General features: G+C 32.9%; 54 protein-coding genes, 1 riboswitch and 2 other annotated features (1 of these 57 running past the window's edge). Of the genes, 48 read left to right on the top strand and 6 right to left on the bottom strand.

Translation table 11 applies throughout. The annotated features are described in order from the left end of the window. On the bottom strand, positions 1 to 437 hold the beginning of the coding sequence (locus QWC74_RS13890; protein WP_006784811.1) for an MATE family efflux transporter. Its footprint begins 904 nt before the window's first position; 437 of the gene's 1,341 nt are visible here — the first part of the coding sequence; it begins with the start codon at positions 435 to 437; the stop codon falls past the left edge of the window. A 92-nt stretch (positions 438 to 529) separates the two neighbouring features. Here QWC74_RS13890 and QWC74_RS13885 point away from each other — a divergent pair, with 92 nt between their 5' ends. From QWC74_RS13885 to QWC74_RS13855, 7 genes are all read left to right on the top strand, one after another. Further along, positions 530 to 1,168 (top strand): Crp/Fnr family transcriptional regulator, encoded by a 639-nt coding sequence (locus QWC74_RS13885; protein WP_006784812.1) that lies wholly within the window; start codon positions 530 to 532, stop codon positions 1,166 to 1,168. Positions 1,169 to 1,279: 111 nt separating this feature from the next. Then, entirely contained in the window at positions 1,280 to 3,715 is a 2,436-nt protein-coding gene (locus QWC74_RS13880; protein ID WP_006784813.1) for a heavy metal translocating P-type ATPase, read from the top strand. 577 nt (positions 3,716 to 4,292) lie between these two features. Further along, a complete protein-coding gene (locus QWC74_RS13875; RefSeq protein WP_006784814.1) occupies positions 4,293 to 4,991 on the top strand; it encodes a response regulator transcription factor in 699 nt (232 codons plus the stop codon). Continuing rightward, positions 4,966 to 7,185 carry a sensor histidine kinase KdpD gene (locus QWC74_RS13870; RefSeq protein WP_006784815.1) on the top strand — a complete coding sequence of 740 codons (2,220 nt, stop codon included), beginning with the start codon at positions 4,966 to 4,968 and terminating at the stop codon, positions 7,183 to 7,185. Before QWC74_RS13875 ends, QWC74_RS13870 begins: the two co-directional genes overlap by 26 nt. An 83-nt stretch (positions 7,186 to 7,268) precedes the next feature. Further along, positions 7,269 to 8,393 (top strand): VanZ family protein, encoded by a 1,125-nt coding sequence (locus QWC74_RS13865; RefSeq protein ID WP_006784816.1) that lies wholly within the window; start codon positions 7,269 to 7,271, stop codon positions 8,391 to 8,393. Beyond that, positions 8,390 to 9,268: a ribokinase gene (locus QWC74_RS13860; RefSeq protein ID WP_006784817.1), complete on the top strand. Its 879-nt coding sequence runs from the start codon at positions 8,390 to 8,392 to the stop codon at positions 9,266 to 9,268. The genes QWC74_RS13865 and QWC74_RS13860 overlap by 4 nt, the downstream gene beginning before the upstream one ends. Positions 9,269 to 9,280: 12 nt before the next feature. After that, positions 9,281 to 9,763 carry a VanZ family protein gene (locus QWC74_RS13855; RefSeq protein ID WP_006784818.1) on the top strand — a complete coding sequence of 161 codons (483 nt, stop codon included), beginning with the start codon at positions 9,281 to 9,283 and terminating at the stop codon, positions 9,761 to 9,763. Positions 9,764 to 9,772: 9 nt separating this feature from the next. Here the strand turns inward: QWC74_RS13855 and QWC74_RS13850 are convergent, their stop codons facing one another. Beyond that, complete coding sequence (locus tag QWC74_RS13850) at positions 9,773 to 10,648, bottom strand: LysR family transcriptional regulator (RefSeq protein ID WP_006784819.1); 876 nt, start codon at positions 10,646 to 10,648, stop codon at positions 9,773 to 9,775. Between the two features lie 122 nt (positions 10,649 to 10,770). Between QWC74_RS13850 and QWC74_RS13845 the strand changes: the two genes are divergently transcribed. From QWC74_RS13845 to QWC74_RS13790, 12 genes are all read left to right on the top strand, one after another. Next, positions 10,771 to 12,249, top strand: coding sequence for a UbiD family decarboxylase (locus tag QWC74_RS13845; RefSeq protein ID WP_006784820.1), 1,479 nt, complete (start codon positions 10,771 to 10,773; stop codon positions 12,247 to 12,249). Between the two features lie 15 nt (positions 12,250 to 12,264). Next, positions 12,265 to 13,170, top strand: a complete 906-nt coding sequence (locus QWC74_RS13840; protein ID WP_006784821.1) for an alpha/beta hydrolase — start codon at positions 12,265 to 12,267, stop codon at positions 13,168 to 13,170. Between the two features lie 146 nt (positions 13,171 to 13,316). Continuing rightward, a complete protein-coding gene (locus QWC74_RS13835) occupies positions 13,317 to 13,805 on the top strand; it encodes a DUF2726 domain-containing protein (protein ID WP_006784822.1) in 489 nt (162 codons plus the stop codon). 11 nt (positions 13,806 to 13,816) lie between these two features. Continuing rightward, positions 13,817 to 15,274 (top strand): NAD(P)/FAD-dependent oxidoreductase, encoded by a 1,458-nt coding sequence (locus tag QWC74_RS13830; RefSeq protein WP_006784823.1) that lies wholly within the window; start codon positions 13,817 to 13,819, stop codon positions 15,272 to 15,274. Positions 15,275 to 15,339: 65 nt separating this feature from the next. After that, positions 15,340 to 16,128 (top strand): hypothetical protein, encoded by a 789-nt coding sequence (locus QWC74_RS13825; RefSeq protein WP_006784824.1) that lies wholly within the window; start codon positions 15,340 to 15,342, stop codon positions 16,126 to 16,128. 71 nt (positions 16,129 to 16,199) lie between these two features. Then, positions 16,200 to 17,465 (top strand): MATE family efflux transporter, encoded by a 1,266-nt coding sequence (locus tag QWC74_RS13820; protein WP_006784825.1) that lies wholly within the window; start codon positions 16,200 to 16,202, stop codon positions 17,463 to 17,465. A gap of 311 nt (positions 17,466 to 17,776) precedes the next feature. Continuing rightward, the gene (locus QWC74_RS13815; RefSeq protein WP_006784826.1) at positions 17,777 to 18,463 is read left to right on the top strand and encodes a response regulator transcription factor; all 687 of its coding nucleotides are present in this window, start codon (positions 17,777 to 17,779) and stop codon (positions 18,461 to 18,463) included. Then, positions 18,456 to 19,811, top strand: coding sequence for a cell wall metabolism sensor histidine kinase WalK (locus QWC74_RS13810; protein WP_006784827.1), 1,356 nt, complete (start codon positions 18,456 to 18,458; stop codon positions 19,809 to 19,811). The genes QWC74_RS13815 and QWC74_RS13810 overlap by 8 nt, the downstream gene beginning before the upstream one ends. Before the next feature lie 57 nt (positions 19,812 to 19,868). Continuing rightward, positions 19,869 to 21,131, top strand: coding sequence for a sulfite exporter TauE/SafE family protein (locus tag QWC74_RS13805; protein ID WP_006784828.1), 1,263 nt, complete (start codon positions 19,869 to 19,871; stop codon positions 21,129 to 21,131). Positions 21,132 to 21,250: 119 nt separating this feature from the next. Further along, positions 21,251 to 21,517: a metal-sensing transcriptional repressor gene (locus QWC74_RS13800; protein ID WP_006784829.1), complete on the top strand. Its 267-nt coding sequence runs from the start codon at positions 21,251 to 21,253 to the stop codon at positions 21,515 to 21,517. 14 nt (positions 21,518 to 21,531) lie between these two features. Further along, positions 21,532 to 23,961, top strand: coding sequence for a heavy metal translocating P-type ATPase (locus QWC74_RS13795; protein WP_006784830.1), 2,430 nt, complete (start codon positions 21,532 to 21,534; stop codon positions 23,959 to 23,961). A 20-nt stretch (positions 23,962 to 23,981) separates the two neighbouring features. After that, positions 23,982 to 24,185 carry a heavy-metal-associated domain-containing protein gene (locus tag QWC74_RS13790; RefSeq protein WP_006784831.1) on the top strand — a complete coding sequence of 68 codons (204 nt, stop codon included), beginning with the start codon at positions 23,982 to 23,984 and terminating at the stop codon, positions 24,183 to 24,185. A gap of 69 nt (positions 24,186 to 24,254) precedes the next feature. Here the strand turns inward: QWC74_RS13790 and QWC74_RS13785 are convergent, their stop codons facing one another. Then, positions 24,255 to 24,602 carry a DUF5658 family protein gene (locus tag QWC74_RS13785; RefSeq protein ID WP_006784832.1) on the bottom strand — a complete coding sequence of 116 codons (348 nt, stop codon included), beginning with the start codon at positions 24,600 to 24,602 and terminating at the stop codon, positions 24,255 to 24,257. Positions 24,603 to 24,765: 163 nt separating this feature from the next. Here QWC74_RS13785 and QWC74_RS13780 point away from each other — a divergent pair, with 163 nt between their 5' ends. From QWC74_RS13780 to QWC74_RS13705, 16 genes are all read left to right on the top strand, one after another. Then, entirely contained in the window at positions 24,766 to 25,467 is a 702-nt protein-coding gene (locus QWC74_RS13780) for a TraX family protein (protein WP_006784833.1), read from the top strand. A 15-nt stretch (positions 25,468 to 25,482) separates the two neighbouring features. Continuing rightward, positions 25,483 to 26,250: an ABC transporter ATP-binding protein gene (locus QWC74_RS13775; RefSeq protein ID WP_006784834.1), complete on the top strand. Its 768-nt coding sequence runs from the start codon at positions 25,483 to 25,485 to the stop codon at positions 26,248 to 26,250. Then, positions 26,240 to 28,249 (top strand): ABC transporter permease, encoded by a 2,010-nt coding sequence (locus QWC74_RS13770; RefSeq protein ID WP_006784835.1) that lies wholly within the window; start codon positions 26,240 to 26,242, stop codon positions 28,247 to 28,249. The genes QWC74_RS13775 and QWC74_RS13770 overlap by 11 nt, the downstream gene beginning before the upstream one ends. 128 nt (positions 28,250 to 28,377) lie before the next feature. Beyond that, on the top strand, positions 28,378 to 28,680 hold the full coding sequence (locus QWC74_RS13765) for a hypothetical protein (RefSeq protein WP_229059741.1): 303 nt from the start codon (positions 28,378 to 28,380) through the stop codon (positions 28,678 to 28,680). Between the two features lie 139 nt (positions 28,681 to 28,819). Next, the gene (locus QWC74_RS13760; RefSeq protein ID WP_230321561.1) at positions 28,820 to 29,554 is read left to right on the top strand and encodes an ABC transporter ATP-binding protein; all 735 of its coding nucleotides are present in this window, start codon (positions 28,820 to 28,822) and stop codon (positions 29,552 to 29,554) included. 9 nt (positions 29,555 to 29,563) lie between these two features. Then, positions 29,564 to 30,388: an ABC transporter permease gene (locus QWC74_RS13755; RefSeq protein WP_006784838.1), complete on the top strand. Its 825-nt coding sequence runs from the start codon at positions 29,564 to 29,566 to the stop codon at positions 30,386 to 30,388. Positions 30,389 to 30,401: 13 nt separating this feature from the next. Further along, positions 30,402 to 31,175 carry an ABC transporter permease gene (locus tag QWC74_RS13750; protein ID WP_006784839.1) on the top strand — a complete coding sequence of 258 codons (774 nt, stop codon included), beginning with the start codon at positions 30,402 to 30,404 and terminating at the stop codon, positions 31,173 to 31,175. A gap of 9 nt (positions 31,176 to 31,184) precedes the next feature. After that, positions 31,185 to 31,865: a response regulator transcription factor gene (locus tag QWC74_RS13745; protein ID WP_006784840.1), complete on the top strand. Its 681-nt coding sequence runs from the start codon at positions 31,185 to 31,187 to the stop codon at positions 31,863 to 31,865. A gap of 19 nt (positions 31,866 to 31,884) precedes the next feature. After that, on the top strand, positions 31,885 to 33,273 hold the full coding sequence (locus QWC74_RS13740) for a cell wall metabolism sensor histidine kinase WalK (protein ID WP_006784841.1): 1,389 nt from the start codon (positions 31,885 to 31,887) through the stop codon (positions 33,271 to 33,273). 83 nt (positions 33,274 to 33,356) lie between these two features. Next, complete coding sequence (locus QWC74_RS13735) at positions 33,357 to 33,545, top strand: CAT RNA binding domain-containing protein (protein WP_006784842.1); 189 nt, start codon at positions 33,357 to 33,359, stop codon at positions 33,543 to 33,545. A gap of 11 nt (positions 33,546 to 33,556) precedes the next feature. Beyond that, complete coding sequence (locus QWC74_RS13730; protein WP_006784843.1) at positions 33,557 to 34,195, top strand: PRD domain-containing protein; 639 nt, start codon at positions 33,557 to 33,559, stop codon at positions 34,193 to 34,195. Between the two features lie 233 nt (positions 34,196 to 34,428). Further along, on the top strand, positions 34,429 to 35,325 hold the full coding sequence (locus QWC74_RS13725; RefSeq protein WP_006784844.1) for an ROK family protein: 897 nt from the start codon (positions 34,429 to 34,431) through the stop codon (positions 35,323 to 35,325). A gap of 102 nt (positions 35,326 to 35,427) precedes the next feature. Then, positions 35,428 to 35,655: a PTS transporter subunit EIIB gene (locus QWC74_RS13720; protein ID WP_006784845.1), complete on the top strand. Its 228-nt coding sequence runs from the start codon at positions 35,428 to 35,430 to the stop codon at positions 35,653 to 35,655. Next, positions 35,656 to 37,275, top strand: a complete 1,620-nt coding sequence (locus tag QWC74_RS13715) for a beta-glucoside-specific PTS transporter subunit IIABC (RefSeq protein WP_006784846.1) — start codon at positions 35,656 to 35,658, stop codon at positions 37,273 to 37,275. A 19-nt stretch (positions 37,276 to 37,294) separates the two neighbouring features. After that, positions 37,295 to 38,710 (top strand): 6-phospho-beta-glucosidase, encoded by a 1,416-nt coding sequence (locus QWC74_RS13710; protein ID WP_006784847.1) that lies wholly within the window; start codon positions 37,295 to 37,297, stop codon positions 38,708 to 38,710. A 462-nt stretch (positions 38,711 to 39,172) separates the two neighbouring features. Beyond that, complete coding sequence (locus QWC74_RS13705) at positions 39,173 to 39,769, top strand: HD domain-containing protein (protein ID WP_006784848.1); 597 nt, start codon at positions 39,173 to 39,175, stop codon at positions 39,767 to 39,769. A 19-nt stretch (positions 39,770 to 39,788) separates the two neighbouring features. Here the strand turns inward: QWC74_RS13705 and QWC74_RS13700 are convergent, their stop codons facing one another. Both QWC74_RS13700 and QWC74_RS13695 read right to left on the bottom strand, forming a co-directional pair. After that, the gene (locus QWC74_RS13700) at positions 39,789 to 40,244 is read right to left on the bottom strand and encodes a threonine/serine exporter family protein (protein ID WP_006784849.1); all 456 of its coding nucleotides are present in this window, start codon (positions 40,242 to 40,244) and stop codon (positions 39,789 to 39,791) included. A gap of 10 nt (positions 40,245 to 40,254) precedes the next feature. Then, entirely contained in the window at positions 40,255 to 41,010 is a 756-nt protein-coding gene (locus QWC74_RS13695) for a threonine/serine exporter ThrE family protein (RefSeq protein ID WP_006784850.1), read from the bottom strand. A 161-nt stretch (positions 41,011 to 41,171) separates the two neighbouring features. Here QWC74_RS13695 and QWC74_RS13690 point away from each other — a divergent pair, with 161 nt between their 5' ends. The 5 genes from QWC74_RS13690 to QWC74_RS13670 all read left to right on the top strand — a co-directional run bounded on the left by QWC74_RS13690 (position 41,172) and on the right by QWC74_RS13670 (position 44,966). Continuing rightward, positions 41,172 to 41,639 (top strand): MarR family winged helix-turn-helix transcriptional regulator, encoded by a 468-nt coding sequence (locus QWC74_RS13690; RefSeq protein ID WP_006784851.1) that lies wholly within the window; start codon positions 41,172 to 41,174, stop codon positions 41,637 to 41,639. Positions 41,640 to 41,641: 2 nt separating this feature from the next. Next, positions 41,642 to 43,018 carry an MATE family efflux transporter gene (locus QWC74_RS13685; RefSeq protein ID WP_006784852.1) on the top strand — a complete coding sequence of 459 codons (1,377 nt, stop codon included), beginning with the start codon at positions 41,642 to 41,644 and terminating at the stop codon, positions 43,016 to 43,018. 308 nt (positions 43,019 to 43,326) lie between these two features. After that, the gene (locus QWC74_RS13680; RefSeq protein ID WP_006784853.1) at positions 43,327 to 43,527 is read left to right on the top strand and encodes a cold-shock protein; all 201 of its coding nucleotides are present in this window, start codon (positions 43,327 to 43,329) and stop codon (positions 43,525 to 43,527) included. A 144-nt stretch (positions 43,528 to 43,671) separates the two neighbouring features. Next, entirely contained in the window at positions 43,672 to 44,136 is a 465-nt protein-coding gene (locus QWC74_RS13675; protein ID WP_006784854.1) for a nucleoside deaminase, read from the top strand. Between the two features lie 23 nt (positions 44,137 to 44,159). Next, entirely contained in the window at positions 44,160 to 44,966 is an 807-nt protein-coding gene (locus tag QWC74_RS13670; protein ID WP_006784855.1) for a sugar phosphate isomerase/epimerase, read from the top strand. A gap of 35 nt (positions 44,967 to 45,001) precedes the next feature. Here QWC74_RS13670 and QWC74_RS13665 read toward each other — a convergent pair whose 3' ends face one another. After that, positions 45,002 to 45,253: a hypothetical protein gene (locus QWC74_RS13665; protein ID WP_009607157.1), complete on the bottom strand. Its 252-nt coding sequence runs from the start codon at positions 45,251 to 45,253 to the stop codon at positions 45,002 to 45,004. Positions 45,254 to 45,502: 249 nt separating this feature from the next. Here QWC74_RS13665 and QWC74_RS13660 point away from each other — a divergent pair, with 249 nt between their 5' ends. From QWC74_RS13660 to QWC74_RS13625, 8 genes are all read left to right on the top strand, one after another. Next, complete coding sequence (locus QWC74_RS13660) at positions 45,503 to 46,744, top strand: helix-turn-helix domain-containing protein (RefSeq protein ID WP_006783640.1); 1,242 nt, start codon at positions 45,503 to 45,505, stop codon at positions 46,742 to 46,744. 402 nt (positions 46,745 to 47,146) lie between these two features. Beyond that, on the top strand, positions 47,147 to 48,058 hold the full coding sequence (locus QWC74_RS13655) for a ribonuclease Z (RefSeq protein ID WP_006783639.1): 912 nt from the start codon (positions 47,147 to 47,149) through the stop codon (positions 48,056 to 48,058). Positions 48,059 to 48,144: 86 nt separating this feature from the next. Then, entirely contained in the window at positions 48,145 to 48,522 is a 378-nt protein-coding gene (locus QWC74_RS13650; RefSeq protein ID WP_006783638.1) for a VOC family protein, read from the top strand. A gap of 73 nt (positions 48,523 to 48,595) precedes the next feature. Beyond that, positions 48,596 to 48,677: riboswitch (cyclic di-GMP riboswitch) on the bottom strand. A gap of 352 nt (positions 48,678 to 49,029) precedes the next feature. Then, positions 49,030 to 50,274 (top strand): Gfo/Idh/MocA family protein, encoded by a 1,245-nt coding sequence (locus QWC74_RS13645; protein ID WP_006783637.1) that lies wholly within the window; start codon positions 49,030 to 49,032, stop codon positions 50,272 to 50,274. A gap of 65 nt (positions 50,275 to 50,339) precedes the next feature. Next, positions 50,340 to 50,942 carry a hypothetical protein gene (locus tag QWC74_RS13640; RefSeq protein WP_006783636.1) on the top strand — a complete coding sequence of 201 codons (603 nt, stop codon included), beginning with the start codon at positions 50,340 to 50,342 and terminating at the stop codon, positions 50,940 to 50,942. Positions 50,943 to 51,391: 449 nt separating this feature from the next. After that, positions 51,392 to 53,623: an alpha-galactosidase gene (locus QWC74_RS13635; RefSeq protein WP_006783635.1), complete on the top strand. Its 2,232-nt coding sequence runs from the start codon at positions 51,392 to 51,394 to the stop codon at positions 53,621 to 53,623. 124 nt (positions 53,624 to 53,747) lie between these two features. Next, positions 53,748 to 55,079 (top strand): FAD-binding oxidoreductase, encoded by a 1,332-nt coding sequence (locus tag QWC74_RS13630; protein ID WP_006783634.1) that lies wholly within the window; start codon positions 53,748 to 53,750, stop codon positions 55,077 to 55,079. 527 nt (positions 55,080 to 55,606) lie between these two features. Further along, positions 55,607 to 56,965 carry an MATE family efflux transporter gene (locus tag QWC74_RS13625; protein WP_006783633.1) on the top strand — a complete coding sequence of 453 codons (1,359 nt, stop codon included), beginning with the start codon at positions 55,607 to 55,609 and terminating at the stop codon, positions 56,963 to 56,965. A gap of 120 nt (positions 56,966 to 57,085) precedes the next feature. After that, positions 57,086 to 57,208: a sequence feature (23S ribosomal RNA rRNA prediction is too short), on the bottom strand. Between the two features lie 174 nt (positions 57,209 to 57,382). Next, positions 57,383 to 57,580, bottom strand: a sequence feature (23S ribosomal RNA rRNA prediction is too short). Between the last annotated feature and the right edge of the window lie 91 nt (positions 57,581 to 57,671).

The raw sequence follows: 57,671 nt of genomic DNA, 5'->3' as shown, positions 1-57,671 counted from the left end.
AATGGAATACCGATTGTTAAAATATTGAGATAATCTTTGGCATAGCCAATCGTATCTGATGTAGCTCCGAATAGGTAAAGAAGGGGTTCATTAAATAGATAGAAGACAATCATTAAGAAAATGCTAATTATGAGTCCAAGAAGCGGAACTTGATTCAAAAAATCCTCTGCTTCTTCCTTCTTTTGTTCGCCAAGTCTTAGTGAGAGGTTAGCGATAGCTCCGTACGTAATTAAAAGTTCACAGGCTAATATAATCGTTGTAAAAGGAATTAAGGTTCCAAGTCCAGTTAAAGCTAAGGAACCGGCACCTTGAATATGACCAATAAAGATACGATCAACGGCATTGTATAAGGAAACGGTCATCATACTAATGATAGCTGGGATACAATATTTGAGTAGTAATTTAGAAATGTTTGTGGTTTGTAGTGAGTGATGCAATAGATACTCCTCCTTGTTCAAGTTGAAATTGTAGCTTATAATATCAAAAGATTTTTAGAAATTCGAGGACATTTGTCCATAGGGAGAAAGATATGAATTGGTTAACATCACGAATTGAGAATGGAAGTCAAAGTTTAAAAGATGGCATAGTTATGAAAAGATACGAAAAAGGGATGACAATTTTATCTGCAGAAGATGAAATTAAGGGTGTTTTAATTGTCAAAAAGGGAAAAGCTAAAGTATATTCTCTTGCTGAAAATGGATCGACTCATATGATTAAAATTTATGAAGCGGGAGAATTGCTAGGTGAGATGGAAATTCTCACTGGAAGAACTGTCTTTCATTATGTGGAGGCATTAGAAACGTGTGAGATGATGTGGATTTCACAGTCTTTATTTTTTGATTGGATAAAAGAGGATTCGGATGTTTCACTTTATATCATGAAGCAATTAGCAGAAAAATTATATCGTAGTGCAACCGTGATGAAGTCAGTTGTTTTATATCCACTTAAATATCAAGTGTTGTTTTTTATCTGGCGGCATATTTGTGAAACCAAGGAAATGGTCATAAAGAAAGAACTTGTTGTTGAGGCTTTAGGTTCTAACACAAGAAGCATCAATCGTATTATTAAAGAATTAGATGAGGATGGTATTTTAGATAATTTAAGTGGCGAAATTATCGTTCATGAATTTTCAAAAGTGGTTCAATTAGTTAGTCAATATGAATCATAAAATTTTAGAAAGCTAAGTTCATTTGGTTGACTTTTACGGAGGTTGTGCATATACTAATTACATGAACATATGAATAATTATTCATATGACAAAGTTTAGGAGGTCATTCCTATGGGGAAATCAAATCCATTTAAATTAATGTTAGAAGGATTAAATTGTGCGAATTGTGCTAATAAAATTGAAGAGCGTGTGAATCGATTAGAATTGGTAGAGGAGGCTAATTTAAACTTTTCCACAAGTCAATTAATTGTGAAATTATATGATGAGTCAATGAAATCACAAGCTATTGAAGAGATTAAAAGTATTGTGAAACAATTAGAGCCTGATGTAGTAGTATCAGAAAAAACTCAATTAGTTACACAAGTGAAACAGTCACAAAATAAAGAGATTAAACTTTTATTAGAAGGGTTGAACTGTGCAAACTGTGCAAATAAAATTGAAGACCGTGTTAATCAATTAGCGTCAGTTGAAAGTGCTAATTTGAATTTTTCCACAAGCCAATTAAGTGTTACACTCGAGGATGGAGCAATCAAACAAGAAACACTCGTTGAGATAAAAAGTATTATTAATAAATTAGAGCCTGATGTAGTGGTATCAGAAAAAGTATCAACTGTTACTGGTAAAATCAGTTCATGCCAAGATAGTTCTTGTTCAACACACGATCATGATACACATGAGCATAGTCACGAACATTTTGATGCCGAGTCAGGGTTTAAAGGCTTTATTAAGGAAAATATCGCCTTGCTACTTGGAGTTATTGTGTTCATTATCACGAGTGTTGGTAATTGGCCAGCTGAAGTGCTGTTATATGCGATTAGTTATTTATTAATCGGAGGAAATGTGTTGACGACAGCATTTAAAAATATAATGCGTGGTGAATTTTTTGATGAAAACTTCTTGATGATGGTTGCCACTGTTGGAGCTTTTGCCATTGGAGAATACCCTGAGGCCATCGCCGTTATGTTATTTTATGAAATTGGTGAATTGTTCCAAGGTTATGCGGTTAATCGTTCACGTAAATCAATTAGTTCTTTACTTGATATTCGTGCAGATCATGCTAATTTAGTGACAACTGAGGGGGTAAAGGAAGTTTCGCCGGAAGAGGTATCGATTGATGACGTGATTATCGTAAAACCTGGTGAACGTGTACCACTAGATGGAATCGTGGTTGAGGGTGAAAGTTACTTAGATACATCGGCTTTAACAGGCGAGTCAGTGCCACGTCTTGTGCATGTGGGGGAGGAGATTTTAGCTGGATGTATTAATACGAATGCTTTAGTACGTGTTCGCGTCAGCGCAACTTATGGTGACTCAACGGTTGCTCGTATTTTGGAGCTAGTTGAAAATGCGTCATCTAAAAAAGCTCAAACTGAAAAATTTATTACGAAATTTGCTCGTGTTTATACACCAATAGTTGTGTTATTGGCAGTGGCGATTGCGATTATTCCAAGTTTAATTTTTGGGGCAGATTTTTCAACATGGCTATATCGTGCGTTAGTGTTCTTAGTTGTTTCATGTCCTTGTGCTTTAGTTGTTTCGATTCCGTTAGGATTCTTTGCAGGACTTGGTGGTGCTTCAAGTCTTGGTGTTCTTATTAAAGGAGGAAACTATTTAGAAGCATTAAATCATGTGGAGACAGTCGTTTTTGATAAAACAGGAACGTTAACAAAAGGTGTTTTTAAAGTAACACAGATTCACTCAGTCAACATGACTGAAGAAGATTTTATTCAAGTTGCTGCTCATGCTGAAAGTCATTCAACTCATCCGATTGCAAAATCGATTGTAGTTGCATATGGGAAAGAGTTAAGCACAGATCGTTTAACCAATTATGAAGATATCGCAGGTCAGGGGATTAAAGTTAAAGTTGATGATCAACAAGTTTTAATTGGAAATGCGACTTTAATGCAAAGTGCTAATTTAGAAGTTTCAGAAGTCGATGCAATTGGAACCATTATTCACATGGCGATTAATGGTGAGTACAAAGGATACATGGTTATTGCAGATGAGATTAAGGAAAGTTCTAAAGCGGCTATTGCAGAACTAAAAAAACGTGGTGTTTCTAAAGTTGTGATGTTAACAGGTGATCACAAATCAGTGGCTGATAAAGTAGCTAAAGAATTAGGGATTGATGAAGTTTATTCACAATTATTACCTCATCAAAAAGTAGAACATGTTGAAGCATTGCTCGCTAAAAAATCATCAGATCAAAATTTAGTCTTTGTTGGAGATGGAATGAATGACGCACCTGTTCTTGCTCGTGCTGATATCGGAGTTGCAATGGGGGGAATTGGATCTGATGCAGCCATTGAAGCAGCAGATGTGGTCCTAATGAAAGATGATCCAATGGCATTGGTTGATGCGATTGTTAAAGCAAAACAAACAAGCCGTATTTTATATCAAAATATTATCTTTGCTTTAGGTGTTAAAATTCTAGTTATGATACTTGGAGCTTTGGGATTTGCAACGATGTGGGCAGCTGTGTTTGCAGATGTTGGGGTTACTATTCTCGCTGTTATGAATAGTACACGCGCTTTAAAAAGAAAATAATAATTAAAAGGTATCTCATCATTTGGAGATACCTTTTAATTTATTTATAGTAATGGTTGATTGTTTGATAACGCTCACTTCTTACGTTTTAAATTTTCAATGTTGGTTTCTAATGTTAACAACGAAATAGTAAAAAGAAAATTAGGTTTCTAAAATTGCAATAATATGCCTATATAAAAAGATACATTATTGGATATATTTTTGTATCTAATTTTATATTTATAGAGTTTTAATTGTGAGTTGTTTGAATATCTTTAGAATTTCTTAAGTTTTATATAAGGTATTTCTTTATTTATTATTGTTAAGATATAAGTGTCTTAAAGATGTAGGAATAGTCAATCTTTAATTAGGTATTATCCTAGCAATTGAGGATGGTATAACTTACTGGCGGAAGAAAGCTACGATCTCACTTTTTAAGTGAGCCACATAGCGTAGGGAACCTACATAGCTCACAGCCGGGGTCCCCATTCTTAAGTTATTGTTGATAGGATAAGTTTTTAAATTAATAAAGTGAGGTGAGAAGTTTTCTAAGTTTGTTATATAATAATGGAAACACATGCTTAGAAAGAGGGTTTTTATGAGTCAGTCACATATTTTAATTGTTGAGGATGAAAAAGATATTGCATTAGCAATTGAAGCTTATTTAACAAATCAAGGATATAAGGTTAGTATTGCAGGTAATGGAATTGAAGCATTAGAAATTGTGGAAGCAACGCCAATTGATTTAGCCATTGTTGATGTCATGATGCCTAAAATGGATGGTATTACGTTTACGATGAAATTACGTGAACATCATCATTTTCCAGTGATTATGCTCTCAGCAAAATCGGAAGAGGTCGATCAAATTATGGGATTAAATATGGGGGCTGATGATTATGTGACGAAGCCATTTCGTCCATTAGAATTACTGGCTCGTGTCAACTCTCAACTTCGTCGTTATAAAAGGTTTTCAAATCTTTTAAATGAAGAAAGTTCAAATGTTATTACGATTGGTGGACTTGAATTAAATACTGAAACAAAGGAATTTACTGTAGACGGAAATGCAGTTAAATTAACGCCTATTGAGTACAAAATTTTGAACTTGTTAATGAAACATCCAGGTCGTGTTTTTCCTACGGAAGAAATTTATGAGCGTATTTGGAATGAAACTGCCATAAATACCGATACGATTATGGTTCATATTCGAAACATTCGAGAAAAAATAGAAATAAATCCGAAAAATCCAAAATATTTAAAGGTGGTGTGGGGAGTTGGATACAAACTCGAAAAGCAGTAATAAAATAAGTAAATGGATTGTTGGCATCATCTCCGTTTTAATAATAGGAATGATTTCAGGTTGGCTTTATTCACAGTATGAGAACATGGGGAAAATCGCTAAACAACAATCTGGAACTATATACACTGATCATGAGTTTTATACATATTTATCTGAATTAAGTTATACCTTATACTTTGATACCTTAAAACAGGAAAATAAAGAAATTAGTAATGAGGAATTAATTCAGATAACGACAAATGATTTAGAGTATTTATATGATAGGTACTATCATGAAACATCGATAGAAAATGTAGATTTTTATTATTTATCAACAGATGAGCAATATAAAGTTCTGATGAAATCTATCGGCTCATACGTTAAAAATAACTTAATTGATTCTAACTGGATTTTTGATCAGCTACAAAATATGGAGTACTTAGTCATTGATCAAACAGAGGGTTCGAACTATAAATATGGGAATCTTAATCTTGAAACATTGAACAATGCAAATTTAACTGCTTCACAATTAGAAAATTTAAAGAATCAATATCAGTCATTTGTTGTTTTAAATTATGATGCAAATGGAAATTTAACCGTGATAAATAACTATGAATTCGATTCTTCGACTAACGTGTATAATCACTTTGAGTATCAAGATGGCTATAAATTAGCTCCCATTAAAAACATGACGATTGTTTATGGGGTCCCTAAAATCTTAACCTATACAGATTATATCTGGCAGATGAATTATAGATATGATTGGTGGAGTATACAATCTGTTGTAGGCTATTTTAGTTGGATTGCGATTGCCTTAACAGCGATAACAGCTATTATTTTACCCATTAACGCTTTTAAACAAAGTAAGTTATTTACATGGATATTAAAAATTCCGTTTGAAATCATGCTCTTTTTATCCATCTTTTTGTTTCCGATTTTTATTGAGGCAATGCCAAGTCTAGTTCAATCTACACTTGAAGAGATGGAGTTTATGAATACTAGTTATTTAATCTTCCCTGAGAGTGTCCATCATTTAATTGCTCCAACATTTAATATCGTGATGTGGACTATCGTTTTATACTGGTTTTTCCTAGATTGTGTCTATCTTAAAAATCTATTTAAAATAGGATGGAAAGCAACAATAAAAACAAAATTTATCAGTATTAATCTCATGAGAGGGTTTGTAAGAAAAGGACGATTAATTTATCAAAATTTAGCTAATATTGATTTGAAAAATGCTAATACCAAAAAGTTAGCACTATTTTTAGGAATTCAATTTGTTATGATTAGTATCATGTGTTTAACTTGGTTTTTTGGTTTATTTATTGCTATCATTTACACAGGTTTCCTATTTGTTTACTTAAATAAAAAGATTAAAAAAATAGAATCAGATTATTCAAGGTTATTTGAAGTCACAAATGAAGTTGCAGAAGGAAACCTAGATGTGGTCATTGATGAAGACTTAGGAATTTTTAATTCATTTAAAGATGAAGTTGTTAATATTCAAAGTGGATTAAAAAAGGCAGTTCAAAATGAAGTGAAGAGTCAGCGCATGAAAACAGATTTAATAGCGAATGTTTCACATGATTTAAAAACACCTCTGACGTCAATTATTACATATGTTGATTTACTTAAAGATGAAAATTTAACTCATGAAAAACGAACACAGTACCTTGAAACATTAGACCAAAAATCGCAGCGACTAAAAATTTTAATTGAAGATTTATTTGAGATGAGTAAGGCAAGTAGTGGTAATATCACAATGAATTTACAGATGGTGGACGTGGTTTCTTTAATGAAACAAACGTTGCTTGAAACAGAGGATAAAATTGAAGAAGCGGGACTTATGATTCGCCGTCAATTTCCAGAACATAAAGTAATGATATCACTTGATAGTGAGCGTACATTCCGTGTGTTTGAAAACTTAATTTCAAATATGACAAAGTATGCAATGGCTAGAACACGTGCTTATATTGATATTGTGGATGATGAAGAAATAGTTCAAATTATTTTTAAAAATATGTCGGCTGAGGAAATCAATGTTAATGTCGATGAACTAGTGGAACGATTTGTAAGAGGAGATCAATCTCGTCATACAGAGGGATCAGGTCTTGGACTTGCGATTGCAAAAAGTTTTGTGGAATTACAAGGTGGACAATTTGTGGTTCAGGTCGATGGAGACTTGTTTAAAGTCATCATCACGTTTAGTAAATAACTAAAGGCATCGAGATTCTTCTCGGTGCTTTTTAATGTGAATTATGATAGAATTTGTTTTGTTAACGGAAGTGGGGAATTAGGGTGATTTTAGGAATATTATTTATCTTTGGATTTTTAGTTTATCGAATTAGTTGTAGTTTGAAATTTAAGACATTTAATGTATGGCGTGAAGTAGCGATCTGGATATTTTTTATTTACTTGGTTGTTGTAGCGAATTTAACTTTGTTTAAGCACGGCGTTTTTGAGTATCCAATTTCTATACAGCAGTTGATAGATAGGGTGAATTTGGTTCCACTTGTAGAAACTTATAAAATGTTAACTGATGGTTGGATTGTGGCGTATTCTTGGTACCAAGTGATTGCGAATATTTTAGTATTAATACCGCTGGGCTTTTTAACGCCAATCTTATTTAAATCGTTAACTAAGTGGTGGCATATTTTAATTGTTGGATGTAGTACCTCATTATTAATCGAAGTATTCCAAATCTTAACGCCTCAAAATGTTGTAGATGTGGATGATTTAATTTTTAATACATTGGGAGCTATGATTGGATACGGTGTGTATCTACTATTTATAAAGCTAGTTAAGTATTTCAAGTTGATGAATGTTGTGGAAAAGTTTGAGGTTCCGTTGAAAAAGCCTATTATTAGAGTCGCGAGTGTTCCAATTAGTATTATGGTTTTGATCTCCTGTTTGGCATCGATATTGGCTTATTATGAATCTACACTGTGTGCTAGTTTAAGTGATGAAGAACTAGTAACAGCCCATTTATCTTATGAGGGTGAAATTATTTCAACATCTTTGGAGGATTATCGTCTAATTTTAAAGGATGATGGTGAGTATTTAGACTTAGATATTTATCAAGAGCTACCGCTTAATCGTGTCCGCATGATTGGTGGGAGTCAGTGGCATCCTGAATATAATGAAATGAATTATGAATTTATGTTTTTGACTGATGATTTTAGAGTCGATGATGAAGCAATCTTTGTGATATTTGGAAAAAATGAAGCAGCAACTCAGATTAAAATCACGTATTTAGAAGAAGAATATATAGAAGAACTTTCGCCTGGAAATTTCTTAGTTGTTTATCCAAAAATTATTTTAATGGATGACGATAGCTTGTATCAGTTGTATGACAGTAAAGAGTCGAAAAATTTTGAAGTTGAATTTTTAAGTGAAAATGGAGAAGTGGTGAATAGTTTATGAAAGTATTAAATATGGGTTCATGTAACATTGATTATATTTATGAAGTTGACCATATGGTTAAACCCGGTGAAACGCAGTCTGTAAGTTCACTGCAAGTTGTTAGTGGTGGTAAAGGATTAAATCAATCGATTGCTCTTGCTAAGGCAGGCGTTAATGTTTATCATGCCGGATTAATTGGAGCAGACGGTGGAATTTTAAAAGAAGCATTAACATCTCACGGAGCCAATTGTGAGTATTTAAAAGAAGTGGATGAGAAGTCGGGACATGCGATTATTCAAATTGATCGTCGTGGAGAAAACTGTATCTTAGTTTATCCGGGAGCTAATCATTGTTTTACAGAAGCAAAAGTTGATGAGATTTTATCAGATTTTAATGAAGGTGATTTATTACTGTTACAAAATGAGATTAATTTAATGGATTATATCGTCAAATCAGCTCATGAACGTGGTTTGAAAATCGCACTTAATCCCGCTCCATTTAACGATAAAGTGAAAGCAATTGATTTATCTTTGATTGATTATCTTGTCGTTAATGAAATAGAGGGATGTGATTTGGCAAATGAGGAAGATGAGTCAAAGGTAATAGATACTTTAAAATCCATGTATCCACAGACACATATTTTATTAACACTTGGAAGTAAGGGGTGCCTTTATACACAGGGAGAAATGGTTATTAAACAAGAAGCATACAAAGTAGAAGCTGTGGATACAACAGCAGCGGGAGATACGTTCATTGGATATTTTATTGCTGGATTAGTTGAAGGATATGAGATTAAAGAGTGTTTAGAATTAGCAGCTCGTGCTTCTTCAATAACGGTGACGAGAAAAGGATCATCCTCTTCTATTCCAACAATAGAGGAAGTGAGACAGTTATAAAGGGGAGTATGGATGAGAAGAAAGTTAGCAGTGATTGTTTGTTTGCTTTGGATGGCATTTATTTTTTATCAATCTTCACAAACTTCACAACAATCAAATGAACTGAGTCATGAAATTGTCAATTATATTGGTAGCCAACAAAAAGAAGAAACGAAAGTTGAAACACCTGAATCAATGGTGATACAGGAAAGTAAATGGAGCTTCGAACAAGTTAACGTGTTTATTCGCAAAAGTGCCCACGCGTTTGAGTTTTTTATTTTAGCTATTTTATTAGCTTGGGTTTTGATAGAATATCATATTTCAGGATGGAAAGTTACTGTTATGACACTACTAGCTGTGTTGCTTTATGCAATAAGTGATGAATTTCATCAGTTATTTGTTGAAGGAAGAAGTGCTAGGATTTTTGATGTCACGGTAGATTTTGTTGGTGGGGTTATTGGAATTTCATTCGTTCAACTTATATTAAAAATAAGGCAAATAAAAAGCAGGAGATAATCCTGCTTTTTATTTGGAGTTTGATAAGAAGTGTATTAGTTCTTTTTGATTTCTGCGTAGAGGAGATTTTTTATATCGAATGATTCCAAGTTCACTTTTAATTGTTGGTTTAATCGGGATAACAACAATTCCATGTTGATTAAAACTATTTAACTGTTGGCTCATTAGTAAACTAATCATGTCCCCATTGATGACGGAACTTAAAATGGTTTCAATTCGTGCTGTTTGAAGTATTTTAGGATAAAATCCTGCATCTTGGCAAGATTTTAAACAGAGTGTATAAATTCCCGTATGTTTATTCATAAAAATAAATGATTCATCTTTTAAATCCGTTAAAGAAATTTCTGTGGTATTAGAAAATGGATGATGGATAGGTAATAGAGCGACCAGTTCATCTTCTGCAATTTTATAAAAGTCAAATTCCTTCTCATCTATATATTCTTTTCTAATAATTCCAAGATCATAGACTCGATGTTTTAGGCCTGTAATAATTGCTTCTTCTTCAAGTTCTTGAATAGAGAGATTCAGATTTGGATACTGATTTTTAAACTTTTGTAGAGGTGCCAATAGATGATAGGGTGCTAAAACGGGTAAAGTGGCTAATTTAATGCTTCCACGTCCATTCATTGTAAATGGTTGAATAGTGTGTAACATCTCCTCATAACAGAGTATCATTTTTTGGGATTCTTCATAAAAAACTTTCCCGGCTTCGGTTAATACAATAGAGCGTTTACTACGGTCGAATAAAATAATATCTAATTCATTCTCTAGAGCAATAATTTTTTTTGAAAGCGAGGATTGAGAAATATTTAACACTTCAGCTGCTTGTAAATACGTTTGATGTTCAATGATTGAGATAAAATATTTTAATTGTTCAATTTGCATAAGAGTACCTGACCTATTCCAATTTGGAATAGATTATAGCAAATATGAAATTGATTGTCTATCTGATTAGAAGATAAAATTGAATTAAAGCTTTTATGAAAATAAAGGAGCGAGTTAATAAAATGGCTAACCAAATTCATGATTTAAGGAGTGCTATTGAATTTTTAAAACAACATGAAAATCAAATCGTTTATACAAATTCAGAAGTTGATTGCGAAGCTGAAATTTCGGGGATTTACCGTTATGTTGGAGCGGGAGGAACAGTTATGCGTCCAACTAAAATCGGTCCAGCTATGTTATTTAATCATGTAAAAGATTATGAACATTCAAAAGTGTTAATCGGTTTATTCGCATCTCGCGAACGCGTCGGATTAATGCTCGGTTGTGAGCCTGATCGTCTTGGATTTTTATTAAATGATGCTTTAAATCATCCAGTTGATCCTATTGAAATTCCACAAGCAAAGGCAAAGTGTCAGGAAGTCGTTCATTTATCAACAGATGAAGGATTTGATATCCGAAAAATCTTACCGGCACCCAAAAATACACTAGAAGATGCAGGCCCTTATATTACGATGGGACTCTGTTATGCAAGTGATCCAGATACGAAAGCTGGAGATATTACGATTCATCGCTTGTGCTTACAATCTAAGGATGAATTAACAATGTTTTTTACGCCTGGTGTTCGTCATATTGACGCGTTTAGAAAGAAAGCTGAGGGAAATCAAAATAATTTACCTATTTCAATTAGTATTGGAGTCGATCCAGCAATTTATGTAACTTCTTGTTTTGAACCGCCTGCTACTCCTCTTGGATTCAATGAATTAAGTATTGCAGGTGGCCTTCGAGGGAAACCAGTTGAATTGACAAAGTGTTTAACAATCGATGAAATGGCAATTGCAAATGCTGAGTATGTGATTGAAGGTGAACTTGTTTTCGGTCAACGTATGCGTGAAGATATTAATACGAATACTGGAAAAGCAATGCCTGAGTTCCCTGGCTATACGGGCGTTGCGGATCAAGCTTTACCTGTGATTAAAGTGAAGGCCATTACTCATCGAAAAAATCCAATCATGCAAACATGTATTGGCCCAAGTGAGGAACATGTAAATTTAGCAGGGATTCCTACTGAAGCTAGCATCTTAAATATGGTAGAACGTGCTATGCCAGGGCGTGTTTTAAATGTATACGCACATTCATCAGGTGGAGGAAAATATTTAGCAATCTTACAATTCAAAAAATCAATTCCAAGTGATGAGGGAAGACAACGTCAGGCTGCCTTAGTAGCATTCTCTGCCTTTCCAGAGTTAAAACATGTTATCTTAGTCGATGAAGATGTGGATATCTTTGATTCAAATGATGTTTTATGGGCATTAACAACTAGATATCAAGGTGATTTAGATACTGTTTTTATTCCAGGTGTTCGTTGTCATCCACTCGATCCATCTTCATCTAATTTATATCATCCAAGCATTTTGAGTACAGGGATTGCTTGCAAAACCATTTATGATTGTACCGTACCATTTATACAAAAAGAGCGATTTAAACGTTCAAGTTTTAAAGAAGTTAACTTATCAGATTATGATATTAAGCCGTTAAAATAAGAGGGGGAATTTATAATGACTAAACAAAAGCGTCCATTCAAAGAAAATTTATTAGACGTAACAAACATTGAGCCTAAATATTTGGATATTTCATATGCGACATTAAGTGAAAGACAAAAGCTAGATATCTATTTACCAAGTGTTGATGAGGGGCCGTTCCCCGTTATTGTTCATATTCATGGTGGAGCATTCAAAATGGGAAATAAGCGTGATGAACAATTAACGAGTATTTTATTAGGGCTTAAACGAGGATATGCCATTGTATCAGTTAATTACCGATTAAGCCAAGAAGCAAAGTTTCCAGCAGCGGTCGAGGATGTAAAAGCAGCTATTCGTTTTATTAAAGCAAATGCCAAAAAGTATCAGTTGAATCCGAATAAAATTGCAGTATGGGGTGGTTCTGCAGGTGGACATTTATCAGCAATGGTTGGAGTAACTTCACATCTAAGTCTATTTGAACATCCACAATTAGGGAATATAGAGCAATCATCGGCTGTTCAAGCAGTTGTAGATTGGTTTGGACCGATTAACTTTTTAACGATGGATGAGCAGTTTAAAGAACTTGAGGTTAATCCTAAATTAGGTATCACTTGTTCTATTAATTCACCAGAATCTGAGTATATTGGAACGTTAATTACAGAAGTACCTGACTTAGTTCAAAAAAGTAATCCTGAAACTTACATTGATGCTTCTAATCCACCATTCTTTATTCAACACGGAACAGCAGATGGGAATATTCCATATCTTCAATCGGTGTATTTCTCAAATAAATTAAAAGAAGTGATAGGCGAAAATAAGGTCTACTTTGAATTACTTGAGGGAGCAGGACATGGAGATGGGGTCTTCTCAGACAAACTGTATTTTACAGCTTCAGAAAATTTAGAAAAAGTATTTGTATTTTTAGATTCAGTTTTAAAATAAAGTAACAGATATCCTTAGGAAAAAGTCCTTGGGAAACTAAATAAAAATTATGAAAGCAGAATGTGTGAATTTACATTCTGCTTTTTGTTGTAAAACGCTATCATAAAATGTAAAATATAGGAAGGAAATGAAAGGAGAGAGAAGTTATGAGTAAAATTTTTGACGGTAAATTAAAAAGAGTAGGGGGCGTTCGACATTCTGAATACAGTGAGTATTTAGAAAGAAAAAAGCATGGTGATTTTGTCGTAAAAGGTGGTGTCTTCACAGATAGTGAGCGTGCCTTTTATTCAAAGCTAGAATTAGTAACAGAAAGATTTCCACTTCGACCATTAGTGAAAGTAGCATTAAAAGATATATTTGATATTAAAGACAGCTTTCTGAATCATAATCAAATTCATTTAGAAAGATTAAAAAATTATTACATTGATTTCTTAGTTTGTGATGAAGAAACAATGATCCCATTATTAGCAATCTTTTTAGGCAAACATAATTTAGATGAAATGAAATTTATCGAGGGATTATTCGAAGAATTCGAGATTAATATCGCTCATGTCGAAGAAAAAGAAGAATACAATGTAATTGAATTAATTCAAATAATGGAGTTAAATATTGATATGAAAAGTTTAATCAAGTAGGTGAGATAAAGATGAAGTATGATGTTATTGTAATTGGATCAGGACTTGGCGGATTAACATGTGCTTCTCATCTATCAGTACTTGGGTACAAAGTCGCAGTGTTTGAACAACATTTTTTAGCAGGAGGATATGCGACAAATTTTAAGCGACATGGATATGAATTTGATGTTTCACTACATGGAATTGGTGGTTTACAACCAGGAGGAAATGTTTATAGTATTTTACAAGCATGTCACGTACTAGATAAAATAAAACCGATAAAAAATAAATTAGCTTATCAGGTTGAATGGAAAGGAAAGCTCATTGAAATTCCGAATGATTTAAATAAATATCAAGAACTCTTGATTGAATTGTTTAAAGAATATGAAAAAGAAATTATGAACTTATTTAAGGGGATTACACGGTTTGAAAATGGATTTAATCGATTCATTTTACAAAGTCATAAAGGAGTATTGAATAAAGTTCATCCTGATGTAGCGCTATTTATGAGTTGGTCGATGAAAACAACAGATGAAGTCATCAGAAAATACGTTAACGATGATGAATTTATACGCTTCTTCACGACTCTATGGTCGTACTATGGGTTGCCCCCTAAGCAACTTAGTGCCATTTATTTTTTTATTCCATGGGTTAGCTATCACCATCATGGAAAGTTTTATATTCAGGGTGGCGGTGGAAAACTATCAAATGCTTTTGTAGACGTTATTCATGAGCATGGAGGAAAAGTCTTCTTAAAATCAGAGGTAGTCGAAATTACTTTAAAGCATCAACAAGCAAGTGGCATCAAGTTGAAAGATGGAACACAGTATGAAGCTGATATCATTGTTTCAAATGTTAATCCGATCACGTTAAGTACTTTATTACCGACTAATGATTTGAAAATAAAACCTCAAGAAATCGGATGCAGTTTAAGTCAACTTTACTTAGCCTTAGACTGCCATTCATCTAAGTTGAAAATTCCAGAAGAGGAAGTTTTCTTCTTAGGAGGAGACACACCTGAACAAGATTATGAAATGACCTTAAATCAACAATTTGATACATGTGGATTTTTATTAACGAATTATGGTTCAATTGATTCAAATTTCGAAGGAATCTTGACTATGACGTATTTAGATAATTATGAGAGGTGGCCAAGCGAAAAAACACAATATAAGTTGAAAAAAGAAGAAGTTACTCAAATGATGTTAGCAAGGTTAGAAAAAATGTATCCTGGCATCACATCTCATATCGTGGTTAAGGAATTAGGAACGCCTAAAACGATGGAGCGATACACTAAAAATCCTAAAGGTGCTGTTTATGGATATGCCCAAACAGTGAAACAATCAGGAAGATATAGATTGAAAAATCAAACAAATATTTCAAATTTATTTATGAGTAGTGCTTGGAATAATCCAGGTGGTGGTTATGAAGGTGTTATTTCCTCGGGAATAATGACGGCTAGACGAATTCATTTAATGAATTATAAATAATTTTGACGAAATGATTTTATAAGCTTAAAGGGATGCTATAATACCCCTGTATAGGAGGGGATTTTATGAGGCATTTTTTGGGGGATTATACGTATCGATTTTACCTTGTGGTTTTAAAGTTAGTTTTAACAATTGTCCCAACAATTTCGATTGTTTTAGTCGTTCTAAATCTATTTTTCTATCAAAATGATTATCAGGTTAATTCGATTCAATTTTTTTCAATGATTTTACTTGCTATTCTTAGAAATTGGATTAGTGTTGTTATTTCATGTATTTTTTGGGTTAGTGCAGTCTTTGTTTTATTGAAGATATGTCATGTTGAAATAGGTGAAGAGAAAATTGAATCACTAGAACATCTTTTTAAACGTTCGAAAACGTCAAGTTCAATTTCAATGATTGAAACGATTTTAGAAATGTTAGGGATTATCTTTTTAGTTTGGCTTCTTTATTTTAACCCTGAGTATATTTCAAGCTATAGTATAAAGGACAATCGCTTGATTCCATTAACTCCCTTATTTAATAGTAGTGTATTAATTTTTTATCATCCCATGATCATAGCTGTTTATAGCGTTGGTTTTATTTTATCAATTGGAAAATTATTGATAAGAAGATGGTCGCTTGGTTTAGCTATTTTACATTTTGTTTATAAAGCAGGAGTTTGTCTGCTGCTTTGCTTCATTATAATGAATCAATCAGTTTTTAATCCCGAATTTTTTGAGGAAATCTTTATTTATCCTCCTCAAAAAATCATGCTTCACTTTGACATATTCAGCAATGTTATTATAGCAATCATTATCGGGATTACTTTTTTTGATGTGATAAGACCATTCTCAAAAGTTATTAAAGAAATCTAGGAGGCGGATTTATGTTGCTGGATGGATTATCCCTTCTTTTCTAAAATTTTAAAGAAAAGAAGGGGACTTATTTGAAAGATAAATTGAATCAATTAGCAATTCCATTAATGTTAAATAATGTGTTAGGCCTATTAATTGGACTTTGTGATCAGGCAATGATTGGACATGTTTCAATAACAGGGTTTGCAGCTGTTGGAATTGTAGCAGGAATTATTAATAGTTTATCTGGTGTGTTAGGGAGCATATCTATCACTTTTAATATTTTAGGGGCTCGTGCGAAAGGTGTTGAGGATGATGAATTATTGGAATCATATTACCAAATTCATCTGATACAAAGTTTAATGATTGGCCTCATCTTTACTAGTTTTGTTTTTCTTTTTGGAAGACCTATTCTTCAAATTGTTTATCAAATAGAAGGAAAAGTATTAGATGAAGCCATGAGTTATGCCTTTATTTTTAGCATGACACTTGGATTAAACTTACTTCTATTTACGGGTTCAGCCTATTTTAAAATAATGAATCAAACAAAGTATATTTTAATTAGTAACTTAACAGCGGCTATTTTAAATGTTATCTTTGATTATATTTTAATTTTTGGTTTGTTTGGATTGAAGCCACTTGGGATTATTGGAAATGCGATGGGTTCTGTATTAGCACTTCTTGTTAATCTATGTATCTATTTCTTTGTTTTAAAAATGAGAATACGTAAGAAACCTAAGGCGCTAAATTTAGAACATCTTAAGTGTTCATTAAAATTATCCATGCCATTAATGATTCAAGAATTCCTTGAAAGTACGGTTATTGTGCTAATTATAGGGGCATTAGTTGCCAGAATTGGATTACTTGAAGTGGCGGTTTATCAGCTATTGACGATGATTATTGAGATTACATTGATGCCTACGTATGCGTATGGGCAAGGAGTATTGACCCTCATTGGAGAAGGGATAGAAAATTCGTCTAAAATTTTGTATCAGGGAATTATAAGGGCGCTTCTTTTTTACTTTATTTTCGCTACTTGTTTTATGATAAATCGTGAATCATTATTAGGGTTTATCACAAATCAGTCTGTGATGATTGAGACAGCAAGTAGCTACTTACCGTTTGTATACCTCATCTCAGTTTTATTCATTCCAATGACGTTGTATAAATTTAAATTACAAGCCATTGGTTCCACGAAAAGAGTCATTGCTGATACTTTAATTAGTTATAGTATAGGTCTTTTAGTTACATTTTTATTGGGTTTAATTACTCAACGATTACTTAGTATTTATATTGGACTAGGGAGTGCCTATTGTATTTGTCTATTTCTATTTAGAAGCCATTCGTTTAAAGTTTAATAAATTTAAAAATCACTCTTCTTATTTGATGAGTGATTTTTTTAGTGGGTTACTATCAAATTTTTAAATATATTTGATGAAAAATGATATTAGAGTAAGGATTATATATAAAGTAGGCAAATGCTTAAATTACAGTTTATGAAATCTTTTAAATCAAGAATAAAGCACGATGAAATAGAGATTATGCTCATCTCATTTTTAGAGGGATTAAAATAATTTCTAAATTCAGAAACTATAAAGGATTTATTCTTCATATCTTCTTTATATTTATTTGATAAAATGATGAAGTGACTAAAAAAGGAGTTGTTTGGGTGAATATTTTATTAATTGAAGATGAAGTGCTGGTTTTAGATGCATTAAAAGCTTACCTTGAACGTGAGCAATATCGAGTATTTGTAGCAACAACAGGAAATGAAGGATTGACTATTTTTGAAAAAGAAAAAATAGATTTCGTTATTTTAGACCTCATGCTACCCGATATGAAAGGGGAAGAGATTTGCCAACAAATTCGTGCTATTTCGGATGTTTACTTGTTCATGTTAACAGCTAAAGGGAGTCTTGAACATCGAATTTTAGGATTAAATTTAGGAGCTGATGATTATCTAGTTAAACCATTTAGTCCTCGTGAACTAGTCGCGCGGATTAAAACAGTGGTTAGAAGAATGAATGGACCTTTACAAAATATAAACCTATATGATGATGGTTATTTACTGATTGATCAATCCAAAAGAATCGTTAAAGTTCAAGAAGAAATCGTTCCCTTTACAACAACCGAATTTAATTTGCTCGTTTTGTTAATGGATAATAAAGGTAAAGTTTTGACGCGAGAACAATTGATTAATCAGATACTCGGTTTTGATTTTAATGGCTATGATCGCACAATTGATGTGCATATCAAAAATATTCGTAAAAAAATTGAACAAGATACAAAACAGCCCCGCTATATAGTGACTGTTATGAAAGTGGGATATAAATTTGGGGGCACTTTTAATGGTTAGTATTAGAAGACAATTAACTGTCATGTTTTTTGGATGTGCTAATTTAACCGCTATTTTGATTTATTATTTTGTCAATGTAACCATTTGTTCTCAAATAGATGAGTATATGATGGAAAATCAGGAAAAACGTAATGAACGCTTGGTCACCTATTTTGAAGATTATTATCAGAAAAATAAGCAGTTCTCATCTGATGCAGGTTCCGAACTAATGCACGAAGCTTATATGAATCAATTTTGTTTGATTTTAATGGATTCAAATCAAAATGTCATTTGGGGGATGAGTCCCGATTCAATAAAAGGAGATAGTATGGCTCCAATATCTGGGGACTATCAGGCAAAGATATACGAACTAAAAGTAGATGATGAGCTAATTGGATATTTAGAAATTGGTCAGCATACCCCATTATTATTATCTCAACAAGATCTTGATTTTAAAGAATCGATTAATCGAAGTATGATATTAAGTACGCTAGTCGCAATTGTGATTATTTTAGGATTGAGTATTCTATTCTCTAAACCTTTATCAAAGGCAATTCATGACGTTTCAAATATGGCATTTAAAATCTCAAAGGGAGTATTTGATTTACGGATTCAACGTAAAAGTAAAATTCGAGAAATACAAATTTTAAATAATAGTATTAATGAATTAGCAGATAAGTTACAACAACAGGATACATTAAGAAAACAATTAATCTCTGATGTATCACATGAGTTAAGAACGCCATTAAATATTCTACAAACTAATTTTGAGGCGATGATTGATGGAGTATTGCCATTAAATCAAGAACGATTACAATCGCTTAATAGTGAGGTCATTCGCTTTGGAGAATTATTAAAAAATCTAGAAGTGTTGAAGAGATTCGATTCGGGAGATGAAAAATCGATGTATGCCCCATTATCTTTATTTGAGCTGATTAACGGGATGGAATCAGAAATAAAAGCTCTATTATCCCAAAAATATATTCAGTATGAATTTAATTCAAGTCTTCTAGAAACAGATCTTATCATTGGAAATTCAAATCAAATTAAACAGGTTATCTTAAATTTAGTTTCAAATAGTTTTAAATTTACCAAAGAATATGGGGTTGTTTTAATTAAGTTATCCAAAACATCAGATGAAATTATTTTACATGTTGAAGATAATGGAATAGGGATTAAAGAAGATGAAATACCCTATCTATTTGAACGATTTTATCGCTCAGATCAGATTCGTCATCAAACAGAGGGTAGCGGCATCGGCTTAAGTATTGTAAAAAAAATTATTGATTTACATGATGCAAAGGTTGAAATTAAAAGTGAAGTGGGGGCAGGAACAATTGTTGAAATTCATTTTTTAAAAGTTATTTAATTTCTTCATATTATCTTTATATCTTTTTGTTATTGTGTTAGGGAAGAGGTGTTGAAGATGAAAAAAATGACCTTTGTAATTGAAGGTATGAGTTGTATGAGCTGCAAGCAAACGATTGAAAAACGATTAAAAAAGCAAAATGGAATCAAAAAAGTGGGAATTAACTATGAAGCAAAACGGTTGAGTATTACATTTGACGAATCTTTAATTTCTATAGAACACTTAAAATTAGAGTTAGAGTTATTAGGGTATCAATTAAAAACTGAAAAAGAGGCAAGAGAAGATAAAAAATTAATCCTATTAGCCATTATTTTAATAGCAATTATCTATTTTTTATTTGAACGAGTTACTCCAGATTTTAGTGGATTATTAACCTCAAATCAAAACCTAAGTTATATTATTTTATTTATTATTGGGATTACGACTTCTTTTCACTGTGTCTCTATGTGTGGAAGTCTTGCTCTTTCACAAGTGATTCATCATGAAAATCAAGTTAAACGAAACATTCTTTATAATTTAGGACGTATTATTTCGTATACCCTACTAGGGGGTATCATTGGATTGCTTGGATGGTTTGTCACAACGGATATTCCATTCTTTAATTTGATGCCAATTATTTTAGGGATTATTATGATTGTCATGGGATTAAGTAAATTCGGATTAATTAGAGAATTAAAAATACCAATGTTTAAATTAGGACGATATAAATCAAAGTTCCAATGTCAAGGACCTTTTATTTTAGGTCTTGCTAATGGACTAATGCCATGTGGGCCATTACAACTCATGCAGTTGTATGCATTAGGAACTGGTACTTTTATACAAGGGGCATTAGCGATGTTTTTCTTTAGTCTTGGAACAGTTCCGTTAATGCTAGGGCTTGGTTTGTTTTTAAATAAACTATCTGCTTTTTCGCGGACATTTGTCTTTAAACTAGGAGCTATCCTAATTATCTTTTTAGGAATCAATATGACATTAAATGGATTAACAACGATTGGCTTCGGTTCAACTTTAAGTTTGCAAACTGAATCTCGAATTGAAGCAGAAATGATGGAGGGGAAGCAGGTCGTCGAATTTGATCTAGGTCGTCGTAATTACGAAGAGATTGTTGTTCAAAAAGGAGTGCCTGTTGAGCTAATAATCAACGCCAGTCAAGGAACGCTCAATGGTTGTAATCGTACACTTATTTTAAAAGATTTTAATTTGAAATCAGATTTAAAAGTTGGAGAGAATGTAATTAAATTTATGCCAACTAAAACAGGGACCTTTACCTATTCATGTTGGATGGGAATGATTCGAAATACAATTAAAGTAATTGATTAAAAAATTGGGATTTTTTTTAAAATCCCAATTTTTTTATAATAAGTTTTTGGTTGACAATAATAAGAATGGCATTATAATATAACCATAGACCCCCACCCCGGGGGAGGGAGGTATAGTTAATGAACGAAGAACGAAAAAAAGCACTACAATCATTAAAAACAGCTAAAGGTCAAATAGATGGAATTATTAAAATGATTGAAGAAGAACGTTACTGCATGGATATTTCAAATCAAATTGTAGCAGCGCAAGCGTTACTAAAACGTTCGAATCTTTTAATTTTAAAACAACATTTAAATCATTGTGTGAAACAGGCTGTTATAAACGGTGAAAGCGACGAGAAAATAGATGAAATTATGACCATACTCGAAAAAGCAATGTCTAAATAAAGTGAGGTGATATTATGGAAAGTAAGTCAATGAAAATTGAAGGAATGACCTGTTCTGCTTGCGCAAATCGGGTTGAAAAAGTTGTTTCTAAATTAGATGGCGTAAATAAAGCCTCTGTAAACTTCGCAACTGAAACTTTGAGTGTTGAATACGAGACTAGAAAAGTAACGGAGCAAAACATTCAAGAAGCAGTAGAAAAAGCAGGGTATAAAATTCATAAGAATATGAAGACCTATACAATAGATGTTAAGGGAATGACCTGTTCTGCTTGCGCAAATCGCATTGAAAAAGTAACCGGAAAAATTTTAGGTGTTGAAAATTCAACCGTCAACTTTGCAACCGAAAAATTAACAGTTACGCTTGATGAAAATCAAGTGACATACGGTCAAATTAAAGCAGCCGTAGAAAAAGCAGGGTACGAGATAATTAAAGAAGAACAAAAAGAAACAGAAGTGAAAACAAAAGATGAATCATCAAAATTATTAACTCGTTTCATTGTTTCTTTAATTTTTGCAGTCCCATTATTAATTATTTCAATGGGACACATGGTAGGAATGCCTCTTCCAAAAATGATTGATCCGATGATGAATCCTTTAAACTTTGCACTCATCCAACTTGTTTTAACGTTACCTGTTGTGATTGCAGGGTATAAGTTCTATAAAATTGGATTAAAAAATTTAATTAAACTAAGCCCTAACATGGATTCTTTAATTGCTATAGGAACATTAACAGCATTTTTCTACAGTGTATTCGGAATTTATATGATTACAAAAGGTGATACATCGTACGCTATGCACTTATATTTTGAGTCAGCAGCCGTTATCTTAACGTTAATTACGCTAGGTAAATATTTAGAAGCTGTTTCGAAAGGAAAAACATCTCAAGCTATTCAAGCTTTAATGGGATTGGCTCCAAAGACTGCAACCATTGAACGTCGTGGCCAAGAGTTAGTGTTACCGATTGAAGAAGTATTAGTTGGAGATATCGTAATTGTAAAACCAGGTGAAAAATTACCGGTAGATGGCGTGGTAATAGAAGGAAGCAGTGCCGTGGATGAATCGATGTTAACAGGTGAAAGTATTCCGGTCGAGAAGTCTGAAGGTAGCTTAGTCATTGGTGCTAGTCTCAACAAGACAGGATACATCAAATATCAAGCGACAAAGGTTGGGAAAGATACAGCTCTCTCTCAAATCGTAAAACTTGTGGAAGATGCTCAGGGACAAAAAGCACCAATTGCTAAAATGGCAGATATTATTTCGTCATACTTCGTGCCGATTGTTATTGGACTTGCCATTATCTCCTCGTTAGCTTGGTTATTTGCCGGAGAAACAGGAGTCTTTGCATTATCAATCTTCATTGCTGTTTTAGTTATTGCCTGTCCTTGTGCTTTAGGACTGGCAACCCCAACTGCCATTATGGTTGGAACCGGAAAAGGTGCTGAATATGGGGTCTTAATCAAAGGTGGAGAAGCATTAGAGACAACGTATAAATTAAATACCGTTGTCTTTGATAAAACAGGAACAATTACAGAAGGTAAACCAAAAGTAACAGATATTATTACTATTGATACATTAGAAGATGAGATTTTAGCGTTAGCAGCAAGCGCGGAAAAAGGATCAGAACATCCACTTGGAGAAGCTATTGTACGCGCAGCAGAAGAACGTAACTTATCATTTAGAAGTATTAGTCAATTTAATGCGATTCCAGGACACGGGATTGAAGTTTTAATTGATAAAAGAGATATTTTATTAGGTAATAAAAAATTAATGAATGAGAAAAATATTGATATTAGTTCTGTTAATCTCCAAGCAGATCAATTAGCAACAGATGGAAAAACACCCATGTATATTGCAGTTGATAATAAGTTAGCCGGAATTATTGCTGTAGCTGATACGGTGAAACCAAGTAGCCAAAAGGCAATTGAAACGCTACATGCGATGGGAATCAAAGTAGCGATGATTACAGGTGATAATAAAAAAACGGCAGAAGCTATTGCCAAGCAAGTGAAAATAGACATTGTTTTAGCAGATGTTTTACCTGCTGATAAAGCAAATGAAGTAAAAAAACTTCAAGCTAATGGTGATTTAGTTGCCATGGTTGGTGATGGAATTAATGATGCACCGGCTTTAGCACAAGCTAATGTTGGAATTGCGATTGGAAGTGGAACTGACGTTGCAATTGAATCAGCAGATATCGTCTTAATGAGAAGCGACTTAATGGACGTTTCGACAGCGATTAAATTAAGTAAAGCAACGATTCGTAATATTAAACAGAACTTATTCTGGGCATTTGGATATAATATTTTAGGAATTCCAGTTGCGATGGGAATATTACATATCTTTGGAGGGCCGTTATTAAATCCAATGATTGCAGCGGCTGCCATGAGTTTAAGTTCTGTTTCAGTTTTATTAAATGCATTAAGATTACGTAATTTTAATGCTTAAAAGTTAAGGAGGAATTAAAGATGAAAAAGAAAATTCAATTAGATGGTATGAGCTGTGGACACTGTGTGGCACATGTTAAAGAAGCATTAGAAACATTAGAAAATACAACAGATATCCAAGTTGAATTAGGAACACAGTCAGTACTTGTTGAAACAGGAGCAACTGATGAATTAATCCGTCAAGCAATTGATGAGGCAGGATATACAGTCGTATCGATTGACTAATAAAGTTTTGAATTAATCTAGCTCATAACAAAAAGCTGTTCACAATACTGTGGACAGCTTTTTGTTGTGTTAAAAATAAGGTAATAAAATAAACCATAATAGATGAAGGCAGTTAATAAAGAAATAAAATCCAAGTAAGATGAAGATACAAAAGTTTGTTAACTTAATCATCTTTGGAGTTGCAGATTGTAATCGATAATAAAGATAAATGAATAGCAGAGCCGGGATTATTCCCTTAACAAAAAAGGTTGCAAAACTATTTTCTATGATTGAAGCCATTACAGGATTAGCCTCGATAATAAGCCCAGTACGAACTAAGATGAGCGTTAATAAAATATCACTAATATTTAAAATATATAGGATAATGAGCTTGATTTTTATCGTACTTAAACTGGATTGTTTGATAAACTGAAACATTTGTAACCCCTCCACCTTCACAAAGATCTTCTTATATTTAATATAGGGTGGTCGAGTTATTTATATTCACTTATCTTACAAATTTGTAAGAGAGTTCAATAGGTAATGTAAGACGTACTTTGTATAATGAAGACTATAACATGAACAATAAGGAGGTAGGGTTTTGCTTAAATTAAGTTCATTTCAATTAAAACTTTTTGCTATGATCTTCATGGTAATGGATCATTTGTATACGTATTTGAATATGAGAGGTGGCTTAGAAATTCCAATCTGGTTTGGTTATATCGGAAAAATTTCAGCGCCTATATTCTTTTACTTAATTGTTGAAGGATTTTTCCACACTCGAAATCGAAATAAATATATGTTAAGGTTATTTAGTTTCGGTGCTATCATGATTGGAGTTGACCTATTGCTAGGCATCCATAATAATATTTTCTTATCGCTTGGATTATCGGTTGCATTAATGAATATGATTGAATTTGGAAAAAAATCAGAGCGATATAGGCTAAGTATTATATTTTCTATCTTGATAGGTCTATTGGCAGTGGTGACAGAAGCTTCAATCTATGGTGTGATCGTGACACTCATCTTTTATTTCCTGCGTAATAAAAAGGGATGGATGGCCTTTGTTTATACTGTGTTCAGTATCTTACCGCTATTGAGCGCAATAAGCATGGGACCTGATTTTTTAGAAGCTATTTTTCTTTGGGATTATCAATGGATGATGTTCTTAGCTATTCCATTTATCTTGTTATATAATGGAGAACTTGGCTTTAATAATAAATTTACAAAATGGATGTTTTACTTATTCTATCCACTTCATTTAATCATCATTGTATTATTAGCGAAATATATCACAGCATAAAGGAGAATTTTATAGATGAATACTATTTTAAGTGTTGAAAAAGTAGAGAAGTATTATGGAAATAAAGACAATGTCACAAAAGCTATTGATCAAATTAGCTTTAAAGTTGATAAAGGTGAATTTGTTGGTATTATGGGACCATCAGGAAGTGGAAAAACAACTTTATTAAATTGTATTTCTACGATTGATAAAGTAACAACAGGTCATATTTTAATTAATAATCAAGATATCACGACGATGAAATCTAAAGTATTAGAAAATTTTCGTCGTGATGAACTAGGATTCATTTTCCAAGATTTCAATCTTCTTGATACGCTAACAGCTTATGAAAATATTGCACTCGCATTAACAATCCAAGGACGTAAAGTAAAAGAAATTGATCCGCTTATTCAAGCAGTTGCTAGCAAGCTTGAAATTACCCAAGTCCTATCAAAATATACATATCAAATGTCAGGGGGACAAAAGCAACGTGTAGCTTCAGCAAGGGCAATTGTCACAGACCCATCGATTATTTTAGCGGATGAACCGACAGGTGCACTTGATTCAAAATCTTCTCGTCTATTGCTTGAATCATTTGAAAAATTAAATCAAGAATTAGAAGCAACCATTTTAATGGTGACGCATGATGCGTTTACAGCAAGTTATGCACATCGTATTTTATTTATTAAAGATGGTAAAATCTTTAATGAGTTAATTCGAGGCAATGATTCACGTAAAGAATTCTTTAATCGAATTATTGAAGTCATGACCATTCTCGGAGGTGACATCAATAATGTATTCTAAAATTGCGCTTGGAAATGTCCGTAAAAGTTTTAAAGATTACGCTATTTATTTCCTAACCTTAACTTTTGCAGTCTGTATTTTTTATTGTTTTAATTCGATTGAGTCACAAAAAGCAGTTCTTGATATGAGTGCCTCACAAGCCGGTTATATGGAAAGTATTAATCAACTTCTATCAATGGTCTCTGTTTTCGTTGTGTTTATATTAGGTGGACTCATTCTATATGCGAATAACTTCCTCATCAAAAAGCGTAAAAAAGAACTAGGTGTTTACATGACGCTGGGAATGGGGAAAAGTAAAATTTCGAAAATATTAGTCTTAGAAACTTTTATTGTTGGAATTTTATCATTAGTCGTTGGACTAGGAGTAGGAATTCTTTTATCACAAGGACTTTCTGTGTTTACTGCAAAATTATTCGAAGTAGGTATGACACAATTTCGATTTGTTATTTCATTTAGTGCGATTATAAAAACAATCATTTATTTTGGGTTGATTTTCTTATTTGTGATGTTTTTTAATACAATCATTATTTCAAAATATAAATTGATTGACTTATTAAATGCTTCTAAAAAATCAGAAACAATTAAAGTTAAAAATCCAATCCTTTCACTTCTCATCTTTTTAGTAGCAGTTATTATGCTAATAACTGCGTATGGCATTGTGCTAAAAGTCGGACTAAATGAGATGAGCAGTCTCTTTAATCTTTCAATTGTACTTGGAATTATTGGGACCTTAGGATTTTTCTATGGTGGAGCAGGATTTTTATTAGCGATGATCCAACGTAATCAAAATATCTACTTAAAGAAATTAAATATCTTTGTAGTTCGTCAAATCCATAGTAATATCAATACAAATTTCCTATCTGTTTCGCTCATCTGTTTAATATTATTTATTACAATCGGTGGGTTATCAACAGGTTTAAGTATGAAGACATCTATTGAAAATGGAATTGTGGCTCCTTTTGATGCTTCGGCCTATATGTATGTGGATGATGAAGATGAAATCAAAACCATGCAACAAGTTGTTGAAAAACTAAATTTTGATTTTAAGGGAAATGAGCATATGTTTTTTGAAGCATATAGATTAGAGGGGATATCTACAGGAGACCTTATTTTACCTTACGTAACGGGAACATTAAAAGATCAATTAGAGAATGGTTATTGGAATTCTATTAATGCTATTAAAATTTCAGACTATAATAAAATTCAACAGTTATTAGGAAAAGATTCAATTACCTTAAATGATCATCAAATTTTAGTGACTTCAAATTTCTCAAAATTCCTAGAACCGCTAAAGGTGTATTTGAAAAATAATTCAGAGATTAAAATAAATGGTGAAACATTCGAAATCAAAAATAAAGACGTAATGACTGACGCAACTTATAATTCTGCTTTAGCTGATAATATATTAACTTTGATTGTTCCAGATAAGGTAGTTTCTAGCCTAGAACCAACTATGACTTATATGAACATTCAGTATACAGCACAAGATAAAGTAGAAGCTGAGTCTTATTTTGGTGATTACTTAAATAGTTTTTTTGAAGAAGGTAGTAAAGATGGGATTTTTCTCATCGGTTATACAAAACAACAAATCTATGAAAATAGTCGTGCAACGTCGACAGTAGTTTTATATGTAGGACTTTATTTAGGAATTGTCTTTTTATTATCTAGTGCAGCAGTCTTAGCACTGCAACAATTATCGGAAGCTAGTGATAGTATCGAACGTTACAAATCATTACGAAAAATCGGCGCCACTCAAAAAATGATTAATAAAACAATCTTTATTCAAACATTAATCTACTTCGCCTTACCACTTGTACTGGGAATGATTCATGCAGTATTTGGTATCTATGTAGTTAATAAAGATTTAACATCACTATATGGGCAGTCCGATATATTAGTTTCATCGATTATGACGATGATGGGGATTATCGTTATTTATGGAGGGTATTTCCTCACAACGTATGTGGGTTACAAATCAATCATCAAAAATGCTAAATAATTAAAGTTGTTTACAATGATTCATCACTAAGAAAAGGATGCAAAAAGGCATCCTTTTTGAAATTAACATATGATTTTGATAAAGATATCTTATATAATTTAAGTTATATTGAGAGGGATGGTAGGGGAATGATTATTTTTTATAAATGTTTAATTTTAATGATTGTGTGTGTTGATTTTATTTATCTTATGATAAATAAAAATAATAAGTTATTTTATATTAGTAATCATTCATATCAAGTGAAAGATACTAGTTTGTATCCGATAATTCGAATTTATCAAGTGAGTATTTTATTATTCGTTATAGCAATCATAGGAATTCTTGATATTAATTTCATGTGGTTACTTGTAACAGCAATGATGGTTCTTGAATTCGTCATCGTCAAGGTGGCTTTGAAAAAGAATTATTTAGAATTAATGAGTAAGAAGTAATAGTTTATAAAAAAGCGACTTTTATTCTCGATTAGGTAGAGAGGAAGGTCGCTTTTTTGATAAGTATTAAAATCTTTATAAAATCTTTAAAATTTTATCATAAGATACATTCAGTTAAGAAATTAAAGGAGTGCGATAAATGATGGAAACCGTATTGTTTGTGGATAACTTAAATAAAAAAATCAGACGACGTGAGATTATAAAGGATGTGAGTTTTACGGTAGGTAAAGGTGATATTTGTGGATTTATCGGTCCTAATGGAGCGGGAAAAACAACGATTATTAGAATGTTAACCTCACTTGTTAAACCGACATCGGGACAGATTCAATTAAATGGTTATGATGTCGTCACACAGCGTAAAGAGGCTTTGCAAAATCTTGGAGCAATTGTTGAGTCGCCAATATTCTTTTCCCATATGAGTGGGGAGGAAGTCTTGATGAACCTAGCGTTATTAATCCCAAATAAAACAAAGTCAGAGCGCCTTGCAAAGGTTTTAGAAGTGCTAGAGGTTGTAGGACTAAGTGATCGGAAAAAAGATAAAGTTTCAACGTATTCTCTTGGAATGAAGCAACGACTAGGGATTGCACAGGCTTTACTTAATGACCCTCAAATCATTATTTTAGATGAGCCTGCGAATGGACTCGATCCACTTGGAATGGTAGAACTCCGTGAATTAATCTTGAAACTAAATACGGAGCAGGGGATTACGTTCTTTATCTCAAGTCATCTACTAGATGAACTTCAAAAAATTTGTAACAAGCTTGTCATTATTAAAAGCGGGACTATCGCTTGGCAGGGGGCTAAAGACGATTTCTTAGTCCTAGGTAATCAAGACGCAACGCTTGAAGAAGTCTTCATTAAGTTAATTCAGTAGGAGGATGACATGAAACAATTAATTCACAGTGAATTCAAACGATACTTTTCTAAAAAATCATGGTTGGGTGTTTTAGGTTCAATTCCATTTATGATTGCTTTGATGGCTTCACAAAGCCTTAAAGCAAACCAAATCGTGACACTGGATAGAGTGGCAAGTTTTAATACGTTTGCTTTATACACGCCACTGCATAAAATTTTTACGTTTTATTTATTTGCAGTGGTCATCTTACTTGTTGTAACGACAATCGCAAGTGAGTATGAAAAAAGTGAAATTCGAATGGTACTCATTAGAGGATATAGTACACGACAAGTCTTTTTCGTGAAACTCATGATGATCGTATTGGCGCTATTTATTTTTATCGTCGGATATGTTGCCTGTTCCTATTTAGTAGCATCCGTGATATTTGAACATCAGACTGTTATTTCAAGCTTTTTAAGTTTTGACGATTTAACGTCAGTTCAAGTGTTTCTGATGACCCTTAAGTACTATGGGCTCCTATTTTTAATTTTAGCAGTCTTTGCTATGGTCATTGCTTTTTTTGCGATGTTTACAAAGTCAGTTATTAGTACAACAGTCATTGGATTATTAATAGTCGTGGCATCATTTGGATTTTATATGGTCACACAATTAGTGGGACGGTACATCAGTGGAATAGATATCAATCAATTAAATTTACTTGCGTTACCACTGATGCAATTAAAGGGGGCTTATCAAATTGTAGCGGGACATACGACTAGCCTGCATCAGAGCCTTACGATTTTAGGAAGCTATTTTATATTGTTTATGGGATCAAGTTATTATCTGACAGGTCGTCAGGACCAATTTATTTAATGAGGTGAAGAGAATGAAACAATTAATTCAAAGCGAGCTATCGCGTCTTGTGATGAGACGTCGAACAGCTATTATTTTAATCATCAGTCTATTAGCATTTATATTTATAGCATTTTTTAATTCAACGTTTGGAGTTGGATTTTATGATCCATTCGTGACCGCTAATTTAGATTCTTTAAATTTTACACCTTTTATTTTACGTGACTATCATTTTTATTTAGTTCTGATTTTGTGCCCGCTATTAGTGGTAGAAACGTTTAATCGTGAACGTTATAGTGGAGAGTACCGAATGGTGATGATTCGTCCTTATTCAAGAGTGCAACTTTATGTTGCTAAAATATTGACGCTTGCGATTGTTATGGGGGTATTTTCAATCATATTGTGGATGATGGCAAATATATTTGCTCAGCTGATGTTACCTAAGGTAACGAACACGTCATTCTTTGAATCACAGACCTTATATACGAGCACTGAAGCAATCCTATTTAGTCTAAAATTTTACATTGTAGAATATGTTATCTTAATCAGTGTGATGGGAGTCATCAGTCTGATCTCACTTCTATTACCAAATACGATTTTAGCATTCTTAGGATCAGTGTTTGTGTTATGTCTTGTTGGATTCGGAATGCCAGTATTTGAGTTTTTAGTAAGTTCAACACGCTCTATTTTTGATTTATTACTTGGAATGGGAAGTAGCGGAAATGTTATACTATATGTATTGGTTATTTTAGGAATTGGAATTGGAGGTTCCTATGCATTGTTTAGACGTAACGACTATTTATCTTAGAGGTGAACGATGAGTCAAAAAATATTAGTGGTAGACGATGATTTAGAAATTTTGGAAATGTTATATGATGCGTTAAATGATGAAGGTTATCTTGTGTATAAAGCATCAAATAGTTTTGAGGCTAGAAGTCAGCTCAAAGTAAATCCTGATTTGATGATTTTGGACGTCATGATGCCAGGTCAGGATGGATTTGAGTTTTGTAAGGAAATTCGCTCAGTCGTGAGTTGCCCCATTATTTTTCTAACGGCGAAAGTTTCAGAATCAGATTTAATTCAGGGATTCGCCATTGGGGGAGATGATTATCTAACAAAGCCATTTAGTTTACGAGAATTAAGGGCGCGAGTTGCGGCGCATCTTCGCCGAAATGAACGTCAAAGTTCAAGGGAGCAAAGTTTTTTAATTTTTCAACATTTAAAAATTAATTTACAGAGCAGAACTGTTTTATATTTCGATGAATGCGTACCGCTGACGAAGCGAGAATATGAGATTGTGGAATTGCTAGCCTTAAATAAAAATCAGGTTTTTTCAAAGGAACAAATCTATGAATTGGTATGGGGGTTAGATGCTGAAGGTGATTGTGCGACGGTAGCAGAACATGTTAAGAAAGTTCGTTCTAAATTTCAAACAATTCAAACTGATTTCAATTATTTAAAAACTGTTTGGGGTGTCGGATATAAGTGGGATGTGTAATAAGAAGGAGCAAAATTAGATGCTAAAAGAACGTTCATTATTAACTCAAATTAATTTAAGTTTTCTTGGGATTTTGAGTTGCACCTTTGTGAGTACCGTTGTGATAATTTTTTTATTTTTAGTAGTAGCTCAGTATGTAGCGTATCCTGCTAATCATTATGAACAACAACTTCCAATGATTGTGGACTATGTGAATCAACATTCAAGTTCATTGTTAATAGGGGAAGGAAAAGAAGAATTTGAAAGGACCTTTGATTTGAGTAAAGTCACGTATCAAATCGTTAACTTTGATACGGAAGGTGAATCAGATTTAATCTCAAAATTAAATACAACACAATCTGATGGAAATGGAAATTATACAAAGTATATTCCGCTTACGGATAGTAAAGGAACGTTAAAAGGATGCCTTAGCTATACATATCCCCTTCGATTAATGCCATTAGAAAATCGGCAGTTTGTCTATTTAATCATGTTTATCGGAGTCTTTAGTTTACCATTTCTATTTTTGATTTTTTATATGTGGTTCTTCGGGAAAAAGTTAAAAATTAATGTGATGATTCCTCTTCAAAAGTTGAAATGGGCATCGCAAAAAATTGAGAATCAAGATTTAGATTTTGAGTTGCATGAAGACTATAATAATGAGTTTAATGAAGTAATCGTCTCATTTGAAAAAATGAGAAAAACATTAAAAGAAACGTTAACAAAACAATGGCAAATTGAACAGCAACAAAAAGAATTAATTTCAGCACTTGCCCATGATTTAAGAAGTCCTTTGACTGTTATAAAAGGTCATGTTGAATTATTGCAAGATGGTGCTTATCAAAATGAAGCGAGATGTTTAAAGTATTTAAATGTCTTAGAAGGGGCAACGAATCGATCAATCGTGTTAGTAGAGGATTTAAATTTATTATCTCAACTTGATCAACTAGATTTTATTTTCCAACAAGAAAATGTTAATGTGCTTCAATATTTTTCAACTGAACTTGAATCATATGAGGATATTTGTCTGAAATATCAATTAAACTTGAGGACTGATTTAGATTTGTTAAATCCAACACTCATAATGAAGTGTGATCCGCTTAGATTATCAAGAGTGCTCGATAATATTCTGATGAATGCCTGTCGATATGCGCCTACGTCCTCTGATATTGGTGTCTTAGTGTATCAAAAAAATAAGGCAGTGATTTGTGAGATTACAGATCAAGGAAATGGATTTTCGGAGGAGGATTTAAAGTATGGACTTGAAAAGTTTTATCGAGGAAATAAAGCCCGTTCTAAAGATGGAGGCTCGGGTCTAGGGCTTTATATTTGTCAACGAATTATGAAGTTGCATGGAGGAGAAATCGTGCTTTCTAATCAAGAAAGTGGGGGCGCCAAAGTTGTAGTTTATTTACCATTACAGGATTGATTTTATTTAAATCCCTTGGTTGACAATAAAAAATGCGAGTGGTATTATAGGTTTTATAAAACGTATACATTAAGGGGACAGCTATGAAGATAAAACGAGTATTAAACAATAATGTTGTCGTTTCTCTTGATGAAAAAGGACAAGAAATTATTGTAATGGGCTGTGGTATTGCCTTTCAAAAGAAACCTAATGATATCGTTAATAAGTCTAAAGTTGAGAAAATTTTTGTACTAGAAGATCAGATGATGATTGGAAAGTTCAACAACTTTTAGACGAAGTTCCAATGGAGTATATGACCATCACGGATCGAATTATTAAGTATACAGAAGCGAAGTTTCAAAAGGCAATTAATGATATTGTCTATCTTTCTATCACGGATCATATTTATAATTCTGCTTTAAGGTTTAAAGCTGGAGTTGTCCTGAAAAATGGATTACTTTGGGATATTAAACGTCTTTATAAAGAAGAATTTGAAGTAGGGTTATATGCATTAAAAGTGATTCAAGAAGAAGTTGGTATTGAATTCCCTGAAGATGAAGCAGCTTATATTGCGACTCATATTGTCAATGCAAGACTTAATGAGGAAATCCCAATCGTCATGAATATGACGAAAATGACACAAGAGATTTTAAATATCGTAAAATATCATTATAAAATGGAATTAAACGAAGAATCTCTAGCTTATAGTCGATTTGTAACACATCTAAAATTTTTTGCACAACGTATTTTTAATAATAAAAAATATGTCAGTCAAGAAGATGATGAACTGTACAATATTGTGAAGTTAAAATACAAGGATGCTTATGCATGCGTAAAAAAAATTGACAAGTTTTTAGAGCTTGAGTATAATTACAAATTGACACATGAAGAAGAACTTTATCTAATCATCCACATTGAACGGGTGGTAGAAAAACATAAATAATCAGGATTGTGACTGGTAAGGCAGGCAAGACCTAAGTTTGGGACAAATATGCTATAAATATAGCTATTAGTATATCCTTCTTAGGTCTTTTTGTTATTTATGTTAAATAATAATCAGGATTGTGACTGGTGAGGCAGGCAAGACCTAAATTGAGCAATAGGGAACGAGACTATCCATTGGACTCCTTATGCTTATTTTAGGTCTTTTTTGTTATCAAAAGGGGAGGAATCTAAATGAAAAATTATTTAGTACTTGATATAGGTGGAAGTTCAATTAAATATGCTTTGATGAACGAAGTAGCAGAATTTCTAGATAAAGGTAGTGTTAAAACGCCGCTTGATTGCATTGAAAGCTTAGTTGAAACAATTGGACAGATTTATGATGCATTTCAATCGGATATTGAAGGTATCGCAATTAGTATGCCGGGAGTTTTAGATTCAGCAACCGGTTATGCTTATAGTGGTGGATGGTTAGAATACAACAGTGGCCAAAATATTATTGATGTATTGAAAAAACGTTGTAATACAGTGATTACTATTGAGAATGATGCCAAATGTGCGGCATCAGCAGAACTTGGTTTTGGAAGTTTAAAAGGATGCAAAGATGCGGTAGTAATTGTGTTAGGGACTGGTGTTGGTGGTGGTGTCATCATTGATGGTAAAGTTCATAAAGGACGTCATTCATTTGCTGGAGAATTTAGCTTTATGCGTATGAATTGTAATCAAATTGATGTGAAGAATCATGTATGGGGATTTAAAAATGGGGCTCCTGCCTTAGCAGAAAAAGTCGCTAATATTAAAGGCTTACCAGTTGAAGAAGTAAATGGATTGTTCATTTTCGAATTAGCGAATTCAGGTGACGAACAAGTATTAACAATCTTAGATGAATTTACAAAATGGGTTGCCATGCAAATCATTGATATTCAGTGTGTGATTGATCCTGAATTAGTTGCAATTGGTGGAGGAATTAGTGCTCAACCGTTATTGATTGAATTGATTCAAAAACATCTTGATGCAATGCAAGAAAATTTCGGATTCTATAAGCCATCTGTTAAAGTAGTACCTTGTGAATTTAGAAATGATGCGAATTTAATTGGAGCGTTATATGCATTTTTATCAAAAGAATTATAGTTATGATATCTAGGCAAAAGCCTTTAGATATATATTGGATTGTTACTGGTAAAGCAGGCAAGACCTTCATGTTAAATTTCAAAACAATGGAGGAAAAAAATTATGGATTATGCAAAACTTGCAAAAGAATTATTAGATTTAATGGGTGGAAAGCAAAATGTGAAGGGCGTCACTCATTGTGCAACACGTTTACGATTTAATTTAAAAGACGATTCAGTTGTAGACGAAGCAAAAGTAAAAAAAGTAAAAGGTGTAATGGGAGTGTCTAACAAAGGTGGACAATTCCAAGTGATTATCGGTCAAGATGTTGCAAGAGCACACCGTGAATGATTGAAACTAGGAAACTTTGCTGGAATGGGAGCTGGATCTTCAAAGAAAGAAAAAGGAAAAGTTTTAGATACAATTTCGGGTATTTTTAATCCGATTTTACCAGCTATTACAGGAGCAGGGATGATGAAAGCTTTGTTAGTTTTACTAACAGCTCTAAATGTTGTATCTCCCACAAGTCAAACTTATATTGCCTTAGAATTTATTGCAGACGCTGCTTTTTATTTTTTACCGATGATGTTAGCAGTCACATCAGCTAAGAAATTTAATACAAATGCCTTCTTAGCAATTACGATTGCGGGAGTCTTATTACATCCAACTTTTACAGCAATTGTCGGAGCGGGAGAATCATTCTCATTCATTGGACTACCAGTTCAGTTAGTAGGGTATGGAACATCTGTTATTCCAATTATTTTAGCTGTATGGTTAATGTCTTATGTTGAGAAGTTTGCTGAAAAAGTAACACCTAAAGTGGTTAGTTTCTTCGTAAAACCATTATTAACAATCTTAATTGTTGCACCAATTACGTTAATGGTTATCGGACCTCTAGGAATGATGATTGGAAATGGATTAGCCTATGTGTTCTTATGGATGTCAGAAAATTTAGGCTGGTTAGCTTTACCGGTTATGGCTGCCTTATGTCCTTGGATTATTATGACAGGTATGCACCACGGATTTACACCATTAACAATGTCTGCTTTTTCTAAATATGGATATGATCCAATCACATTCCCGGCAAGTTTATGTTCAAATATCGCACAAGGTGGAGCTGCTTTGGCTGTAGGAGTTAAATCGAAAAATCCAGAAATTAAACAGTTAGCAACATCAGCAGGGATTACAGCGGTATTTGGTGTAACAGAGCCAGCATTATTTGGTGTTAACTTGCGATTCAAAAAACCAATGATGGGAGCAACAATTGGAGCGACAGTTGCTGCTATTTATGCTGGAGTTGTTGTTTTGAAAGCATTCGCGATGGCGACACCCGGATTAGCATCACTTGCGATGTTTATTGGAGAGGGAGAATTCTCTAAAAATATTTTACATGCTGTGATTACATTAGTTATCGCATTGGTTGTTTCATTTATTGCGACATGGATCATTGGATTTGAAGATGAGCCTGTAGAAGTAGAAGAAACAAAAAACGAGGAAAAAGAAGTGGTACCTTTAAATAAAAAAGTTAAAGTGATGAGTCCAATGGAAGGAACAATTCTTCCCTTATCAGAAGTTAAGGATGCAACATTCTCACAAGAAATTATGGGAAAAGGAATCGCAATTGAACCAACTGTTGGTCAAGTTGTTGCACCATTTAACGGAACTGTAACTGCTCTATTTCACACGAAACATGCGATTGGATTAACATCTGATGAGGGTGTAGAAGTATTAATTCATGTTGGAATCGACACAGTTCAATTAAATGGAGAACATTATAAAGCGTATATCCAAAATGGCGATAAAATCAAAGCAGGTGATTTATTAGTGGAATTTGATATCGAAGCGATTAAGGTTGCTGGATACGAAGTGGTAACACCGGTAATCATCACTAATACACCTACTTATAGTGATATTATTCCAATGAAAGAAGGCTTAATTTTAAAAGGTGAGGAGTTATTAACTATATTATAGGTAGAAAGGATGAGTTTTTATGTTATCAGGTGTATTTCAAAAAGAGTTCTTATGGGGAGGTGCAGTTGCGGCGAATCAATTAGAGGGAGCTTGGAATGAAGATGGAAAAGGAGTTAGCATCGCAGATGTTTATACGGCAGGAGCTATAGATAAATTTCGTGAAGTTACAGATGGAGTTTTAGATGGAGTATACTATCCAAACCATGTCGGGATTGATTTCTATCACCGTTATAAAGAGGATATTAAGTTATTTGCTGAAATGGGATTCAAATGTTTCCGTACGTCTATTGCGTGGACACGAATTTTTCCACAGGGTGATGAGTTAGAGCCAAATGAAGCGGGATTACAATTTTATGATGATTTATTTGATGAATTATTAAAATATGGAATTGAGCCTGTTATTACATTATCTCATTATGAAATGCCATATCATTTAGTAAAAGAATATGGTTCATGGCGTAACCGTCAATTAGTTGATTTCTATACACGTTATGCAGAGGCTGTTTTGAAACGTTATAAAGATAAAGTAAAGTATTGGATGACTTTCAATGAAATGAACGGAATTCCTCATATGCCTTGGGTCACAGCAGGAATTCAAATCCAAGATGGAGAGGATAAAAAGCAAGTCTTTGCTCAAGCAGCGCATCATCAATTTGTCGCGAGTGCTAAAACGGTAAAAATGGCACGTGAAATCAATCCAGAAATGAAAATGGGATGTATGGTTATCATGGGATATACATATCCGAATACATGTAATCCATTAGATTCGATTGAACGTGAAGCATTCATGGATGAGACATTAATGTTTACAGATGTTGTCGTTCGAGGTTATTATCCAAAATCAGCCTTACTTGGCTATGAACGCGAGGGAATTAATGTTGTCATGGAAGATGGCGATTTAGAGGTTATTAAAGAAGGAACAATGGATTATATTGGATTTAGCTATTACATGTCATTTGTTGCCTCATCAGAAGCAGGAGAAACGGTAAGTGGAAATGGAATCGCATCAGTTAAGAATCCATATTTAAAAGCCAGTGACTGGGGATGGCAAATTGATCCAGTAGGGCTACGCTTAACCCTAAAGTTATTACATGATCGTTACCAAATTCCATTATTCATTGTTGAAAATGGATTTGGAGCACATGATGTGATTGAAGAAGATGGTTCAATTAACGACGATTATCGTATTGAATACTTAAAACAACATATCATTGAAATGAAAAAAGCAGTTGAAATTGATGGTGTTGAATTAATTGGATATACACCTTGGGGATGTATTGATCTTATTAGTAACGGAACAGGTGAGATGAAAAAACGTTATGGATTTATTTATGTTGACCGTGATAATGAAGGTAACGGAACACTAGAACGTTCTAAGAAAAAAAGCTTTGAGTGGTACAAAAAAGTCATCGCAACGAATGGAGAGGAACTATAAAATATCTTCATTAAACGTATATAAATTAAACTTCTAATATCTTTCAAACAAAAAAGAGATAGTTCGCCTGTAGAACTATCTCTTTTGATATAGTTTTTTTATACTAGTGTGAACGACATATCTGAACTTATATATAGTGTTTATCATTTTTTACTTCTGTGATTTTATCTTCAAGAATTTGAGCCAGTATAGCTTCTTTATGCATAGTATATCTGTCCCTAGCAATAGGTGAAACTTTAATTAACATAATAAATAGGTCAAGAAGGAAGAATACAATTATATTAAAAGTTAAAAAGTGTTTTTCATTATTACTTCTCTAGGATAAACCTTAATTATAGTTGCATTATATTAATTAGAATATAAGAATGTCATTTTTATATCTTACAAAAAGGCCGCGGTTCTGTAAGAGAGGACCAATTTATGTTATACTTTTTAAAAGTATTGAGAAGGAGGATATTTTTTATGACGTCAAATCGCTTTAAGAAGCAGTTAGATTTTTTAATTGAAATTGATAAAGTTAAAAATATTTTACGTATGACATCCATTGCAGATGGAAGCCGTCGTGAAAATGATGCTGAGCATTCATGGTCACTTGCAATGATGGCCTTATTATTTCACGAATATATGCCTCACACAGATATTTTGAAGGTAATTAAGATGGTTCTAATTCACGATTTAGTTGAAATCTATGCAGGAGATACATTTGCATTTGATGAAACTGGGTATGAGGATAAGGAAGAAAGAGAACAGTTATCTGCAGATAAAATTTTTGGAATTTTAGAATCAGACCAAGGTCAAGAGTTACGTCGTTTATGGGATGAATTTGAGGCTTGTGAAACAGAGGAAGCACAGTATGCTGCCATGCTTGATCGTTTACATCCTTTTATTATGAATTATCTTCATGAAGGTGGGACCTGGAAGGTGCACCAAATTACAGATGAGCAAGTTTATAAACGTAATCAGATTACATTAGATAAAGGCCCACAAGAGTTTATTGATTTTATTCATGAAGTTGTCACTGACTTTGTTGAAAAAGGTTATATTAAGTCAACCAAATAAAAAATGATGCCATGCGGCATCATTTTTTATTTAATTTTAATTTATGATTATTTTCGATTTTTTTCCACAGATAAACGAGTGATGAAACCAGGAGGATTCCGAATGCTAAAGATCCTGCAATAGCAAAGGTATGAATAAAGGTTGATAAAAATTCTTGTGTATTTCCTTGTATGAAATGTTCCATGGTGTAGTAAATTCCACTTCCGGGGACAAGTGGGATTAAGGCTGCAATTAAAAAGATGGTAACAGGTACTTTGTGAACACGTGCCATAATTTCTGAATAAAGAGAAAGGACAACAGTTGCCGCGAAGTATTGAATTAAGTCATTTTGATAGACGGCTGCTAATTCGAAGGTAAGCCAGGCAAGGGCTCCGCCGATAGAGGCATAAAAAATCATTTTTCCGCGAATGTTGAAAATAATACAAAATCCAATGCAGGCTAAAAAGGAATAAAGACAAGGGAGAATAATAGACATAGGATACCTCCTAAAAAATATTAGACATTGATAAGGCAATTCCGGTTCCGATAGCGATTGAAGTTGCGGTTAGAATAGCTTCCGTCATTTTTGTTTGACCGGCAATAAAGTCTCCAGCAATAACATCGCGTACTGAGTTGGTTAAGGCAACCCCAGGTACGAGGTTCATGACTAAACCAATAATCATTTTATCAATATTTTGTGCAAAGTTAAGTTCGTAAGATACGACGGCTAAAAAGGCTGCAACCATACTACAAATAATTGTAATAAAAAAAGGATTCGTTCGGAATCGATCCATTAATTCTGAAATAATTTTAATAATAGGGCCAATCAAAAGCGCGCATAATGCATCGTAAACTGTTCCACCAAAGAATAAAGTAAAAGTTGAAGACGTTAGAGCATAAGCAAAAAGTTGCATCTTGAATCCAAACTTTGGTCTTGCTTGAATTTGTTCTAATTCCTCTTTAACTTCTTTTAAATCAGGTGTCGTTTGACAGGTATATCTTGCAAGATTATTTAAGCGTTCAACTTTATCTAAGTTCGTTGAACGTTGATGAATTCGTCTTGTTTTTGTTATGTTGCAGTTTCCTACTGTATTAATGGTTACGATTATAGTGGTTGGAACTGCGTAGACATCTACTTCTTTCACACCATAAGCCAAGGCCATTCGTTGAATTGATTCTTCAACCCTGTATATTTCAGCTCCATTTTCAAGAAGCATCTGTCCCAGTCGAGTTGTTATATTTAATAACTCATTATAATCCATTATTACCACCTCGTGGATAGTATAACATATATTTATCGCTCTTAAAATCCAACAAAATCTCCTAAATGAAGATAGTCTATTTAATTATAGAAATTTCAAAATAAAGTTATATAATATATATATGTTACATACATATATATATTCGAAAGTGAGGGACAGAATTGGAAGAGAAACAAGAGAAGTTAATTAGTGATGTTATTGATATGTTATTTGAAGCTAAAAAGACAATTGATTACTTACCAATTTTACCTGCTAAAATTCGTAAAAGTCATCTTCAAGTTTTGCAAATGGTCTCAAAGGTACATCAAGTGAAAGGAGAAGTTAAAGTAACGGATATTAGTAAAGGATTAAAAATTACATCACCGAATATTACAAAACTTTTAAATGAACTAGAACAACTAAACATGGTACAAAAAAAACACTCATCAATTGATCGACGAGTTGTTTTGATTGAGTTAACAAAACATGGAGAAGAGACCTTAAATCGTTGTGTTAAAAATTATCATACTAGATTGTTAGCTGTAATTGAAGGAATTGGATATGAAAATTGTGAACTTGCGGTTGAAACCATCCAAAAATTATCAATTGAGATGAAGAAAATTTCAGAAGGCTATGAAAAGGGAGAGTAGAAATGAGTAAAAAAGTTTTAGTAATGAACAATCCGATGGAAGAGAGTAGGGCATTTCCATTGATTATGAAATATTCAACTCCTGCTATTATTGCTTTATTAATTAGTGCAATCTACAACATTGTAGATCGAATGTTTGTTGGAAATTATGTAGGGGATATTGGGTTAGCGGCATTATCTATTTGTTTCCCTATTACTTTTATTGTAATGGGATTTGCTCTTTTAGTCAGTGCTGGAGGTGGAACTTTATTTGCTTTAAACCTAGGTGAAAAAGATATAGAGAATTCAAATCGAGCATTTGCAAACTCGTTTTTATACATTATTGGATTAGAGTTAGTAGTAACACTTGTTTTATGGATAGTAGGCGATTCCTTTTTAAAGGTTTTAGGAGCAAGTGAGGTTGTTTTACCGGTTGCTAAACAATACTATTTTATAATGCTAGTAGGAAGTGTATTTCAAGGATTAACCTTTGTTTTTAATGATTTTACACGTGTGTCAGGAAAAGTAAATCTTGCATTGATTATTTCAGCTAGTGGAGCCATTGTAAATATTGTGCTTGATGCTTGGTTTATTATAGGACTCGGATGGGGTGTAGAAGGGGCGGCACTTGCGACTGTTTTAGGACAAGTTGTTTCTGCGTTAATCGGATTTTACATTGTGTTTGGTGGTCATACTGTTATAAAAATAAAGAAAGATTATTTCAAAATTCAACTATCTATTATTCAAAAAATTTCAAAATTAGGTGTCTCATTGTTTATTGCTCAAATTGCGTTTGGATTTATTAGTTTAATCTATAATGTTTACTTAGGAAAATACGGTGGAGATCTTGCGATTTCTGTGTATGCTATTATTTCAAGTATTATGACCTTTGTTATTATGCCGGCTAGTGGATTAAGTCAAGGATTACAACCTATTTTAGGTTATTGTTATGGTTCTAAAAACTATGAGCGAGTGATGGAGATGATGAAAGTTGGATGTTTCATTTCTACTGCCATAACAACAGTGATTTGGACTTTAGTTCAACTTTTCCCTAGTCAATTAGTGTATTTATTTGGTGGTGCAAATAATCAAGACTTGATGGAGTTAGGAGTCACTGCTTTACGAATTAATTTTAGTTTCATCCCTATTGTAGGATTTGTTATGTTGTGTATTACTTTCTTCCAAGCGATTGGGCATGCCAGACCTTCAATTTTATTGACCTTAATTCGTCAAGTGCTAGCTTTAGTACCTTTTATTATAGGATTACCGATGTTAATAGGTGTTAAGGGCATTTTCTTTGCGCAACCAGCAAGTGATTTAATTACATTATTAGTTTCCATTTGGTTATTAAAGAAATTCTTTAACCAGTTACGTCAAATGTCTCAAGAATCTTTAGGCTAATAAAAAAAGAGGAATCACTTAATTTTAAGTGATTCCTCTTTTGGGAAAAATCAGAATAAAAGGGGAAAAAATCACATTTTATCATAAAATGTCGTTTTTTTGAATATATGTCGAACAAAAAAATAAAAAAATATACATAAAAAATAGATTTCGTTTGCCTAATTTATTTGAGCGTGATATAATGAAGACAACTTAATAGTCCTTTTTTATAAATTTGAACAAGTTTTTGTGGTGTTACGCTGCTTTAATTGAATGAAAATTTTTAAATATGGCTTTAAGCGAATTGTTATTATTAGGAGGTAGTTCTCATGACTACAGGTACAGTTAAATGGTTTAACGCAGAAAAAGGATTCGGATTCATCACTGTTGATGGAGGGAACGATGTATTCGCTCACTTCTCAGCAATCACTGGAGAAGGATTCAAAACTTTAGAAGAAGGTCAAAAAGTTTCATTCGAAATCGTTGAAGGAAACCGTGGACCTCAAGCAGCTAACATCGTTAAATTATAATTTTAACAATAAGCTAAAAAACTGTGGATAGTTTCTATTCACAGTTTTTTTTATGTTTTTTTTGAAACAATTAGTCTATTTTTATAATAAAGTGGATATATATTATAGTGGAGTCTTAATTTCATTTATAAAAAGGTGATGAAGATGGAAAAATATATGAAAATGGCAATTGAAGAAGCAGAAAATGGCGTGAAGTGTAAACATGGGGGACCATTTGGTGCAGTGATTGTGAAAGATAATCAAGTGATTGCGAAAGCTCATAATACTGTCGTAAAAGAAAATGATCCAACTTGTCATGCTGAAATAAATGCAATTCGATTAGCTTCACGAACACTAAATACATTTAAATTAAACGATTGTTTATTGTTTACCTCTTCTGAGCCTTGTCCAATGTGTTTATCTGCTATATTATGGGCTGGAATTGAAACGGTCTATTATGGCTGTACGGTTGAAGATGCAAATAAAATAGGATTTGCAGATGAGTTCATTTATAATTATTTAAAAGGAAAACAAAACACCAATATTTTAAAATTAAAGCCGCTATTAAGAGAAAATGCATTAGATATTTTTAAGATGTGGGATAAGCAAGAGGATAAAATTCCTTATTGATTAATCGAAAGGGGGGGAGTTTAATGAGAGGAATCAAATATGGAATGCCACAGTTATTAGAATTAAAAGACATTGAAGAAAATATTCAATTTTGTGAGAAAATAGGATTAAATTTTATAGAATTAAATGCAAATTTACCAATCTGTCAACCTGATCGGATTAATGTTCGATATCTTAATCGATTAAAAATGCAATATGGGGTTGAATTTACCATTCATTTACCAGAAGAGTTGGATTTAGGCCATTTCAATCGAAGAGAGAGAGAGGCCTATTTGAAGATTATTGAAGAATCGATTGGAATTGCGGATCGGTTGGGAATTAAAATTTTAAATTTACATATGAATCCAGGAATTCATTTCACAATGCCTGAACAAACGGTAGAATTATATGAAACTTATAAACAAGATTATTTAGAGAATATTAAATCATGTAAAGAAGCAATTAATTTATTTTTAGGTGGAACAGGTGTAATGATTGCAATTGAAAATACGGGGATTTTTGATCGTCCTCATATTCGAGAAGCCGTTGAAATATTACTTCAAAGCGATCGATTTTGTTTAACGTGGGATGTTGGGCATGATTATTGTCATAAGGATTGTGATCATGAATTTATTTTAAAACATATCGATCGGGTGAAACACATTCATATGCATGATGCTAAAGGAACTCATGATCATTTACCATTGTTTAGTGGAGAGATTGATTTAGATGAAGTATTCAATTTAGTAAAAGGTAATAACCCAATGATTTTACTTGAAGTTAAAACAAAAGAAGCATTAATCCATTCAGTTGCAAAACTTAAAGAAAAAATTTGGATAAATAGCAATTAATAAAAAACTATCTCAAGAATTCTTGAGATAGTTTTTTATTGAGAATATTCGGAATCAAAAAATTCAATTTTAGCTTCAAGAATTGTTTCAAGTTTAGAAATAGCTTGATGCATGGATGTTAAACAGGCTTCAACATCTTGCAAATCATTTGCTGTTATCCCCTGATTATTAATAATTGTATCTAATTTGGTGGCCTGTGATTGAATGATTTGAGATAAAGATGTTTCTTCTAAAGCGATGGATGCAATTAAATTATTAATGGCTTGATCATAGCTAGAGGATGTCATCTGTACTCACACCTCCATAGGAATAAATATAATAAAAATTCTTTATAATACATTGTATGATAAAGTTTATCTTTTGCGATTAAATACGATAGATTCTCTGATTATTAAAAAAATTTTCCTGTTTTATCTCAATTTTGACATTATATTTAGCAAAATAGGAAATTTAATGTATTGTTTTGAGTAGATATGGTATCTTTATAGGTAGAAAAAATAAAAAATAATGAAAAAACTAGTTTAGGAGTGAAGTAGTTGTTTTATACAGTTGGAGAAAAAATACGTCAAGTTCGACAACAATTTCATTTAAAACAGGGGACTTTTCAACATTTTGGGATTACTCAACATTATTTAAGTATGATTGAAACAAATAAGCGGCAACCTCCAGAAAAAACGTTAATTGATATATATGATGCCTTAGTTACATTAACAGAAGGTGAAATGCGGTCATTATATACATTGGATGAATTTTTAAAAACCCCAGAGGAGCAAGCACGTGAATTTTTTGAACAACGTTTAACAATAGATACGATTGTTGACCAATATGATGAATTGATGAGTGTGGCTAAGCAGTATAATTTAACAAGCTATATGATTCAGTTGGATAAATTATTAGGGCAGTATTATTTCATGAGGAATGATGGTCAAGAAGCCGTTAAACATTTTCAAATAGCCATTGATCGAGCCATTAAAGAAGATATTAATCCCTATCATTTATATCAACAATTTGGAATTATGTTGAGAAAGTTAGGACGATATGTAGAGTCTATTTCAAAACTTTCAATAGCCATTGGATACGCAAAAACTGAAGAACAAATTAAAGAGATTGATGTATTGTTAATCCTTACTTATTATCAAATGGGACAGCATCAGTTAGCATTAGAAATGATTAACCAATTAACTTCTAAAGCTAATATTTATCCTTCTAAGCATTATGTCAAGGCAATCCTTATTAAAGTAGAAATTTTACGAAATAATGGTCTGATATTAGAATCCCGAGATTATTTATTAGCTTTACTTGATGAGCCAGAGTATGAACCGTATTTAAAACATATTTATCATTCTTTAGGGTGGAATTACATAGCAAACCACGAGTATTCAAAAGCATTAGAAATATTAAAAAAAGCTTTTTCGTATCGTGAAAGTGATTTAGAAAAAGCCTTAACTCTTTTATTAATTGGTGCAGTATATTTTGAGATGGAGGAATATGAGGAAGCTCAATCATACTATACACAAATTAAGTCCACTATCTTATCCTCTTGGAGTACTAATTCTAAAAAAATGTGGTTTGATAAACAATTAGATTTATATTGGCGTACTAAACAAATGGACAAAGTAGTGTTACTACAACAAGAGTTAAAAGAGCTGGTTGAAACAGAAGCTCTTCCTGAAGATACTGTTAATCAAATAAAAAAGACATTTCTTAAACAGGTATCAACTCGTACTTCATTAAGTGAAGAAGAGTACTCACCTTTATATAATTTTTTAGTTTTCTGAAAATATCACAAGTTAGATGTGATATTTTTTTTCTTTATATATATCACTCGTTTATATTATGATAATGATGTACAAAGGGTAATGTACATTGGGGAATTAATTAACTTCTGTTTTGCAATGGGAGCAATACAGAAGTAATGAAAATTTTTATTTTTTAGAAGGAGAGAGCTAAAAAATAAAAATTATAGAATAAATAGGGTAATGTCTTCTAATTTGTCATTTGAATTTTTATGAGAGTAACAATTCATTTGTTACAATGAACTGTATCAGAGGAAAAACTGCTTTAGCTTAGGTGGGAACTAAGTTAAAGCAGTTTTTTTGTATACAAATAGATTGATTTTATCATTTTAAATATATAAGTTTAGCTACATATATATAAACATTAAAAGGAGTGAAAAGGTTATGTTAGATGTTACACTATTAGGAACTGGGGGTGGGATGCCTTTGCCAGGGCGATATTTATCGGCAACGCTCATCACTTATAGAGGGAATAAAATTTTAATTGATTGTGGAGAAGGAACCCAGGTATCTATGAGAGAAATCAATAGTGGATTTAAAAGTATTGATATGATTTGTATTACGCATATTCATGGTGATCATATTATTGGGTTACCAGGGTTACTTGGAACGATTGGAAATAGTGGACGAGTTAACCCTCTTTTAATTTTAGGACCAGAGGGGATTAGCGAAGCTGTATCAGCAGCTCGCGTCATCGCAAAGTATTTGCCGTATGAAATAAACGTGATTGAGAATCCACAACAGGAAATTGAGCTGTATAAAGGAGAGATAGTCATTAAAACGTTAGAGCTTGATCATTCCTCACCCTGTATAGGATATCAACTATATGTTAAACGACGTCCAAAATTTGATTTAGAAAAAGCTCTATCTAATAAGGTTCCAAAGGATATTTGGAATCAATTACAAAAATCAGATGAGCCCATATTTTATGAGGAGAGAGAATATTATCCGCATCTTGTTCTTGGTGAAGTTCGCAAGGGGATTAAAGTTAGTTTAGTGACAGACACTCGTCCGATTTTAGAGATTATTCCTTTTATCGAAGGTAGTGATTTATTTATTTGTGAGGGAACTTATGCATTTGATGAAGAAATCGAAAAAGCGATTAAAAATAAACATATGACCTTCAAAGAGGCGGCGACATTAGCTAAAAAGGGGAATGTTAAGTCGCTACTGTTAACACATTTTGGGGCAGCATTATTAACACCTGAGGAATATGCTTCAAATGCAAGAAATGTTTTTGAATCAACAGTCATAGGGAGAGATCACTTATCAGTTAATTTGAATTTTTCGGAATGACTAGATATACTTAGAAAAAAAGGCCATATATTTGGGCAAAGTAGTGGGGATATGATAGAATAGGTTAGACCAAAGGAGGGATACACATGATTAACTATATTAGTAAAGTAACGATTTATGTTCAAAATCAAGATGAAGCGATGGCCTTTTGGACTGAAAAAATGGGATTTGATTGTGATATTAAACCAATGGGACCTGGTTTTAAATGGGTAGAAGTAAAACCCCAAACAGATAGCCTAACATCATTTGTTATTTATGAAAAAGCACTAATGAAATCTCAAAATCCACAAACAAATGTTGAACATCCATCAATTATTTTAAGCACACAAGATATTCAGGTTACCTATGAAGAAATGAAGGAAAAAGGAATTAAGGTTGATGATTTAAAAATCATGCCTTATGGAAAAATGTTTACCTTCTATGACCAAGACGAAAATCGTTATATGATTAGAGAAGATAAATAAAAAGAAGTTGACTCAGGTTAAATAACCTGAGTTTTTTTGTTTTCTCAAAATGGCCGAAAAAAAACCGGCTCATTTTAAAAAGCCGGTTGTACCAATATCTCGATATATTCCAGGTACCCATATACAGAATATATTTCATCGATTCTTAGGCAGAATTATAACATATTCCTCATATGTTGACAAATTTTTTATGAAATTAAATTTAAAGACATAAATGTAGGATTTTAGATAAGCTTTTCATAATTAGAAAAGTTTTATTTCCTCTATATTAAAAGATAGAAACTATTTTATGTTTTATACAGTACGAGATAGTCTGTAATGATAGGCACGTGAATATATATAAGTAGTGATAAGTTTTTCATAGTTGGAAAACTTTTATCAGGACTATGGTAGGCGTTACTAAAAATAAGGTTTATTTATGAAGGTTGATTTTTAAAAATGTGAAAAATGTTTCGATAGAATGATAAAGAATATAGATGATATTTTTAAAAAAAGAGGGAGAGAGTTATGATTAAGGTTGCAGTGATTGGTGCGGGTCAAAGAGGAAAAGATACGTATGCAGATTATGTTTTAAAAGGAATGGAAGGGGTTGAAGTAGTCGGGGTAGCAGAACCGATTAGGGAGCGACGAGAGTATATGAAGAATCATCATCATCTAAGAGATGAGTTTCTCTTCGAGTCTTGGGAGCAGTTACTAGCGATTGATAAATTTTGTGACGCGGTGCTTATTTGTACGAATGATGACATGCATTATGAACCTGCTAAATTAGCGCTCGAAAAAGGATACCATATCCTACTCGAAAAACCGATGACTAATACACTCGAGGAGGTGGATAAGCTTGAGAATTTAGCTATAAATTATCCAAACCAAGTGTTTATGGTTTGTCATGTTTTACGATATACACCGTTTTTTAGCACGATTAAACGTTTAATTGATGAAGGGGCAATCGGAAAGATTGCATCGATTCAGCATAATGAGAATATTGGTTATTATCATATGGCGCATAGTTTTGTGCGTGGGAATTGGCGTAATTCAGTGGAAACGAGCCCTATTATTTTAGCGAAGAGCTGTCACGATTTCGATATTTTAAATTTCTTGGTGGGGGCAAAATGTATAAAGATTGCATCGTTTGGAAACCTTCAGCATTTTAAGAAGGAGTGTATGCCACTAAAGGCATCATCACGTTGTATTGATTGCCTAATTGAATCAGATTGTCCTTATTCAGCTTTAAAATTATATCCACAAAATATTGGAAAATGGCCAACATCTGTGATTACTGAAAATCAAACAGAAGAAGGGGTCAAAGAAGCTTTAGCACATGGACCTTACGGACGTTGCGTTTATTGTTGTGATAATGATGTGATGGATCATCAGGTGACAATTTTAGAATTTGAAAATGGAGTTAGTGCAACATTTAATTTAAGCGCCTTTACGCATGAGGTAACGAGAACAATTAAAATCATGGGTTCTAAAGGAGAAATTCGAGGGCACATGGGATTTAATCAAATTGAAGTTTATGATTTTTTAACGAAGCAAGTTGAGGTTATTGAGCCGAAAGATGATATTTCAGGACACAAGGGACATGGTGGTGGAGATTCAAGATTGTTACAAGATTTTGTTGACGCTGTTGAGGATTACTTAAATGGGAAAAAACATGAAGCTAAAACATCGGCATTAGTTTCACTAGAAAGTCATAGAATGGCTTTTGCAGCAGATGAGTCAAGATTGACTCAGCAAGTCATTTTACTTTAGTTTTTAAAATTGGAATATCTAAGAAGATAATGGTAATTATAATAATATTGTTAGGAGGTGGCCCAGTGGAAAATAAAGTTAGGACCGTGGCAGCAATCATTATTCCAGTGTTTTTATTTGTATTATTTACAGCTAGTTACCAAAGATATTTACCTCAAAAAAGTGTCGTAGAGTTACTTGATCACTATAAGTCTCTTCAATATGATAATGAAGATATCGCCATTCGTCTATCAACAACTTCTAGTGTCGAAACAGTCTTTTTAAATAAAGTACTACCAACGATGCACTATAAGGTGTTAGAAAGTAATGTTACGGATGATCAAGCAACGGTAAAAGTACAAATTAGTAATGTAAATTTAGATATGATGTTAGAAGATTATGAAGCGGGATTAGTAGAACAAACGATTAAACCTGTCATCGATGAAGAATTAACATCAGTTGGTTCTAAAATAGATGATTTTGAGATTAGTGTCTTAGTTAACTTAATCGATAATCCTGATATAAAAAAGCAGTATGTTACTCGTGAATTAGAACTAAATCTAACAAAAGTAGATGGCAATTGGGTTTTAGAGGATAATGATGAATTGTTTAAAGCCATGTTGGGATACGATTCGGATGAAATTTCACTACAACATTTAAATCGTGAGGTAAATTATTTAGCTCAGTAAAAAGGTAAGAACTATCTTAAAAAAGGTAGTTCTTTTATAGTGAAAAGATAGGTAAAAAAAACATCGAGTCGATACAGAGTGCATACAGTATAAATACAATTATTGGTTAGAGTAAATTGTTTGTCTTTATTCGATTTATATGAAATAATAAAAAAGTCTTATTCAAGACAACAAATTGAAATACTAAGATTAGTCCTTGCCAAGACTTTTTCAAATGTAATTTATCCCCCATTATCAGTACTTCAAAACTTTTTGTTTGAATACTAAAATAAAAAAAAGCGTGATCTCCCCTCTTAATGATCGCGCTTTTTTTTATTTTTAATAAATTTTACTTCATATAATACATTTAGCCATATATAACTAACATGATGACATTTAAAGTAAGCGTATTCTGTTTTATAATGAAGCCATATTTGAAACGCCAAACGTGTTAAAAGGGAGAGAGTAAAATGGCAATTTTATTTAATGAAGTAACAAAAGAATTTCATTTATATAATGATCATGTAAGTTATATTATAACAATTTTACAGAATAACCAATTAGGACAATTATATTATGGAAAAAGAATCCGTCATAATGACTCCTTTGCACATTTATTAGAAACGAGTAAACGTGCAATGGCAGCTTGTGTTTATGAAGGAAATCCATTTTTTACATTGGAACATTTTAAATTAGAGTACCCAACTTATGGAACAGGAGATTTTAAGTATCCAGCTTATGAAATTATGCAGGAAAACGGAAGTCATGTGACTAATTTTGAGTATGTATCACACAAAATCTATCGTGGTAAACCGGCGTTAATAGATTGTTTACCTGCCACTTATGTAGAAGATGAAGATGAGGCAAAAACACTAGAAATTACGTTAAAAGATGAAGTAATTAATACGGAGTTAGTTTTAACCTATACCATTTATGAAACACGCCCAGTCATTACACGTAATGCACGATTCAATCATTTAGGGGAAGAAAAAATTACGTTAACAAATGCCATGAGTGCTTGTGTGGATTTACCAGATTCAAATTATGAGATGATTGAATTAACAGGATCATGGTCACGTGAACGTCATGTTAAATCACGTCGTTTAGAGCATGGAATTCAAGCAATTTACAGCATGCGTGGAACAAGTAGCCATCAATATAACCCATTCCTTGCATTAAAACGTCCAAATGCTGATGAATTTTCTGGAGAAGTTTATGGATTTAGCTTTGTTTATAGTGGAAATTTCTTAGCGCAAGCTGAGGTTGACACATATGGTGTGACTCGTATCACAATGGGATTACATCCAAATCGTTTTAACTGGGTATTAAATCAAGGTGAAGTATTCCAAACACCAGAAGTAGTTATGGTTTATAGCCAAGATGGATTAAATGGAATGAGTCAAACTTATCATGAGTTATATCGTACTCGTTTAGCTCGTGGCTATTGGCGTGATCGTGTTCGTCCTGTTTTAATTAATAACTGGGAAGCAACTTACTTTGATTTTAATGAGGATAAAATTCTAAACATTGCCAAAACAGCAAAAGATTTAGGGGTAGAATTATTTGTTTTAGATGATGGATGGTTTGGTAATCGTGAAGATGATCACCGCGGGCTTGGTGATTGGTATGTGAAGAATCATGAAAAGCTTCCAAATGGGATTGAAGGATTAGCACAAAAAGTTGTGGACTTAGGGATCAAATTTGGATTATGGTTTGAACCAGAAATGGTGAATAAAGATTCAGATTTATATCGTGCTCATCCAGATTGGATTTTAGCAACACCGAATCGCGGATCATGTCATGGTCGTAATCAATATGTATTAGACTTCTCACGTTCTGAAGTTGTTGATTATATCTTTGATTTAATGGATAAAGTATTAGAAAAAACACCAATTTCTTATATTAAGTGGGATATGAATCGTAACATTACAGAATGTTTCTCTGCTACTGCAAAAGCAGAAGATCAAGGAAAAGTTATGCATAAATATATTTTAGGTGTTTATGATTTATATAACCGCTTAACTTCAAAGTATCCAGAAATCTTATTTGAATCTTGTGCAAGTGGTGGGGCACGTTTTGATCCAGGAATGTTATTCTATGCACCACAAACATGGACAAGTGATGATACAGATGCCATAGAGCGATTAAAAATTCAATACGGAACTTCAATGGTTTACCCAATTTGTAGTATGGGGTCTCACGTTTCTGCCATTCCGAATCATCAAACATTTAGACAGGTTCCACTTAGTACACGTGCAAATGTTGCTTATTTCGGAACATTTGGATATGAACTAGACCTAAATAAATTAACAGATGTAGAAAAAGAACAGGTCGCCGAGCAAATTGAATTCTTTAAAGAACACCGTGAAACCATGATGCATGGAACTTTCTATCGTTTACTAAGTCCATTTGAAAATGATATTACTTCCTGGATGATGGTTTCACCCGACCAAAAAACAGCATTAGTTGGATACTATCGTCCATTAACAACAGTAAATAACAGTTATTTACGTGTAAAATTACAAGGATTAAACGAAAACTTTAAGTATCATGTATCTATTAATGAAACAACTCATTACGGAGATGAGTTAATGAACTTAGGATTACTAACAAGTGATATTACACGTGGAGAAATTCTTGAAAAATATAATGGTGAAAATGGAGACTATGCATCACGTGTTTATGTATTAAAAGCTGAATAATAATAAAAAGTGTAAAGGGAAATTTCCTTTGCACTTTTTATTCGTATTGAAATGTCTTTCTTTTGAGAATACTTTTAAGGTATACTAATATGTTAATGAGTTTAGGAGATTGAAGGTGTGAAAAATGAACTTTAAAAAGTTAACAGGAAAAGTTATAACGAAAGATGATTTTGAATACGAAGAAAGTCGACAAGCTTGGAATCGAGCAATTCAAAAATATCCACAAGCTATTGTCTATTGTCAAAATGAAGAGGATGTTATGAATGCCTTAAAATTCTCAAAAGAAAATAAGATACCATTTCGTATTCGCTCAGGATCTCATCATTATGAAGGCTATTCAACAGGTAATGATCTTCTAGTCATTGATGTAAGTCATTTAAATAAAATAAAGTTGGATGAAGTCAATCAAATCGTTACCGTTGAAGGTGGAGTTCGAAATCGTGAATTATATGAAGCTGTTTGCGGTGCAGGATATCCATTTCCAGGTGGAGGGTGTCCAACGGTAGGTGTCGCTGGATTTACGCTTGGTGGAGGCTGGGGATATTCAAGCCGTTTATACGGTTTAGGATGTGATAGCTTAATTGAAGCTGAAGTCATTGATTATAAGGGAGACAAGCTAGTAGCCAATCATCAAATGAATCCTGATTTATATTGGGCTTTAAAAGGTGGTGGTAGTGGAAACTTTGGTGTTGTAACAAAGTTGACATATAAGTTACCAGAAAAAATGGCGATGTGTACATTGGTTAACATTGATTATCAACGCGTTAGTGTAGAAAAAGTGATTGAGGTGGCTAGCCGTTATCAACAATTTTTTAAAGACTTAGATCGTCGTTTAAACTTAAAAATGGCGATGTATAATTCTGAAACAAAGGGACAAGGTGTTAGATTAACGGGGATCTTTTATGGAACGAAAGAAGAAGCCGATGCATTGCTAAATCAATTTAATGATGGGACAGATTATGACTTAGATTATATGTCAGTGCTTGAAGCGAATCGTGCAGTCCAAGATTCTCATCCTGATTTTGAAAAGTATCGTTCAGGTGGACGATTTATTTATCGTCATTACACAGAGGTAGAATTAAAAGAGATGCTTCATTTAATTGAGGTACGTGCCGAAGGTTCATTATACACAGCGATTACGTTTTATGGAGTAGGTGGAGCCGTGTCTGATGTTAGTCCACAAGAAAGTGCATATTATTATCGCGATGCTATCTTTATTTTAGGATTCCAATCGGTCTGGGAAGAGTCGAAATATGCGCCAACTAACCGTCAGTGGGTAGAAGAACGATTTAAAATTTTATCGACTTATACAGAAGGATCCTTTATTAATTTCCCAATCGCCCAACAAAACTATGAAAAACAATACTATGGAGAAAATTTACCGAGATTAAAATTGGTAAAAGCTAAGTACGATCCAGATAATTTCTTTAATTTTGAACAAGGAATTAAATGGTAAGATGTTAAGGAGTGTTTCATAGAGATTCCGTTGTTTTTTGCTTAATATAGAGGCAGACAATGATAGAGGAGTGTCCCAGCGGTGGAAGAATAGATTGTCTAACGCCAATAGCTGGGGGCCACCCCAATAGTTGAGGAAACTTTTCCCCCAAAAAAAGTTGGGGTATAATTTTTTGTTTAATAGGGTAGCAAGCTACTATGAGGAATTGCCTGACTAGTAGAGGAAAGCTAAGTAGTGAGCCTTTAATTAATGGGAAGGCCGACAGCTATAAAGGAGTGCTCCAGCAGTAGAGGAATAGTTAATCGCTGGGGGGTCCCACCCCAAAAGTTGGGGTATAATTTTTTGTTTAATAGGGTGGCAAGCTATTATGAGGAATTGCCCTACTAGTGGAGGAAAGCTAAGTAGTGAGCCTTTGGCTCGCTACTTAGCGTAGGGAACCCATTGACATATTTCTAGACCACTGTTAAGATGTTATAGAATTTTGAAAAATTTTGGATATAGAGTATAAAAGAGGAGGAGAGAAAACGATGACGGATATGACGAAAGGGAGTCCAATTAAGTTAATTTTGGCATTTATGATTCCGATTTTAATCGGAAATTTATTTCAACAATTATACAGTATGGTGGATACAGCGATTGTTGGAAAGTTCGTGGGGGTTCAAGCCTTAGCAGCAGTTGGTGCAACAGGAGGATTAGTTTTTCTAATCTTAGGTTTTATTAATGGATTAACTCATGGTTTTTCAGTGATTATATCACAGCGATTTGGTTCTAATGATGAGGAAGGGGTAAAAAAGGCAACTGCAATGTCTATTTACCTGTCAGCTATCGCAACAGTCATTATCACCATTATTTGCATGATTTTTGCTAAGCCGTTATTACAAATTATGAATACGCCAGCTGATATTTTAGCTGATGCGAATACCTATGTAAGTATTATTTTTGGTGGAATTATTGCCACTATTTCTTATAACTTATTAGCGTCGGTTTTACGTGCATTTGGAGATAGTAAAACACCACTTTATTTTTTAATCATTGCTTCCATTACAAATATCGTATTAGACCTAGTTTTAATTATTAACTTTAATATGGGAGTAGCGGGAGCAGCTGCTGCAACGATTGCTTCTCAAGGATTATCAGCTTTTTTATGTTTCGTTTACATGAAGAAAAAATCGGATATCCTTACATTACAAAAGCACCACTTTAAATTGGATAGATTATTGGTTAAAGAACTTATGGCAGTTTCAATTCCAATGGCGTTACAATATTCAATTACAGCAGTTGGGGTTATGATTTTACAAGTGGCAATTAATAGTTTTGGATCAACAGTTGTTGGAGCCTTTACAGCGGCAACAAAAGTAGAGCAGTTAGTAATTCAACCATCTATTGCAATTGGAATGACGATGGCAACATTCTCAGCTCAAAATATCGGAGCGAGAGAGCTTGGACGTGTACGTCAAGGGGTTAAACAGGCTACAATTTTAACATTATGTGTAAATGTTGTGTCAGCTTTAATTGTTGTCTTCTTTGGAACTTACTTTGTTGGATTCTTTGTTGAAACAGAAGGAACTGAAGTTTTAACTTATTCACAACAATATTTAAATACAGTGGCAACCTTCTTCCCAATCTTAGGATTACTATTCTTATATCGTTTTACTTTACAAGGTCTTGGAAGCACAGTAGCACCTATGTTTGCGGGTGTAATGGAATTAATTATGCGTACGGGTGTTGCTTTTACGTTGCCGGGATTAATCGGATATGCGGGCGTTTGTTTAGCAAGTCCATTTGCTTGGGTAGGTGCAACAGTCTGGCTCTTATATTCATATTTTAGAGTTATGCCACGTCTAAAATCAGAATTTTGTGAATTAAAACCAGAATTGCAGTTATAAAAAAATCGAGAGTAATCACACTATAAGTGATTACTCTTTTTTATTTTTTAAAATGCATCATATAATATTAATAATAATTATTATTTATAAAGGCTATACTTACATATATTTCATAGAAAACCAGCTATCTGCAAACCAGATTTGTCTTTCACTACTAACCACAATTAATCAGATGATATTGCAACATCAACCTGTTCGATCGTTTATCCATCTTATCATAGTTAGATCGTTTGCTTTCGGGTCAATTAATATTAATTAAATATTTTAATATATTTTTTTATATATATATATTATTCTATTTATTTATAACTTATTGTTTTACTAATATTAATTACTTGCTGACCCATTATACAAAAGGTACATCATTAATATAATATAATATATTCATGATTGCTTATAAAATAATCATTTTCATACTTTCCCTTACGGTACTTACTATACTTATTAATAGTATTTAGTCTTAGAATTTGTTATCCTATTTTCTTACATTTTTTTCACATAATACTTATTAGACCTTTATTATTTTCTCTCACCAATACTCATAATATCTCTGTTGATTTCTTATCCTTAAGTTACTTAGATGTTTCAGTTCACTTAGTTTATTATTATTAATAATTATTCTTATTATAAATATAATAAAAAATAACATTATTAATATAAAGGTTTACCCTTAGGTTTTAAAATTAATTGTTATTAATTTATTAGT

Source organism: uncultured Turicibacter sp., assembly GCF_938044715.1.
GTDB classification, from domain to species: Bacteria; Bacillota_I; Bacilli_A; order MOL361; family Turicibacteraceae; genus Turicibacter; species Turicibacter sanguinis.
This window is presented reverse-complemented; position numbering and strand designations above follow the sequence as displayed.

Bases quoted from the DNA above. Each gene is read 5' to 3' on its own strand.
- QWC74_RS13760 (WP_230321561.1), top strand. From the start codon at position 28,820: ATGATGGAAACCGTATTGTTTGTGGATAACTTAAATAAAAAAATCAGA.
- QWC74_RS13720 (WP_006784845.1), top strand. From the start codon at position 35,428: ATGGATTATGCAAAACTTGCAAAAGAATTATTAGATTTAATGGGTGGA.
- QWC74_RS13675 (WP_006784854.1), top strand. From the start codon at position 43,672: ATGGAAAAATATATGAAAATGGCAATTGAAGAAGCAGAAAATGGCGTG.
- QWC74_RS13725 (WP_006784844.1), top strand. From the start codon at position 34,429: ATGAAAAATTATTTAGTACTTGATATAGGTGGAAGTTCAATTAAATAT.
- QWC74_RS13730 (WP_006784843.1), top strand. From the start codon at position 33,557: ATGGAGTATATGACCATCACGGATCGAATTATTAAGTATACAGAAGCG.
- QWC74_RS13680 (WP_006784853.1), top strand. From the start codon at position 43,327: ATGACTACAGGTACAGTTAAATGGTTTAACGCAGAAAAAGGATTCGGA.
- QWC74_RS13655 (WP_006783639.1), top strand. From the start codon at position 47,147: ATGTTAGATGTTACACTATTAGGAACTGGGGGTGGGATGCCTTTGCCA.
- QWC74_RS13710 (WP_006784847.1), top strand. From the start codon at position 37,295: ATGTTATCAGGTGTATTTCAAAAAGAGTTCTTATGGGGAGGTGCAGTT.
- QWC74_RS13775 (WP_006784834.1), top strand. From the start codon at position 25,483: ATGAATACTATTTTAAGTGTTGAAAAAGTAGAGAAGTATTATGGAAAT.
- QWC74_RS13785 (WP_006784832.1), bottom strand. From the start codon at position 24,602: ATGTTTCAGTTTATCAAACAATCCAGTTTAAGTACGATAAAAATCAAG.
- QWC74_RS13670 (WP_006784855.1), top strand. From the start codon at position 44,160: ATGAGAGGAATCAAATATGGAATGCCACAGTTATTAGAATTAAAAGAC.
- QWC74_RS13770 (WP_006784835.1), top strand. From the start codon at position 26,240: ATGTATTCTAAAATTGCGCTTGGAAATGTCCGTAAAAGTTTTAAAGAT.
- QWC74_RS13845 (WP_006784820.1), top strand. From the start codon at position 10,771: ATGGCTAACCAAATTCATGATTTAAGGAGTGCTATTGAATTTTTAAAA.
- QWC74_RS13665 (WP_009607157.1), bottom strand. From the start codon at position 45,253: ATGACATCCTCTAGCTATGATCAAGCCATTAATAATTTAATTGCATCC.
- QWC74_RS13855 (WP_006784818.1), top strand. From the start codon at position 9,281: ATGAGAAGAAAGTTAGCAGTGATTGTTTGTTTGCTTTGGATGGCATTT.
- QWC74_RS13695 (WP_006784850.1), bottom strand. From the start codon at position 41,010: ATGGATTATAATGAGTTATTAAATATAACAACTCGACTGGGACAGATG.
- QWC74_RS13880 (WP_006784813.1), top strand. From the start codon at position 1,280: ATGGGGAAATCAAATCCATTTAAATTAATGTTAGAAGGATTAAATTGT.
- QWC74_RS13650 (WP_006783638.1), top strand. From the start codon at position 48,145: ATGATTAACTATATTAGTAAAGTAACGATTTATGTTCAAAATCAAGAT.
- QWC74_RS13835 (WP_006784822.1), top strand. From the start codon at position 13,317: ATGAGTAAAATTTTTGACGGTAAATTAAAAAGAGTAGGGGGCGTTCGA.
- QWC74_RS13800 (WP_006784829.1), top strand. From the start codon at position 21,251: ATGAACGAAGAACGAAAAAAAGCACTACAATCATTAAAAACAGCTAAA.
- QWC74_RS13685 (WP_006784852.1), top strand. From the start codon at position 41,642: ATGAGTAAAAAAGTTTTAGTAATGAACAATCCGATGGAAGAGAGTAGG.
- QWC74_RS13705 (WP_006784848.1), top strand. From the start codon at position 39,173: ATGACGTCAAATCGCTTTAAGAAGCAGTTAGATTTTTTAATTGAAATT.
- QWC74_RS13740 (WP_006784841.1), top strand. From the start codon at position 31,885: ATGCTAAAAGAACGTTCATTATTAACTCAAATTAATTTAAGTTTTCTT.
- QWC74_RS13645 (WP_006783637.1), top strand. From the start codon at position 49,030: ATGATTAAGGTTGCAGTGATTGGTGCGGGTCAAAGAGGAAAAGATACG.
- QWC74_RS13840 (WP_006784821.1), top strand. From the start codon at position 12,265: ATGACTAAACAAAAGCGTCCATTCAAAGAAAATTTATTAGACGTAACA.
- QWC74_RS13630 (WP_006783634.1), top strand. From the start codon at position 53,748: ATGAACTTTAAAAAGTTAACAGGAAAAGTTATAACGAAAGATGATTTT.
- QWC74_RS13810 (WP_006784827.1), top strand. From the start codon at position 18,456: ATGGTTAGTATTAGAAGACAATTAACTGTCATGTTTTTTGGATGTGCT.
- QWC74_RS13830 (WP_006784823.1), top strand. From the start codon at position 13,817: ATGAAGTATGATGTTATTGTAATTGGATCAGGACTTGGCGGATTAACA.
- QWC74_RS13625 (WP_006783633.1), top strand. From the start codon at position 55,607: ATGACGGATATGACGAAAGGGAGTCCAATTAAGTTAATTTTGGCATTT.
- QWC74_RS13790 (WP_006784831.1), top strand. From the start codon at position 23,982: ATGAAAAAGAAAATTCAATTAGATGGTATGAGCTGTGGACACTGTGTG.
- QWC74_RS13805 (WP_006784828.1), top strand. From the start codon at position 19,869: ATGAAAAAAATGACCTTTGTAATTGAAGGTATGAGTTGTATGAGCTGC.
- QWC74_RS13795 (WP_006784830.1), top strand. From the start codon at position 21,532: ATGGAAAGTAAGTCAATGAAAATTGAAGGAATGACCTGTTCTGCTTGC.
- QWC74_RS13860 (WP_006784817.1), top strand. From the start codon at position 8,390: ATGAAAGTATTAAATATGGGTTCATGTAACATTGATTATATTTATGAA.
- QWC74_RS13755 (WP_006784838.1), top strand. From the start codon at position 29,564: ATGAAACAATTAATTCACAGTGAATTCAAACGATACTTTTCTAAAAAA.
- QWC74_RS13735 (WP_006784842.1), top strand. From the start codon at position 33,357: ATGAAGATAAAACGAGTATTAAACAATAATGTTGTCGTTTCTCTTGAT.
- QWC74_RS13750 (WP_006784839.1), top strand. From the start codon at position 30,402: ATGAAACAATTAATTCAAAGCGAGCTATCGCGTCTTGTGATGAGACGT.
- QWC74_RS13635 (WP_006783635.1), top strand. From the start codon at position 51,392: ATGGCAATTTTATTTAATGAAGTAACAAAAGAATTTCATTTATATAAT.
- QWC74_RS13700 (WP_006784849.1), bottom strand. From the start codon at position 40,244: ATGTCTATTATTCTCCCTTGTCTTTATTCCTTTTTAGCCTGCATTGGA.
- QWC74_RS13850 (WP_006784819.1), bottom strand. From the start codon at position 10,648: ATGCAAATTGAACAATTAAAATATTTTATCTCAATCATTGAACATCAA.
- QWC74_RS13745 (WP_006784840.1), top strand. From the start codon at position 31,185: ATGAGTCAAAAAATATTAGTGGTAGACGATGATTTAGAAATTTTGGAA.
- QWC74_RS13825 (WP_006784824.1), top strand. From the start codon at position 15,340: ATGAGGCATTTTTTGGGGGATTATACGTATCGATTTTACCTTGTGGTT.
- QWC74_RS13885 (WP_006784812.1), top strand. From the start codon at position 530: ATGAATTGGTTAACATCACGAATTGAGAATGGAAGTCAAAGTTTAAAA.
- QWC74_RS13765 (WP_229059741.1), top strand. From the start codon at position 28,378: ATGATTATTTTTTATAAATGTTTAATTTTAATGATTGTGTGTGTTGAT.
- QWC74_RS13875 (WP_006784814.1), top strand. From the start codon at position 4,293: ATGAGTCAGTCACATATTTTAATTGTTGAGGATGAAAAAGATATTGCA.